The 42,570-nt window shown below is 64.1% G+C and carries 44 protein-coding genes; 23 read left to right on the forward strand and 21 right to left on the reverse strand.

From position 1 onward, the window contains the following. Positions 1–201: 201 nt before the first annotated feature. Positions 202–2,757, reverse strand: coding sequence for a TonB-dependent receptor (locus CCR94_RS15185; RefSeq protein ID WP_158254776.1), 2,556 nt, complete (start codon positions 2,755–2,757; stop codon positions 202–204). Between the two features lie 146 nt (positions 2,758–2,903). On the opposite strand from CCR94_RS15185, the gene CCR94_RS15190 reads away from it, so the two are divergent. The 8 genes from CCR94_RS15190 (at position 2,904) to CCR94_RS15225 (ending at position 8,632) form a co-directional block, all read left to right on the forward strand. After that, positions 2,904–3,179, forward strand: coding sequence for a hypothetical protein (locus CCR94_RS15190; protein ID WP_104508701.1), 276 nt, complete (start codon positions 2,904–2,906; stop codon positions 3,177–3,179). 239 nt (positions 3,180–3,418) lie between these two features. Further along, on the forward strand, positions 3,419–4,507 hold the full coding sequence (locus CCR94_RS15195) for a sulfate ABC transporter substrate-binding protein (protein WP_104508702.1): 1,089 nt from the start codon (positions 3,419–3,421) through the stop codon (positions 4,505–4,507). 52 nt (positions 4,508–4,559) lie between these two features. Then, positions 4,560–5,462: an ABC transporter permease gene (locus tag CCR94_RS15200; protein WP_170068953.1), complete on the forward strand. Its 903-nt coding sequence runs from the start codon at positions 4,560–4,562 to the stop codon at positions 5,460–5,462. A gap of 18 nt (positions 5,463–5,480) precedes the next feature. Continuing rightward, complete coding sequence (locus CCR94_RS15205) at positions 5,481–6,512, forward strand: sulfate ABC transporter permease (protein WP_104508704.1); 1,032 nt, start codon at positions 5,481–5,483, stop codon at positions 6,510–6,512. Then, positions 6,509–7,528, forward strand: a complete 1,020-nt coding sequence (locus CCR94_RS15210) for a sulfate/molybdate ABC transporter ATP-binding protein (RefSeq protein WP_104508705.1) — start codon at positions 6,509–6,511, stop codon at positions 7,526–7,528. The genes CCR94_RS15205 and CCR94_RS15210 overlap by 4 nt, the downstream gene beginning before the upstream one ends. Before the next feature lie 10 nt (positions 7,529–7,538). Next, the gene (locus CCR94_RS15215; protein WP_104508706.1) at positions 7,539–7,970 is read left to right on the forward strand and encodes a YeeE/YedE family protein; all 432 of its coding nucleotides are present in this window, start codon (positions 7,539–7,541) and stop codon (positions 7,968–7,970) included. A 4-nt stretch (positions 7,971–7,974) separates the two neighbouring features. After that, on the forward strand, positions 7,975–8,397 hold the full coding sequence (locus CCR94_RS15220; RefSeq protein WP_104508707.1) for a DUF6691 family protein: 423 nt from the start codon (positions 7,975–7,977) through the stop codon (positions 8,395–8,397). A 4-nt stretch (positions 8,398–8,401) separates the two neighbouring features. Further along, on the forward strand, positions 8,402–8,632 hold the full coding sequence (locus CCR94_RS15225; protein WP_146090019.1) for a hypothetical protein: 231 nt from the start codon (positions 8,402–8,404) through the stop codon (positions 8,630–8,632). 332 nt (positions 8,633–8,964) lie between these two features. On the opposite strand, the gene CCR94_RS15230 is transcribed toward CCR94_RS15225, so the two are convergent. From CCR94_RS15230 to CCR94_RS15265, 8 genes are all read right to left on the reverse strand, one after another. Then, on the reverse strand, positions 8,965–9,495 hold the full coding sequence (locus tag CCR94_RS15230) for a phosphate-starvation-inducible PsiE family protein (RefSeq protein WP_104508709.1): 531 nt from the start codon (positions 9,493–9,495) through the stop codon (positions 8,965–8,967). 98 nt (positions 9,496–9,593) lie between these two features. Next, a complete protein-coding gene (gene groL, locus CCR94_RS15235; RefSeq protein WP_104508710.1) occupies positions 9,594–11,228 on the reverse strand; it encodes a chaperonin GroEL in 1,635 nt (544 codons plus the stop codon). A gap of 51 nt (positions 11,229–11,279) precedes the next feature. Then, positions 11,280–11,567: a co-chaperone GroES gene (locus tag CCR94_RS15240; protein WP_104508711.1), complete on the reverse strand. Its 288-nt coding sequence runs from the start codon at positions 11,565–11,567 to the stop codon at positions 11,280–11,282. A 58-nt stretch (positions 11,568–11,625) separates the two neighbouring features. Next, positions 11,626–11,811, reverse strand: coding sequence for a hypothetical protein (locus CCR94_RS15245; protein WP_104508712.1), 186 nt, complete (start codon positions 11,809–11,811; stop codon positions 11,626–11,628). 41 nt (positions 11,812–11,852) lie between these two features. After that, positions 11,853–12,152, reverse strand: coding sequence for a GlsB/YeaQ/YmgE family stress response membrane protein (locus tag CCR94_RS15250; RefSeq protein ID WP_104508713.1), 300 nt, complete (start codon positions 12,150–12,152; stop codon positions 11,853–11,855). Between the two features lie 130 nt (positions 12,153–12,282). Then, positions 12,283–12,639 carry a hypothetical protein gene (locus CCR94_RS15255; RefSeq protein WP_146090020.1) on the reverse strand — a complete coding sequence of 119 codons (357 nt, stop codon included), beginning with the start codon at positions 12,637–12,639 and terminating at the stop codon, positions 12,283–12,285. Between the two features lie 53 nt (positions 12,640–12,692). After that, entirely contained in the window at positions 12,693–13,133 is a 441-nt protein-coding gene (locus CCR94_RS15260; protein WP_104508715.1) for a Spy/CpxP family protein refolding chaperone, read from the reverse strand. Between the two features lie 236 nt (positions 13,134–13,369). Continuing rightward, on the reverse strand, positions 13,370–13,621 hold the full coding sequence (locus tag CCR94_RS15265) for a hypothetical protein (RefSeq protein WP_104508716.1): 252 nt from the start codon (positions 13,619–13,621) through the stop codon (positions 13,370–13,372). Positions 13,622–13,942: 321 nt separating this feature from the next. Here CCR94_RS15265 and CCR94_RS15270 point away from each other — a divergent pair, with 321 nt between their 5' ends. The 3 genes from CCR94_RS15270 to CCR94_RS15280 all read left to right on the forward strand — a co-directional run bounded on the left by CCR94_RS15270 (position 13,943) and on the right by CCR94_RS15280 (position 15,639). Continuing rightward, positions 13,943–14,473 (forward strand): hypothetical protein, encoded by a 531-nt coding sequence (locus tag CCR94_RS15270; protein ID WP_206605842.1) that lies wholly within the window; start codon positions 13,943–13,945, stop codon positions 14,471–14,473. Beyond that, positions 14,470–14,865 (forward strand): hypothetical protein, encoded by a 396-nt coding sequence (locus tag CCR94_RS15275; protein WP_104508717.1) that lies wholly within the window; start codon positions 14,470–14,472, stop codon positions 14,863–14,865. Before CCR94_RS15270 ends, CCR94_RS15275 begins: the two co-directional genes overlap by 4 nt. A 234-nt stretch (positions 14,866–15,099) precedes the next feature. Beyond that, positions 15,100–15,639: a DUF992 domain-containing protein gene (locus tag CCR94_RS15280; protein WP_104508718.1), complete on the forward strand. Its 540-nt coding sequence runs from the start codon at positions 15,100–15,102 to the stop codon at positions 15,637–15,639. 69 nt (positions 15,640–15,708) lie between these two features. Here CCR94_RS15280 and CCR94_RS15285 read toward each other — a convergent pair whose 3' ends face one another. After that, a complete protein-coding gene (locus CCR94_RS15285) occupies positions 15,709–16,101 on the reverse strand; it encodes a hypothetical protein (protein WP_104508719.1) in 393 nt (130 codons plus the stop codon). Between the two features lie 84 nt (positions 16,102–16,185). Further along, entirely contained in the window at positions 16,186–16,632 is a 447-nt protein-coding gene (locus tag CCR94_RS15290; protein WP_104508720.1) for a response regulator, read from the reverse strand. A gap of 230 nt (positions 16,633–16,862) precedes the next feature. On the opposite strand from CCR94_RS15290, the gene CCR94_RS15295 reads away from it, so the two are divergent. Next, complete coding sequence (locus tag CCR94_RS15295; RefSeq protein WP_104508721.1) at positions 16,863–21,176, forward strand: chemotaxis protein CheB; 4,314 nt, start codon at positions 16,863–16,865, stop codon at positions 21,174–21,176. A gap of 7 nt (positions 21,177–21,183) precedes the next feature. Here the strand turns inward: CCR94_RS15295 and CCR94_RS15300 are convergent, their stop codons facing one another. The 10 genes from CCR94_RS15300 to dps form a co-directional block, all read right to left on the reverse strand. Then, positions 21,184–21,669 carry a hypothetical protein gene (locus tag CCR94_RS15300; RefSeq protein ID WP_146090021.1) on the reverse strand — a complete coding sequence of 162 codons (486 nt, stop codon included), beginning with the start codon at positions 21,667–21,669 and terminating at the stop codon, positions 21,184–21,186. A 5-nt stretch (positions 21,670–21,674) separates the two neighbouring features. Next, complete coding sequence (locus CCR94_RS15305; protein WP_104508723.1) at positions 21,675–21,989, reverse strand: ElaB/YgaM/YqjD family protein; 315 nt, start codon at positions 21,987–21,989, stop codon at positions 21,675–21,677. Positions 21,990–22,065: 76 nt separating this feature from the next. Beyond that, positions 22,066–22,221, reverse strand: coding sequence for a DUF3309 family protein (locus tag CCR94_RS15310; RefSeq protein ID WP_104508724.1), 156 nt, complete (start codon positions 22,219–22,221; stop codon positions 22,066–22,068). Between the two features lie 67 nt (positions 22,222–22,288). Further along, positions 22,289–22,471, reverse strand: a complete 183-nt coding sequence (locus tag CCR94_RS15315; protein ID WP_104508739.1) for a CsbD family protein — start codon at positions 22,469–22,471, stop codon at positions 22,289–22,291. A 192-nt stretch (positions 22,472–22,663) separates the two neighbouring features. Beyond that, entirely contained in the window at positions 22,664–24,127 is a 1,464-nt protein-coding gene (locus tag CCR94_RS15320) for an alpha,alpha-trehalose-phosphate synthase (UDP-forming) (protein WP_104508725.1), read from the reverse strand. After that, a complete protein-coding gene (locus tag CCR94_RS15325) occupies positions 24,124–25,908 on the reverse strand; it encodes a glycoside hydrolase family 15 protein (protein WP_104508726.1) in 1,785 nt (594 codons plus the stop codon). The genes CCR94_RS15320 and CCR94_RS15325 overlap by 4 nt, the downstream gene beginning before the upstream one ends. Then, positions 25,905–26,759: a trehalose-phosphatase gene (gene otsB / locus CCR94_RS15330; protein ID WP_158254777.1), complete on the reverse strand. Its 855-nt coding sequence runs from the start codon at positions 26,757–26,759 to the stop codon at positions 25,905–25,907. The genes CCR94_RS15325 and otsB overlap by 4 nt, the downstream gene beginning before the upstream one ends. A 295-nt stretch (positions 26,760–27,054) precedes the next feature. Further along, entirely contained in the window at positions 27,055–27,198 is a 144-nt protein-coding gene (locus CCR94_RS25125; RefSeq protein WP_158254778.1) for a hypothetical protein, read from the reverse strand. Between the two features lie 248 nt (positions 27,199–27,446). Next, positions 27,447–27,980 carry a DUF1003 domain-containing protein gene (locus tag CCR94_RS15340; protein ID WP_104508729.1) on the reverse strand — a complete coding sequence of 178 codons (534 nt, stop codon included), beginning with the start codon at positions 27,978–27,980 and terminating at the stop codon, positions 27,447–27,449. A 31-nt stretch (positions 27,981–28,011) separates the two neighbouring features. Next, positions 28,012–28,713 (reverse strand): DNA starvation/stationary phase protection protein Dps, encoded by a 702-nt coding sequence (dps, locus tag CCR94_RS15345; protein ID WP_338052996.1) that lies wholly within the window; start codon positions 28,711–28,713, stop codon positions 28,012–28,014. A 202-nt stretch (positions 28,714–28,915) separates the two neighbouring features. Here dps and CCR94_RS15350 point away from each other — a divergent pair, with 202 nt between their 5' ends. The 11 genes from CCR94_RS15350 to CCR94_RS15400 form a co-directional block, all read left to right on the forward strand. After that, a complete protein-coding gene (locus CCR94_RS15350) occupies positions 28,916–29,815 on the forward strand; it encodes a transglutaminase family protein (RefSeq protein ID WP_104508731.1) in 900 nt (299 codons plus the stop codon). Then, positions 29,815–30,654 (forward strand): transglutaminase-like domain-containing protein, encoded by an 840-nt coding sequence (locus CCR94_RS15355; protein ID WP_104508732.1) that lies wholly within the window; start codon positions 29,815–29,817, stop codon positions 30,652–30,654. Before CCR94_RS15350 ends, CCR94_RS15355 begins: the two co-directional genes overlap by 1 nt. Before the next feature lie 367 nt (positions 30,655–31,021). Beyond that, complete coding sequence (locus CCR94_RS15360) at positions 31,022–31,459, forward strand: DUF1236 domain-containing protein (protein WP_244594095.1); 438 nt, start codon at positions 31,022–31,024, stop codon at positions 31,457–31,459. A gap of 132 nt (positions 31,460–31,591) precedes the next feature. Then, positions 31,592–34,213: a magnesium-translocating P-type ATPase gene (gene mgtA, locus CCR94_RS15365; RefSeq protein ID WP_104508733.1), complete on the forward strand. Its 2,622-nt coding sequence runs from the start codon at positions 31,592–31,594 to the stop codon at positions 34,211–34,213. Between the two features lie 188 nt (positions 34,214–34,401). Then, positions 34,402–34,650 carry a hypothetical protein gene (locus tag CCR94_RS15370; RefSeq protein ID WP_146090022.1) on the forward strand — a complete coding sequence of 83 codons (249 nt, stop codon included), beginning with the start codon at positions 34,402–34,404 and terminating at the stop codon, positions 34,648–34,650. A gap of 107 nt (positions 34,651–34,757) precedes the next feature. After that, positions 34,758–35,855 carry an HlyD family secretion protein gene (locus CCR94_RS15375; RefSeq protein ID WP_104508735.1) on the forward strand — a complete coding sequence of 366 codons (1,098 nt, stop codon included), beginning with the start codon at positions 34,758–34,760 and terminating at the stop codon, positions 35,853–35,855. A gap of 232 nt (positions 35,856–36,087) precedes the next feature. Further along, the gene (gene rbbA / locus CCR94_RS15380) at positions 36,088–38,814 is read left to right on the forward strand and encodes a ribosome-associated ATPase/putative transporter RbbA (RefSeq protein ID WP_104508736.1); all 2,727 of its coding nucleotides are present in this window, start codon (positions 36,088–36,090) and stop codon (positions 38,812–38,814) included. A gap of 11 nt (positions 38,815–38,825) precedes the next feature. Next, a complete protein-coding gene (locus CCR94_RS15385; RefSeq protein ID WP_104508741.1) occupies positions 38,826–39,941 on the forward strand; it encodes an ABC transporter permease in 1,116 nt (371 codons plus the stop codon). A gap of 64 nt (positions 39,942–40,005) precedes the next feature. Next, positions 40,006–40,290: a DUF3309 family protein gene (locus CCR94_RS25510; RefSeq protein ID WP_184421790.1), complete on the forward strand. Its 285-nt coding sequence runs from the start codon at positions 40,006–40,008 to the stop codon at positions 40,288–40,290. 341 nt (positions 40,291–40,631) lie between these two features. Further along, positions 40,632–41,786: an ABC transporter permease gene (locus CCR94_RS15395; protein WP_104508737.1), complete on the forward strand. Its 1,155-nt coding sequence runs from the start codon at positions 40,632–40,634 to the stop codon at positions 41,784–41,786. 2 nt (positions 41,787–41,788) lie between these two features. Continuing rightward, on the forward strand, positions 41,789–42,570 hold a 782-nt coding region (locus tag CCR94_RS15400; protein WP_104508738.1), incomplete at its 3' end, for an ABC transporter ATP-binding protein.

Consider the following 42,570-nt stretch of genomic DNA (forward strand, 5'->3'; position numbering starts at 1 on the left):
TGCTCGGTGACCGGCGGCCCTTCGACATGTTTGGCGTTCACGGGAGGCTCCTGAAGTTAGTAAAATTATGGAGTATGTCGATTATAAAGGTCAAGTGCTTACCGATGCGCGACGCAAGCACCGGCGCTCGACGCAAAGGGGGGATCCGAAAAAAAACGGCGCCGGAGAATCCGGCGCCGGCGCAGGCGCGCAGGAGGGAGATCAGAACTTGGTGCGGAGAGTCACGCCGACGGTCAGCGGATCATTCCAATAGAGCGTGCCCAATCCCAGATTGGTCGAGAGCTGCATGCTCTGGACGGCCCTGCGGTTGAACAGGTTCTTCGCCCAGATCCCGATGTCGTATTTTTCGTCCGAAGTCTTGAAGCCGATGCCAGCGTTGAAGGTCGAATAAGACGGCTGTTTCAGCACATAGCCGGTGTTGCCGGCGCCCAGCGAGAATTGCGTCGTGCTCTTGAAGAACTGGTTGCCGTAGACATAACCCTTCCAGTTCTCGCCGATGAACGAGCCGGCGATATATTCATAGCTGCCGCCCAGCGAGAAAGTGAAGGGCGAGACATTCGGGATGCGCCCGCCGGACAGATTGATGGTGGTCGGATGAACAGTCGAACTCTGATAATCGGCGGGCAGCGCGGAGTTCGGGAATTTGACATACCAGGCTCCATTGTAGGCGCCCGCCCAGGTGATCCAGAAGTCGTCGATCGGCGAATAACGGCCATCGGTCTCGAAGCCGGCCAGCCGCACGTGCGGGACATTGCCGAGAAGAGTGTTCGGGGTGTACACCGTCTGGCCGTTGGTGGTGTAAGCGAAATAATTCACCAATTTGGCCTGGAAATCGTAGATTTCGTTATCATAGACATTGGCGTTGACCAGGAGTCTGTTGTCGAGCCAGCTCGACTTGAAGCCGAGTTCGAAGTCATAGGCGACCTCAGGCTTGGTGATGGCGTCCTGTAAGCCGATGCGGTTTGGCAGCTGGTTTTTCGCCCACGCGGCGGGCGTATTGCCCGAGTAGACCGGAACGGCGTCGGTATTGGCGGCCCCGGACTTCACGCCGCGGGCGACGTTGAGATAGGTGCTGAAGTTCTCGGTGACCTTGTAGGAGGGGTTGATCAGGAACGAGATCGAATCCGTCTTCTGTTCGCCGTTGATGTTGAAATTGGTCCCGCCAGTATTCGCGATCACATAATCGGTGCGCACGTTCTGCAAATTGGCGGGAAGCGTGGCCCCGCCTTCATAATAGCCGGTGTCGGAGGCGGTGCGGTCTTCCCAGGAATTGCGCACGCCGAGGGTCAGCGTCGCCTTCTCGTCGTAATGGTATGTGGCTTGCGCGAACTGGGCGAAGGTGGTGACGGCGGTGCGGCCGAAGCGATAGGCTGACACGCCATCGAGAATGCCTGAATTGTAGATCCCGACATTGGTGTTGTTGGCGGTCGTCATGGTGACGGCGTCGGGGCCTAACCCCGTTATGTTTCTGGAATTGACAAGCTCGCGCAGGAAGTAGAGGCCGCCGGTCCACTCGAATTTTTCGCCGGTCGGCGAGGCGATGCGCAACTCCTGGGAATATTGGTTGACATTGACGTCGTACCCGACGCTGAGGTCGGAATATTGTTTGATGCCGAAGTTGCCGATCCAATTGTGCGGCTGGAAGTCAAACCTTCTCCACGCGGAAACGGACGTCAGGGTGTAATCGCCCAAATGCCAATTCAGTTCGTTGGAAACGCCATCGGTGCGCGTTCTGAGACTGCCGATCCCTGTGTAGGGCGTCGCCCACGGGTCGGCGCCAATGCGTGACGCATATTGCGGGAACAGAGCGGAGAGCGCCGCCTGAGGCGTGGAATAGACGGCGGCTCCGGCGGCGGTGACCACGCCGATCTTGCGCGCCGTTCCGTCGAAATTCCGGTTCCAGCCGTCGTCGAAGGTTCCCGTTCCGTTGTTGTTTTCGTTGCTGGCGTCGTGTTCGAAGATCACGCGATCGGTGATGTCGCCGAAGGTCCCAAGCAATTGCCCACGACCGCCCCAGCGGTCGATGTTTTGTCCCTCCGGGTCCCCTGAAGGCGCGTAGAGGTTCTTGACGAAGCCGTCCTGTCGCGCGCCGAAACCCGAAATGCGATAGGCGAGCGTATCGGGAATGAGCGTTCCGGTATTGGAGAATTTTTCCTCGACCAGCCCTCGGGTGCCGACGGTGGTTTCCGTGGTGGTCTGCGGCTCGAAACTCGGCTCCTTCGTGTTGATGATGACCGCGCCGATGGTGGTGTTCTTGCCGAGCAGCGTGCCCTGCGGTCCGCGCGCCACCTGCACCGAATCGATGTCGTAAGTGGTCAGCCAGGAAAAGCCGATGTGGGTGTAGAACACATTGTCGACGATCACGCCGACGCCGCCCTCGGAACCGTCCGTGCCGCCGGCGATGCCGGTAATGCCGCGCATGCCGTTGGCGCCGGTGCGCGGATTGGCGACGGCCGGCGTGAAGCTCGGCACTTTCTGAACGATATCCTTCCAGCCTTCGACATGCTCCTTTTCAACAGTTCTCGCGCCGACAGCGGAAATCGGCAGCGGCACGTCCTGCGCTTTTTCGGCGCGGTCGCGGGCGGTGATGGTCACTTCCTCCACCTGACCCGACGCCGGCGCGGCGGGCGCCGAAGCGGGCGCGGCGTCCTGCGCGCGCGCCGCGTTGGCGCCCAGGGAAGAAAGGACGACGGCGCCGCCGAGCAGGGCGACGGGGCGGACGCTGGAGAGAAAAGCGCGGCGGAGGGAAGGAGACATGTCTATTACCTGCATCAGACTGGGGAGGAGCGGGTCATTTGTTATGGTTATATATCCGGTCGGTAAAGTATGATTTTACCCCGTCATGGGAGTCAATCGCCGTCGGCCCAGAAAGAAGGTTAATTGTTGCTTAATGGAAACGTCTGTTGCAAAAAAAACACAAAACCCAAGCCAAGCTGTCCGGCGCGGCGAGGGCCGTTTTCCAGATCCTTGCGATTATATTTCAGCGTTTGTGGGGCTCACGCCGGTTCTATTTCGTCAAAAGCCCTGAAGTCGTCGCGATGATTTCGCCGCAACGAAATTTCCTTCTTTCCCGGTCTCCGCCTGGCGCCTCGACGGTCAAAGATCACGACGAGGGGCGCGTCAACGCGGCCCCTTTTGGTCGGAAATCGTTTAAAACGACCAACAAAATGGTGTTATAACGCTGCCGGCGCTGTCCCTCCGCCTTTCCCGCCTCACAAGGCGGGCGGATGACCACGAGTCGATCGAAAGCCATAGGGCTGGAGAGGGCGGGGCGAGGCGGGGCGAGGTGCCGTGGCGCACAGCCCAACGGAAAGCGATCCGCCATTTTAATAGTTGACTAGATTTATGTACAAAATATAATTCCATCAACAAAACAAATTTCTCCACCCCGCAACGCCCCGCAACGCAAGGAAACATCATGTCCTCTCGCTTAAAAACCCGGCTCGCAGGCGTCGCCCTGGGCCTGATCGCCCTGGCCGGCGCGGCCGCCGCCGCCGAAGTGCGCTTGCTCAACGTGTCCTACGATCCGACCCGCGAGCTCTACGCCGTCATCGGCCAGAATTTCGCCGCCAAATGGAAGGCGCAAACCGGCGACAAGGTCACCGTGGAGCTGTCGAACGGCGGTTCGGGCAAGCAGGCGCGCTCGGTGATCGACGGCCTCAACGCCGATGTGGTCACGCTGGCGCTCGGCTGGGATGTCACGGCGATTGAAAAGGCCGGGCTGATCAATTCCGGCTGGCAGAACAAATTCCCCAACCACGCCTCGCCCTATACCTCGACCATCGCCTTCCTGGTGCGCAAGGGCAATCCGAAGGGCATCAAGGATTGGAGCGACCTGCTGCGCCCCGGCGTGGAGGTGATCACCGCCAATCCGAAAACCTCGGGCGGCGCGCGCTGGTCGTTCCTGTCGTTGTGGGGCGCCTTCGCCAAGGCCAGGACCCACGATTTCACCACCGCCGCCGGTCAGGCGGAAGCCAAGGCCGCCGCCGATGCGGCGAAGGACTTCCCGATCTACAATGACGCGGAAGCGCGCGGAAAAGTTTCGGAAATCTTCAACAAGCACGTGCCCGTGCTCGACGCCGGCGCGCGCGGCTCGACCGTGACTTTCGCGCAAAAGCAGATCGGCGACGTGCTGCTCAACTGGGAAAACGAACTTTGGCTGGCCAAGGACGAATTCGGCGCGGACAAGTTCGATATCGTCTATCCCTCGACCTCGATTCTCACCGAGCCGCCGGTCGCGGTGGTGGACAAGGTTGTCGACCAGCGCGGCACGCGAAAAGTCGCGGAAGCCTACCTGTCCTATCTCTACACGCCGGAGGCGCAGGACGTGATCGGCCAGCTGCACTATCGCCCGCGCGACGTCGCGGCCCTGAACAAATACAGCGCCGAACTGCCGAAAATCCCCTTCTTCACCATAGATGAGACCTATGGTGGCTGGGCCAAGGCGCAGGCCACCTTCTTCGCCGACGGCGGCATCTTCGACCAGTTCTACAAGCCGGCCAACTGAGCTTTTTGGACGCGCGACTCCTCGCGCGTCCTTCGCTTGCCTTGAGTGTTTCATGTCCAGAACGCATCGCGTCATCCCCGGCTTGCCGCTGACGCTCGGCTACACCTTGTTCTATCTTTCGGCGCTGGTTCTGCTGCCTCTGGCCGCGCTCGCGCTGAAGGCCGGGCAGATGAGCGCGCCGGAATTTTTCCGCGTCATCACCGATCCCGTCGTCACCGCTTCGCTGCGCCTGACCTTCTTCGCTTCCACGCTGGCGGCGCTGATCAACGCCGTGTTCGGCCTGATCGTGGCGTGGTCTCTGGTGCGCTACGATTTTCCATTGCGCCGGCTGTTCGACGCGGTGATCGACTTTCCCTTCGCCTTGCCGACGGCGGTCGCCGGCCTCACCTTCGCCAATCTGTTCTTGAAGGACGGCTGGCTCGGCGGCTTCGGTCCGCGTCTGGTCGAGGGCGTCAATGCGCTCGCCGGGCTGACCGGAGCCGGGCCGCTGTTGCCCTCCGGCGCGCTGGATTGGCTGACCTTTCCCTATACCGGCCAGACCGGGGGCATTGTCATCGTCCTGGTCTTCGTCGGCCTGCCGTTCGTGGTGCGCACGGTGCAGCCGGTGCTGCTGGAATGGGACCCGGAATATGAGATCGCCGCGCGCAGCCTCGGCGCCAAACCGGCCACCATTTTCGCCCGCGTGATCTTCCCCGAGATCGCGCCGGCCTGGGTGTCCGGCGTGGCGCTCGCCTTCGCCCGCGCGGTCGGCGAATATGGCTCGGTGATCTTCATCGCCGCGAACATTCCGGGACGATCGCAGATCGCGCCGTTGCAGATCGTCACGCGGCTCGACGACTTCCAATATGCCCAGGCCTCGGCCATCGGCGTGGTCCTGCTGGCGATCTCGCTGCTGATCCTGCTGGTGATCAACGGCCTCGAATCCTTCTCCCGCCGCCATGAGCGGACGGCCTGACCCTGGAGTGAAACCCGCATGGCCGGAGCGCCCATCGCCGCCAAAACCGCCCTCGGACCGATCAAGCCTGCGCCGCCGCCGCACCCGGTCGCGCGCACCGTGCTGGTGACGCTGGCGGTGAGCTTTCTCACCATTTTCATCCTCGTGCCCCTGGTCAATGTGTTCGTGCAGGCTTTCGCCAAGGGGCTTGACGGCTATCTCGCCGTGTTCTGGCCGCCACAGCCGGCGCCGGAGCAGGTCTTGAGCGTCGTCCAGCAACGCAAGCTGGCCGAAGCCGCGGTGCAGGCGGGCCGCACCTGGCACGCCATCGGCCTGACCCTGTCGGTCGCGGCCATCGTGGTGCCGCTGAACATTTGTTTCGGCCTCGCCGCCGCCTGGGCGACGACCAAATTCAACTTTCGCGGCCGGGCGCTGCTGATCTCGCTGATCGACCTGCCGTTCTCGGTCTCGCCCGTGGTGGCCGGCCTCGTCTTCGTGCTGCTGCTCGGCCGCAACGGCATTTTCGGCGACTGGGCGACGCATCTCACTTGGATCGATCCGTTCTCTTTGCGCTGGGTCGGGTTCGAGGCGGGTTTTCCGCTCGCCTTCGAGCGCGACTATTCCGGCGTGATCTTCACCCCGCTGGCCATTGTGCTGGCGAGCGTCTTCGTCACCTTCCCCTTTGTCGCGCGCTCGCTGACGCCGCTGATGGAATCGCAGGGGACCGACGAGGAGCTGGCGGCGCTGTCGCTCGGCGCCTCGGGCTGGCGCACCTTCTTCAAGATCACCGTGCCCAATGTGAAATGGGCGCTGCTCTATGGCGTCATCCTGTGCACGGCGCGCGCCTTCGGCGAATTCGGCGCGGTTTCCGTCGTCTCCGGCCATGTCGATGTCAACGACACCATGCCGCTGCGCATTGAAAAACTCTGGAACGAATACAACAATCAGGCGGCCTTCACCGTCGCCTCCGTGCTGGCGCTGCTCGCCGTGTTCACGCTGGTCGCGAAAGCCGCGATCGAGTGGAAAGCGGCGCGTGACCTCCCGCAAAACCAAGGGCATTCCAGCCAATGACCATCGAAATTCGCAACATTTCCAAGAGCTATGGCGACAACAAGATTCTCCAGAATATCGACCTGAAGATCGAGTCCGGCGAACTGGTGGCGCTGCTCGGACCGTCGGGCTCGGGCAAGACCACGCTTTTGCGCGTCATCGCGGGCATCGAGCAGGCGGATGAGGGCTCCGGTCCGGTGCTGTTCGATGATGTGGACGTCTCCGACGTCGATTTGGGGAAACGCCGGATCGGCTTCGTGTTCCAGCATTACGCCCTGTTCAAGCATATGAACGTGTTCGAGAACATCGCCTTCGGCCTGCGCGCCAAGCCGCGCCGCGAGCGGCCGGGCGAGGCGCAAATCCGCGAAAAGGTGCAGACCCTGCTCGACCTGATCCAGCTTGGCAACATGGCTCAGCGCTACCCCTCGCAGCTTTCCGGCGGCCAGCGCCAGCGCGTGGCGCTCGCCCGCGCGTTGGCGGTCGAGCCGCGCGTGCTGCTGCTCGACGAGCCGTTCGGCGCGCTCGACGCCACCGTGCGGCGCGAGTTGCGCCGCTGGCTGCGCCGCCTGCATGACACCATCCACGTCACCACCATTTTCGTCACCCACGACCAGGAGGAGGCTCTGGAAGTGTCCGACCGCGTCGCGGTGATGAACGCCGGGCGCATCGAGCAATACGCGCCGCCACAGGAGGTGTATGAAAAACCAGCCAGCCCGTTCGTGTTCAAGTTCCTGGGCAATTACAACCTGTTCCACGGGCGCGGGCAGAGCGGCGACGGCGCGGCGCTGGTGCGCCCGCACGACATCGTCATCCATCGCGACCGCGATTCGGCGGGGCCGGACGCGCGGCTCGGCCTGGTCTCCCATATCGGCTTCGGCGGTCCGGTGGTGAAGGTGGAGCTTGAGACCGAGGACAAGACCCATGTCGATGTGGAGGTGACGACGCCGACCTTCAACGACCTCGCCTTGAAACGCGGCGAAACAGTCTGGTTCGCGCTGCGGACGCAGCAGGAATATGAGTACGATTTCGTCATATGAGAGTCAGGCCATGCGGATCGACTGGATTCATTTCACCCCTGTTTCCGCTTTGGCGGGCGGTGTGCTGATCGGGCTCGCCGCAGCGCTGCTGCTGCTGCGCGAGGGGCGCATTCTCGGCGCGTCCGGCATTTTCGCCGGCCTGGCGGAGCCAAAGGGCGGCGATCTCGACTGGCGGCTCGCCTTTTGCGCCGGGCTGGTGATCGCCCCGGCGCTCGCCGTCCTGCTTGGCGCGGCGTCGGCGCCGGTGATCGCCGCCTCGCCCAATGCGCTGCTGGCGGGCGGGCTCCTGGTCGGGTTGGGGACGCGGTTCGCCAATGGCTGCACCAGCGGGCACGGCATTTGCGGCTTGGCGCGGCTGTCGCCGCGCTCCCTCGTCGCGACGCTTGTCTTCATGGCGGCGGGGTTCGCCACCACCTTCGTCTTCCGGCATTTGCTGGGGTGAGCCGATGAAAGTCTTTCCGTTCGCCTCGGGCCTGCTGTTCGGCCTCGGCCTCTGCCTCGCCGGCATGACCGACCCGCAAAAGGTTCTCGGTTTTCTCGACATCGCCGGCTCCTGGGATCCCTCGCTCGCGCTGGTGATGGGCGGCGCGCTGGTCGTCGCCTTCATCGCCTTTCGCCTCGCCGGGCGCGGGCCGTTCGCGCCGGCGCCGACGCGACTCAAGCGCATCGACGCGCGACTCGTCGGGGGGGCGGCTGTTTTTGGCGTCGGCTGGGGACTGGTCGGCCTCTGCCCCGGCCCGGCGCTCGCCGATCTCGGGTTCCTCGAACCGCGCGCGCTGCTGTTCGTGCTGGCGATGGCCTCGGGCGTCCGCGCCGCCGATTTCCTTCTCGCGCACGCGCGAAAGGGCGTCGCCCAACAGGATGGCTGAACCGATGGCCTTCGAAATCCTCGATCCGCTGCCGCCCTTCAAGACCCTGTCGCCGACGCGGCGGGTGTGCTGCGTGATCGCGGCCTTGGCGGCGGTGGCCTTTCTGATCTGGGCCTGCGCGACGGTGAAGGAGGCGCGGGAGACAATTCAGATGCCCGCGCCGTCGCGGACAACATCCTCGTTGGCCTTGGCCTGGGTCACGATGGCGTATTCCTGCATTGGATGGAGCGGGTAATCCTTGAGCGGACGGTCCAAAGCGCGGTCGCGGCCAGCAGGGAAGCCCCAGTCGCGTCACTTTGCCGGCATGGCCCCGGGCTGTCTGGCGGCCTCGCTCACGTTAGGCGACGCGGCGAAATAAATAAGTGAATCGTCGACATCTCAAGGAACGAACCCCTCATCCGTCGCGCTTACGCGCGACACCTTCTCCCGCAAGGGGAGAAGGGAAGTGCGTCGGCGAGTCCTGTCGCTCATCCTGCGCCGGAATTGAAGCGGTTGTTTCGCCGCGTCGCCCCAAGCAGGATTTCCGAAAATTGGCCACCGGTTTTCGGGAATATGCGCTAGCTCACGTCAGTGAATGCGCGTCTCGGCCGATCCGCCCGGCCGTTTGGCGCGGCGCAGGAGATAGATCGACCAGACCATCACGAAGATCAATCCAGCCAGAACACAAAGCTCGATCATGGTTGAATTGAACAGGTCATGCAATTCCGCCGTTGATTTTCCCGTATCCTGCACTTGCGAGGACTCCAGCGTGATCACGAGCACGCGCCGGATCGAGGCGATCAGTCCGACCACGAGAAACGGTTCGCACACCAGCGCGCCTTCGTTGAAGGAGACGCGCACGGTGTGCAGGATTTCGATGATCATCAGGACCAGCAGGATTCGGTCGATCGTAACGACGAGCCAGATCGGGGAGCCCACTTCCAGCACAGTTTTTGCGAGCGTGGAAACGGCGCCGACAATCCCCATGAGCGCAACGATCGAGAGCAGCAAGCCCAGGACCAAATAGGCGGAGACCTCGATGCGCATGAACGCCCGCTGGGAGACCCCGGCGATCCAATTCGTTTCCGCGTCTTGCTGATCGGATTTCACGCTTTCCATGATTGATTCCTTGTCTGCGTCGAGAAGAAATCATCATCCATAAGCGCGCGCGGCGCAACGCCGGTTCGGCTTTCGCCTCCACCGGCGCTCGCCTGCCGTCAGAAATCCATGCCCATGCCGCCGCCGGGCGGCAGCGCCGGGCCAGACTCCTTCTTCGGCGCTTCGGTGATCGTCGCTTCGGTGGTGACGATCAGGCCGGCGATCGAGGCGGCGTCCTGGATCGCGGTGCGGACGACCTTGGTCGGGTCGATGATGCCGAGCTTGACCATATCGCCATATTCGCCGGTCTGGGCGTTGTAGCCGAAAGCGTAGTCCTTGGCCTCGATCAGCTTGCCGACCACGACCGCGCCGTCGTCGCCGGCATTGTCGACGATCTGGCGCGCGGGCGCCTGGATCGCCTTGCGCACGATATCGACGCCGGTCTTCTGGTCCGCGTTCTGGACTACTATGTTCGCCAGCGCCGGTATGGCGCGCAAAAGCGCGACGCCGCCGCCCGGCGACACGCCCTCCTCGACCGCCGCGCGGGTGGCGTTGAGGGCGTCGTCAACCCGGTCCTTCTTTTCCTTGACCTCAGTTTCGCTGGCGCCGCCGATGCGAATGATCGCGACGCCGCCGGCCAGTTTCGCAAGGCGCTCCTGAAGCTTTTCGCGGTCGTAGTCCGAGGTGGTCTCCTCGACCTGCGCCTTGATCTGGGCGATGCGGGCCTCGATGTCCGCCTTGGGGCCGGCGCCATCGACGATGGTCGTGCTGTCCTTGTCGATGCGGACCTTCTTGGCGCTGCCGAGCATCGCCAAGGTCACGTTTTCGAGCTTGATGCCGATGTCCTCGGAAATGACCTGTCCACTGGTGAGGATGGCGATGTCCTCAAGCATGGCCTTGCGCCGGTCGCCGAAGCCCGGCGCCTTGACGGCCGCGATCTTCAGGCCGCCGCGCAGCTTGTTGACGACCAGCGTGGCCAAAACCTCGCCTTCGACATCCTCGGCGATGATCACCAGCGGTTTGCCGGTCTGGACCACCGCCTCCAGCACCGGCAGGATCGCCTGCAAGGACGACAGCTTCTTCTCGTGAATCAGAATGTAGGGATCGTCGAATTCGGCGACCATTTTTTCCGTATTGGTGACGAAATAGGGCGAGAGATAGCCCCGGTCGAACTGCATGCCCTCGACGACGTCGAGTTCGGTTTCGAGGCTTTTCGCCTCTTCGACCGTGATGACGCCTTCATTGCCGACCTTCTCCATCGCCTTCGCGATCATGTCGCCGATCGACCTGTCGCCATTGGCCGAAATCTGGCCGACCTGGGCGATCTCGTCATTGGACGTGACCTTCTTTGAATTGGCCTTGAGATCGACGACGATGGCCGCGACGGCAAGATCAATGCCGCGCTTCAAATCCATCGGATTGAGGCCGGCCGCGACCGCCTTGGCGCCTTCGCGCGCGATGGCCGCGGCGAGAACCGTGGCGGTCGTGGTGCCGTCGCCGGCGGCGTCATGCTGCTTGTTGGCGACTTCCTTGACGAGCTGGGCGCCGAGGTTTTCGAAACGGTCAGCCAGTTCGATTTCCTTGGCGACGGTGACGCCGTCCTTGGTGATGCGCGGCGCGCCATAGGACTTTTCGATCACGACATTGCGGCCTTTAGGGCCGAGCGTGACCTTCACCGCGTTGTTGAGCAGTTCGACGCCGCGCAGGATGCGGTCGCGCGCGTCGGTGGAGAAACGAATGTCTTTGCCGGCCATGGGAATTCAACTCCGAAAGTTCAGTAAGGGGCGGGTCCAGAACAGACCGCGTCAGCCGACGACGCCAAGCACGTCGCTTTCTTTCATGATCAGCAGATCCTGCCCGTCGATCTTGACCTCCGTGCCCGACCATTTGCCGAACAGGACGCGATCGCCCGCTTGCAGGTCGAGCGGAACCCGCGCGCCGCGCTCGTCGCGCGCGCCGGGGCCGACGGCGACGATTTCGCCTTCCTGCGGCTTTTCCTTGACGGTGTCGGGGATGATGATGCCGCCCTTGGACTTCTCTTCGCCTTCGAGGCGTCGAAGCACAACCCGGTCATGAAGGGGACGGAATGCCATTTGGGATTTCCTTGATTGGTGGTCGAACAGGGATGCTGAAATGGAGAACGCGCCGCCGTCAGCCGTGAGGCGGAACGCGGCTGTCCTTGAGCTGATATGGCGAGTCGCGATCGGCTTTCCCGGCGTCCTCCGCCTGGCTCGCCTTGCGCGCATTGTCTTCTCGCTCCATGACGAGAAGGTCGTGGACGATTTGCACGGTCGCGGGAAGGGGAACGCGTCGTCCGAAACGCATGAGCTGTTTCATGGGGAAAACTCCTGTCGAGATCGATTGAGGGGCGCGGCGCGCTACCAGCGCCTGCCGAAATGACCGCCGAACCGGCTGCGCCATCCGCCGCCGCCGCGAACCAATCGAATGAGGAAAAGCAGCAGCGCCGCGCCGATCGTGGCGTTGAGGATCGCGCCCAGCGTTCCCGTCCCAAGATGGACACCGAGTTGCGGCAGCAGCAATCCGCCGATGAAGGCGCCGGCGACGCCGATGACGAGATCGCCGATGAGGCCCAATCCCGTGCCTTCAACGATTTGGCCCGCCAGCCACCCGGCGATGACGCCGACGATGAGTAGAATCAGCAATCCCTCGCCCGACATGACCTTCGCTCCCTTGGCCGATTTTCAGCCGGCGGGACGTTTGCAGGTCTTGCGAAGGGGCGGGAGGTTCGGAATCTACTCACCCCGCATGGGTCGGCGTTTTCTTGCTCAGAACCCGGCCTGGTTCACCTCAACGATAACCGCCGCCGCGATAACCGCCGCCGCGATAACCGCCGCCGCGATAACCGCCGCCGCGATAACCGCCGCCGCCGTAATAGCCGCCGCCGCGGTAATAGCCGCCATCATAACCGTAGCCGCAATCGTTGAAATAGCAGCCGTTGTTCAGCGCGCCGCCGACAAGGCCGCCGATGATCGCCAGGGGAAAGGCTGCGCCGTTATTGCGATGGTGGCGCAATCTGACTTGAACGATCTGCCCATCGGAAGCCGAAAGCCGCAGGCTGGGTATGTTCGCGGGAGCGGCCGGCGCCGCCCCGGTCGCCAGGAGTGTCGCGACCGCCGCGATCGCGGCCATGCCAAGAGGTCTCATCCAAATCTCCTTGCGTTCGGTCGAACGCGTTGACGACTTCGACAAAGGGGGACTCAGCGACCGCCTCTTCGGGTCATGCCTTCGCGAAATTTGTCGAATTTGTTTTTCTGTTCGGCGTCGAGGCTGTTGTAGAAATCGATCAGCTTCGGATTTTCCGCTTTCACGGCGTCGAGCCGATCTTCGAGAAAGGCCTGATGAAAGGCGAGCCGCCCCTCAAAAGTGGTCACATCGGGTTTTTTGGCGCAGAGCCGCGCGGTCGCTGTCTCGACGGATTTTTTGCGCGCCTCCTGGAACGCCTTGTAGGACGCCTTCTGGGCGTCGCTCAGACGCAGATGTTCGGCGAACCGATCCGTGAACCGGGCTTCGCGCTCGGCCTGGTCGGGGCGCGGAGCGCAAACACGCTCGATTTCGCTTGTCCCCGCCCGCGCCGGAGCCAAGGCCGGCGTGAAGGCCGCGATCGCAAGGACAAGAGCCGCAATGCTCAACTTCCTCATCTTACTCTCCTGAATAAATCCGTTATTTGACCCGTAGAGATTAGGAGGTCAGGCAAATGCCGAGGCAGGTTCGGAATATACTCATTTCGTGGAACAGTCTTGTGCTTGCCAGCTTTGGCGTCTCGATGCGGATCTTCGCGCCGGCCCACGTTTTCCATGCGGCCGGCGCGAAACTTACGAACTCAAGACTTGTCGAGACCGCCCGACGATTCGCGGCGACGATCCACGCGAAATCCTCAGCCGTAATGGTGATGACGGTGATGGCGATGGTGACGGCCGCGATGGGGAATGCCCATGGCATTGGACACGCTCGGACCTTCGATCGCCCCGGCGACGCCGCCGGCGACCGCGCCGACAGGCCCCGCGACCGCGCCCCCGACCACCATGCCGGCGCCGGCGCCGCCAAGCCGTTCGCCCGTGGTGGAGCAGGCCGCAAGGCTCAGAGTCGCGAGACCGGCCAGCAGCAGTTTGCCAATAGATGTTTTCATTCTTGCAAGTCCTTATGCGTGCGTCGCCGCCGCCGCATAGTCTCGCGATCGCGGACGGGCGGCGCCCGCGCGGACCTGAGACGCCTCAAGCGGCGGGTTGACCTTTGCAGGGATGGCGCCGCCGTGGTTTGCGCGGCAGCGTCGGAAACTACTCAGGCTTCAGCCCGCGCCGAACGGCTTGAGTAGTTTCCGATGCTGTCCGCGCCGGTCGGCGAAGCCTACCGGTTGGATCATGGGCGGCGTTCAACCTCGCCACGCGCTGCGCTGTCGACCGCTCTGGCGCGCCGGGCGCCGCCTGTCGCAGCCTCGAAAGGGCGTCACATGCCGAGTTCGGAAACAATCGTCGCGGTCTTTTCGCAGCATCCAGCAGCGGAGAGCGCCGCCAAGACGCTTGCCGCCAACGGCTTCGACATCAAGAATCTCAGCCTGATCGGCAAGGGCCACCATACCGACGAGAAAGTCATCGGCTTCTACAACACCGGCGACCGCGTCAAATTGTGGGGCTCGCGCGGCGCCTTCTGGGGGCTGTTTTTCGGCGGGCTTTTCATCACCATTCCGGCCGTCGGCCCGGTCGCGGCGCTGGGCTATCTCGCCGCCGCGCTGTTCAGCATCGCCATCCCGCGCGACAGCGTGCTGCAATACGAAACCGATGTGAAAGCGGATGGCTTTCTGGTGATGGCGCGCGGAGCGCCTGAAGACATTGCGCGGGCGAAGGATCTTTTGCGCGCGATCAAGCCGTCGCGCCTCGACGCCCATCCGACCGCCACAGCCGCGCCGTCTGTCGCGCAGCTCGTCGCCGCCAACGCCCAGCGCGCTCGCGGTCTTGGAACCCAACTTGGATCACACCCATGAATATCTTCGAATTAAATGCGACCTTGCCCACGCGCTTCCGCGTTCTCGTGAACGGCTTCGCGGATGACGCCGAGTTCCCGACCCTGGACGAGGCGGTCAAGTCCATTCCCGACGGGGGCGTCGAGTATTCGAGCTTCGAAATTTACGATACGATCGAGCGAGAATATGTCTGGACGCGGCAAAGGCGAAAGTGCGGCTGGCCCGCGCTGTTTTCCATTCGGGTGAACGGGCGTCCCAACGGACAAGCCTTCGTCCGCCTGGATGAGGCGATCCAGGCGATCCAGGCGATTTCGGCGCGCCGGCCCAGCGCCGCCTGCGAGGTGTTCGAAGCCGGGACTCGGGTGTTCGCGCGGCGCTCTGCGCCGGTGCGGGAACTGGCGCAAGCCGGGTGAAAGCCCTACGCTTCATGAACCCGGCGAGCCCAGCGAAGCCCCTTCCAACCAGAGTGCGACACCAGTCAGCGCTTTCCCCGCTTCACTTGAGGCGGAGAAAGCTCTAGAATTCCCTGGAAACGCATATCCTTTTCGCAAAACCGGCGTCCACTTTCGCGAGATATGCGCCAGCCTCCCCTCCGTGGGCGCCCCCGTTTGAAGAACACCCCTCAACCTGTAAATGGAGATTTCGCCATGATCCCTGCTTTCAAACTCTGCGGCGTCGTTGTTCTCGCCGCGCTCCTTCCGGCGACCGCCCTCGCCGATGGCAGAGTTGGCGCTCTCGAATGTCATCTTTCCGGCAATGGGCCGAGCATACTGGTGGAAAATCAGTCCGTGGACTGCGTATTCGCCAGCGATCGCGGCGGCCGACCCGCGCATTACGTCGGCAAGCTCACCAAGATCGGCGCCAATGTCGGCGCGAACGCCAGCGGCGATCTTCTCTGGGGCGTGGTCGCGGCGACCAGCAAGATCGGACCCGGCGCTCTGGCCGGCGAATATGTCGGGCCTGAAGCTTCGGCGAAGGTCGGCCTCGGCGTCGGCGCGGCCGTGCTTGTCGGCGGATCGAATCAGACCGTCTCGCTCCAGCCGGTGAATGTCGAAGCCGGCGCCGGCCTTGGCTTCACGGCCGGCGTGGAGAGCCTGACCCTGGCTTATGTCGCGGATCAGCCGGCGCCGAAAATGCGCCATCGCCATCTCCTCCGCTCGCATCATCATCATTCACATCACGGCTGACCAGCCGGATGAAGCGGCGCTGGCGGGGGATATCCGCCGGCGCCCGAAGCTCCGCTTCGCGATGTGGCGTCAGCGCTTGGCCTTCGCCCAACTGGCGGCCAAGGCGTCGGATTCCTTGGTGAATTCGGCCTTGGCTTTGTCCCAGTCGGCGGCGCTGGCGGTTTCCAGTCTGGCCGCCGCCTCCCTGGTTTTCGCCCATGCCTTGTTCAAGTCGTCGGCCGCTTCCGTCCGCGCCTCCCGCGCGTCTGTCTTGGCTTTCTCGGCGTAGGCGTCGAGCTTGAGGCGCCAGTCGTTCAGTTCGGCTTTGGCCTTTTGCACGGCCGCGTCGCGATCCGCGACGGGCGCGGCGGCCTCCGCCGGCCTTGGCTGTGGGGCCGGCTCGGCCGACGCCGACACGACGCCAGCGAACGCCAGGGCCGCGACGATGACCAGGCGCGGGAGCGGGGTCATGGACGATTTCATTTTGATTTCCTTAAGCTTTGGACTCAACGGCGCCGTCCGTTTTCGTGAACGCCCGGCCTGATCCGCGCCAGGGATGGAAACGACTCACGAACGCGGCGTCACATGCGGCGTCACGGCGGAACGCCGCGGCATGAGATTTTGCGGACCTGTTTCGCGTCCGTCCCGCCTGCGGCTGGCGGGCGCGACGAGCGCCTTCTGCATGGCCAGGATGAGATCGACTTCAAAATAGGGCTTTTGCAGCACGGTCGCGTCGGGTCGCAGAGTGCGAATGCTGGTGGCGTCGCCGCTGACGAGAATGTGCGGCATCGGGCCGAAAGCCAGGATCGTCTCGATCGCGTCCAACCCGCTGCCTTCCCGCAAATTGGCGTCGATAATCATGATATCGGGCCTTTCCCGGGCGGCGGAGGCGACGGCGTCGCGCTCGCCAGCCTCGATGGCGCAAACCTCATGGCCGAAGCCTTCGATCACTTCGGCCAGCAGCTCGGCGATCAAGCTGTCGTCCTCCACGATCATCACCCGGAGTTTCTTCATGACATGGCTCCAGCGTGGGACCGGCGTTTCCACCGCATGCGACGTCGCATCGGCGCTTTCAATCCACCACCTTAAGCATCGAACCACAAACGGCGGAGGGTCGGAATCTACTCAAAACCCCATTTGGAGAAATCGATTCACCGCCTTGCGACACATGCTACCATGCGGAAGTCCTGTGCTAGTATGCGGACGTCCTGAATGAGCCGCCGAACTTCACGGAAAATTTTCCCATGCGAAAGATCGCGCCGCCCCCCGCCGAAGCCGCCTCTTCCGCCCCAGCGAGCGGACCGGGAGCGGACGCGTTCGCCGTTGTGGCGATCGGCGCTTCGGCTGGAGGGCTCGACGCCTGCCGGAAGTTTCTGGGCGCGGTGCCGGCCCATTCCGGCATGGCCTTCATTCTGGTCCAGCATCTCGATCCCACCCACGCCAGCATGCTGGTCGAGCTTCTGGCCGGCCAGACGCATCTCAAGGTCAGCGAGGCCACGGATGGCGCGCGGATCGAGCGCGAGCATCTTTATGTCATTCCGCCCGGCGTTTCGCTTTCGGTCTCGGGCGGCGCGCTAAAATTGTCGCAGCCCGAGGAGCGCCACGGCGCGCGGCTGCCGTTCGATTTCCTGCTGCAATCGCTGGCGGAGGATTATGGCGAACGCGCCGTCTGCGTCATGCTTTCCGGCACCGGCGCGGATGGCAGTCGGGGCCTGAAAGCCCTGAAGGACAAGGGCGGGCTGGTCGTCGCTCAGGACCCGGAAGAGGCCGGATTTGACGGTATGCCGCGCAACGCCATCGAAACCGGCGCGGTGGACCAGGTGGCGCCGGCCGCGAAATTGCCCGAGGCGATCATCGGTTTTTTCCGAGGCGCGCGCAGCAATGCGACGCATTCGGATCAGACGGAGGATTGGCTGGCGCCCATCGTCGATCTGTTGTTTTTGAAGACCGAGCACGATTTCCGCCTTTACAAGCCGGGCACGCTGCACCGCCGGATCGAGCGACGCATGGCGCTCGCCGAATGTGATGCGAAGCGTTATTTGCAGATGCTGCTCGACGATCCCAAGGAAGTCGATCTTCTCGCCAAGGATTTGCTCATCAACGTCACCAGTTTCTTCCGCGACCCCAAAGTGTTCGACTTTCTCGCCGAAAATGTTCTGCCCAGCCTGATCCGCGAACAGCCGGCGGAGGAGCCCTTGCGCATCTGGAGCGTCGGATGCAGCACCGGCGAGGAAGCCTATTCGCTGGCCATACTGTTTCGCGAGGCGATGGAAGCGAGCGGCAAGACGATCAAGTTGCAGGTTCTCGCCTCGGATATCGATGGCGACGCGGTGGCGCTGGCGCGCGAAGGCCTGTACCCGGCGACCATCGCCGCCGAAGTCTCGCCGGAGAGGCTGGCGCGCTTTTTCGTCAAGGAGGAACGCGGATACAGGATCGTTCCGGACCTGCGCGACAATGTCGTTTTCACCGTTCAGGATCTGCTGGCCGACCCGCCGTTTTCCAGGCTGAATTTCGTGTCGTGCCGCAATCTGCTGATCTATCTCGGGAGCGAGGCGCAGGCGAAGGTCATGGACATCTTCCATTTCGCCCTGCGCGAGGGCGGAATCCTGTTGCTCGGCGGCGCCGAGACGGTCGGGGAAACCCATGGCCGTTTCACGGCGATTTCCAAAACCGAACGCATCTTCCGACACACGGCGCGCGGCCGGCCCGGAGATTTCGGTTTTCTGGTTGGCGACGGCGCGCGCCTTCCGGCGCGCCTGGAGCTGGGTTCGTTCTCGCGGCGGAAAAGTCTTGCCGATCTGTGCCAGCGCCTGTTGCTGGAAAGTCTCGCCCCCGCCGCGGTGTTGATCAATCGCAACAATGAATGCCTGTATTCGATCGGGCCGACCGATCTTTACCTGTCGGTCGCGCCGGGGCCGCCGACGCACGATCTGCTGGTCATGGCGCGCAAGGGCCTTGGGCTCCGGCTCCGCTCGGCGATCCAGCGCGCGTTCGAGGAGAATGCGCCGATATCGGTCAGCGTCGGTCGGCTCGATCATGACACGCGGCCGCCCTGCCGCATCACCGTGCGGCCGGTCGTCAACGACGGCGAGGATCTGGCGCTGGTCACCTTCACCGAGGAAACGCAGTCGAAGCGGCGGGAAAGTCGCGCCGTCGGCCCCGAGGAAGTCTCGCAGGTCGCGGAACTGGAGCGTGAGCTGGAGGCGGCGCAGACCGAATTGCAGGGCGCCCTGCGCGATCTGGAGGTCGCGGGCGAGGAGCAAAAGGCGATCAACGAGGAAGCCTTGTCGGTCAACGAGGAATTCCAGTCCGCCAATGAGGAATTGCTCACCTCGAAGGAAGAGTTGCAATCGCTCAACGAAGAACTGACGGCGCTCAACAACCAGCTTCAGGAGACGCTCGACCGGCAGCGCACCACCTCCGACGATTTGCAGAATGTGCTTTTCAGCTCGGATGTGGCGACGATCTTTCTCGACGACCGCCTCAACATCCGCTTTTTCAACCCCGCCACCCGCGCCTTGTTCAACGTCATCGCGGGCGATATCGGCCGTCCGCTGTCGGATCTCGCCGCGCGCGGCGTGGATGAAGCGCTGCTGAACGATGCGCGCGTCGTGCTGGCCAAGCATCTGCCGGTCGAGCGCGAGATCGAGACGCCCGACGGCCGCTGGTTCATGCGCCGCATCCTGCCCTATCGGACGCAAGCCGGCGGCGTCGAAGGCGTGGTCATCACTTTCGTCGACATGACCGAACGCAAAATCGTCAGTGACGCGCTGGAGACCGCGAAACACCGGGCCGAGGCCGCCGACATCGCCAAGTCGCGCTTCCTGGCCGCCGCCAGCCACGATCTGCGCCAGCCGCTGCAAACCCTGGCGCTGCTCCAGGGCCTTCTGGATCGCGTGGTGACCGGCGAAAAAGAGCGCAAGTTCGTCGCGCGCATCGGCGAGACCCTGACGGCCATGACCGGAATGCTCAACGCCTTGCTCGATATCAATCAGATCGAAGCGGGCGCGGTGCATCCGGAAATGGTGGCCCTTCCGGTCCAGGGCCTGCTGACGAAATTGCGCGATGAATTCGTCTATTCCGCGCAGGAAAGAGGTCTCGACTTGCGCATGGTCGGATGCAGCCTGTCGATCTGGAGCGATCCGCGCCTGCTCGAACAGATGCTGCGCAACCTGCTGGCCAATGCGCTGAAATACACCAGCGACGGCAGGGTTCTGCTCGGGTGCCGCCGTCGCGGGCAGAGCTTGAGCATAGAGGTCTGGGACACCGGCATCGGCATTCCTGAGTCCGAGATTCATGCGATTTTCGAGGAATATCATCAGATCGGCAATGAGGCGCGCGAGCGCTCAAGGGGGCTTGGCCTTGGCCTGTCGATCGTCAAGCGTCTGGGCAACCTGCTCGGCCATCGCGTGCGCGCGCGCTCGCGCCATGGCAATGGCTCGATGTTCGCCATCGAGGTGACGCTGGCGCCGGGCGCGCCACCAGCCAAAGCCGCGCACGGGGCGCGCGGGCGGGCCGGCGAGGCGGATGAAAAAGCGCCGCGCAAGGGCGCGATCCTGATCGTCGACGACGATCCGGAAGTGCGGGAGCTTCTGGCGCTCTTTCTCAAGCAGGAGGGCCATCGCACCGCGCGCGCCTATGACAGCTCCGAGGCGATGCAATTGATCGACAGCGACAATTTCCGCCCCGATCTCGTTCTCGCGGATTTCAATCTGCCCAATGGATCGAACGGCGTCGAAGTCATCGCCGCCATAAGGGAGAAGCTGCATCGCAAGGTCGCGGCGATGGTCCTGACCGGCGACATATCGACCGAAACCTTGCGGGCCATCGAAAAGGGCGATTGCACCCGGCTCAACAAGCCGGTTCAACTGGAGGAGCTGGCGGTGGCGGTGCAGCGGGCGCTGGCGCCGGTCGCGCGGGTCGCGGCGCACGAGGGCGTCGATCAGACAGCCCCTTTGCCGCCGGTGGTTTTCGTCGTCGACGACGATCGCTTCCTGCGCGCGGCGGTGCGCGCCGTGCTGGAGGACGACGGCCGCACGGTCGAGGATTTCGAAAGCTGCGAGGCCTTTCTCGCCGCGGTTCAGCCGGGCCGCGACGCCTGTCTGCTGATCGACGCCGCCCTGCCGGGCATGAGCGGGCTGGACCTGTTGCACCATATGCAGCGGGAGGGTCCAAGGATTCCGGCGGTGATGATGACCGGCAAGGCCGATGTCGCCATGGCTGTCGAGGCGATGAAAGCCGGCGCGTCGGATTTCATCGAAAAGCCGATCAGCCGCGAAGAGCTGCTGGCCAGCGTTGGACGCGCTTTCGACCAGGCGCATGATTCCAGCAAGCTGGTCGCCTGGCGCGAAGCCGCGGCGGCCCAGATCGAGGGCCTCACCCAGAGGCAAAAGCAGATCATGGCCATGGTGCTCGCCGGCGCCGCCAGCAAGAACATCGCCGCCGATCTCGGCATCAGCCAGCGCACGGTGGAAAACCACCGCGCCGAAATCATGAAACGCACCGGCGCGAAATCCCTGCCGGAGCTGGCTCGGCTGGCGGTCGCCGCCACTGAATGACCGTTTCTTAGCACTTTGGGGCGGATCGCTTGCCAATCTGGCCGCCGATCGCCAGGCCGCAACTCAGCGCCAGCACGACAAGCCGCGTCGGCGTTGCGACACGCGCCGACTGCGTCAAGGCGCGCGCGAGTTGATCCTGCGCGGCCAGGGCCGCCAGCAAGTCTTCAACGAGCGGGTCCGGCGGGGCGTTGGTTTGGGCGTTGGCTTGGGCGCCCGCCGGAGTGGGCGGCGCGGGCGCGACGCGCCACGCCAAGACGACGAAGGCTGCGAGCGCGAGCGCCGCGCAGAGTCCGGCGACAATCAGCGCGGCGACGACCGGCCCTTCAGCCGCGCTGAGCGCGGCGTAAGCCGCCAGCGCGCCAAAGCCAAGGGCGAGCGCGGCGAACAAGGCCGTCAGGCCAAAGGCCAACCCCTTCAGCGCCGCGCCCAGCGCGATGGCGCGCAAACGCCGCCCGACGGCGGCGCTCAGCAGGTCGAACAGCCTGGCGGGCATCGCGTTCATCCACGCGACCGGCTGATCAGGCCGACGAACAGGCCGAGGCCGAGGGCGATCAGGATGGCGGTGAGCGGGTTGCGTCCGATGCTGGCGGCGATTTCTTCGCCTGCGGATTCGGCGCCTTTGCGGGCGTCTCCGGCCGCTTCGGCGATCTTCTCCTTGACGCCTTCCGCCGCGTCGGACACTTGCGCGCCGGCCGTCTGCGCCCGATGGTCCAGAAACTTCCGCAGGGATTCGGTCAGATGGGCGATGTCGCGTTGCAGGACGGCGAAATCCGCTGCGATTTCCTTGGCGACGCTGTCAATATTTCCAGTCATTGCAACCTCCTGAAACAGCCGGCGCGCTCGCGAAACGGCGCCGGCGGCGCGCGGAAAATAATGGCCAGGCCGGAAACTAGATTCGGCCCAGCAGCAGCAGGATCAGGACAATGACAAGGACCAGACCCAGTCCGCCGCTGGGGAGGTAGCCCCAGTTCGCGCTATGCGGCCATGTCGGCAGGGCGCCGATCAGAAACAGCACCAGGATGACAAGCAGGATTGTGCCGAGCATGGGAAAAGACCCCCTGATTGAATGCGAAGGCTGACGGATCGCCAGCGGCGACCCGTCAGCGAAAAACTTACTTGTTCAGCGCGTCCTTCAACGCATCCTTCACGCCGCCGGCGGCGTTCTGGACCTTGCCTTCGACTTTGTCGCGCTGGCCTTCGGCGACGAGCTTGGCGTCGCCGAGAACCTTGCCCGCCGCCTCTTCGAGCGCGCCCTTGGCCTGCTTGGCGGTTCCGACGATACGATCCTTGTTCATGGTCATGGCTCCTGATTGCGAAGGCGTCACGGGCGCGTTTCGAGACGTTTCCAGCCTGATGCGGAAGCGTCAGCGCGAGCGAAGTCCTGATCGGACGTCTTGGCCGTTGACGCCAAATGCAGGGCGCTCGCGCCGCTCGTGCAACCAGACCCTAACCTGCGTTCGGCGGCGCCCGAAAGCGTCGGAATCTACTCACTGGAAAACCGTGGACCGGTTCTGACGGCGCTCCGTCAACGCGATCACATGACCGGGGGCGGCGCGCTTGAGGGTGACGCGCGGACTGCCGCGACACGCCCGCAGGGCGCGCAGGAAACTCAGCATCCAGTTGCAGGCGTCATGCTGGCGAACGCGCTTCATCAGCGCGCGATGGCGCGCGATGCGCTCATCCACGGGCATTTCGATCGCCCGCCGCATCGCGTGGGCCGTCTCGTCGATATCATAGGGATTGACGAGCAAGGCCTCCTGCAAATCCTCGGCGGCGCCGGCGAAGCGCGACAGGATCAGCACGCCGGGATCGGCTTCGTCCTGAGCCGCGACATATTCCTTGGCCACCAGATTCATGCCGTCGCGCAGCGGCGTCACCAGCCCGATGCGGCTGGCGCGGTAGTGAACGGCCAAGGTTTCGCGCGAGACCGAACGATGGATGTAGCGCAGGGGCGTCCAGTCGAAACCGCCGAACTTGCCGTTGATCTTGCCGGACAAGGCCTCCAGTTCGTGGCGAATGTCGATATAGGCGTCGAGATCGTCGCGGGTCGGCGACGCCACCTGAATCAAGGTCATGGGACGACGATCTTCGGGATAGGAGGCGAGCAGCCGCTCGAACGCCAGGAATTTTTCCGGCAGGCCCTTGCTGTAATCCAGACGGTCGACGCCGATGGCGTAAAGGCGCTTGCGGTCGCGGCGCTCCGTCTTCTGGATCTTTTGCGCGGCCTCGGGATTGGCCGCCATCGCGGCGAAGCCATCCACGTCGATGCCCACGGGATAAACGCCGACTTGCAGAGATTTGCCGTCGAGCCGCACGGTGTCGGGCGCGATGCGCTCGCCGCCCAGCTCCTCGCAGACGAAACGGCAGAAATTGGCGTGATCTCCGGTGGTCTGGAAACCGATGAGATCGTAATCCAGCAAGGTGCGCGCGAGACGCTCGTATTCGGGCGCCGCCGTCAGAATCTCCGGCGGCGGGAAGGGAATATGCAGGAAGAAGCCGATCTGGTTGCCCACGCCGCGCGCCCGCAACTCGGCGCCAAGCGGAATCAGGTGATAATCATGCACCCAGATCAGGTCGGTGCGGCGCAGTTCTGGCGCCAGCACGTCGGCGAAGCGCGCGTTGACCCGCCGGTAGCCCTCGGCGGCCTCCAGCGTGAAGCGGGAGAGATCGAGCCGATAATGATGGATCGGCCACAACACCTCATTGGAAAAGCCCAGGTAGAATTCGCGATGGTCGCGCTCGGTGAGCGGCATGGTCATCAGCGTGCAGCGCCCGTGCTGGACGCTCGTCGTGGCGATGTCGCTGTCTTGCGCGACAATTTCGCCGTTCCAGCCGAACCACAGGCCGCCGCGATCGCGCATGGCGTCGAGCAGGCAGACCGCCAGCCCGCCGGAAGCCTGGCCGGCGCCGGGAGCGGCGACGCGGTTGGAGACGACCACCAATCTTGTCATATGACCGCCTCCCAGGGGACAGACAGGCGCACGGCGCAATTGACGATGCCGACCAGCGAATAGGTCTGCGGATAATTGCCCCACATTTCCCCGGTCCCTGGATCGACATCCTCGGACATCAGGCCAAGCCGGTTGCGCAGTTTCAAAAGCTGCGAGAAATGGTCGCGCGCCTCCTCGACGCGCCCCATCCGCGCCAAGGCGTCGATGCGCCAGAACGAGCAGGTGTTGAAGGCCGTGCCGGGCGCGCCGAAATCGTCGGGCGCCTCGTAGCGCATCATGTGCGGGCCGCGCCCCAGCGCCTTCTCCAATTGCGTGACGGTCGAGACCATGCGCGGGTCATGCGGGTCGATGAAGCCGACTTCGGTCATCAGCAGCACGCCGGCGTCGAGAAATTCGCCTTCGAAGGAGTCGACGAAAGCCTGGCGCTTGTGCGACCAGGCGCGCTCCAGAATCACTTGCCTGATGCGGTCGGCGTCGGCGCGCCATGCGCGCGCGCCGTCCGCCTGGCCGAGATGGGCGGCGATGCGCGCCAGACGGTCGGCGGCGGCCCAGCACATCAGGCTGGAGGTGGTGTGGATGCTGGCGCGGGTGCGATATTCCCACATGCCGGCGTCGGGCTTGTCGTGGAGTTTGACCGCCGTGCGGCCGAGCGCTTCGAGACGCAGGAAATCCGAAGGGCCGGGCGGCGCCAGCATGCGCCGGTCAAGAAACATCTGGGCGACGCCGAGAATGACATTGCCGTAACTGTCGAATTGCAGATGTTCATAAGCCTGATTGCCGACGCGCGCCGGGGCCATGCCGCGATAGCCCGGCAGGTGCGGGGCGATCCGCTCGTCCAGCCTGCGTTCGAGCCCGATGCCGTAGACAGGCTGGATTTCGTTCTCGTGCAGCGAAGCGACGATGTTCATCAGCCAGCGAAAGTAATTCTCCATTTTTCGCACGGCGGCGAGGCGGTTCAGCGCGCGCACGACGAAATAGGAGTCGCGCAGCCAGCAGAAGCGATAATCCCAGTTGCGCTGCGTGCCCGGCCCTTCGGGAATGCTGGTGGTCAGCGCGGCGACGATGGCGCCGGTGGGCTCGTAAGTGCAGAGCTTGAGCGAGATGGCGGCGCGAATGACGGCATCCTGCCATTCGAACGGCGTCGCCAGCCGATGCGTCCATTGCCGCCAATAGGCCAGCGTGCGCGCCTCCAGCCGTTCGGCGGTCTCGGCGACGCCCTCCTGCAAGGTTTCGTCCGGGCCGAGGAACAGATCGAGCGGCGCGCTCAGATTGAACACGGTTTCGTCGCGGATGAAATCGATCGGCGCGTTGGTGGTCAGGCGCAGCGTGGCGTTGGGGCCGACATAGCGGATATGATGCGAGCCAAAGGTCCTGATCGCCGCGACGGCGCCATAATCGAAACGCGGCCGCAGCCGGATTCTTATGCGGGGACTGCCGGAAATCGGCGTCAGCCTGCGCACGAGCGCCTGGGGATAGAACAGCCGGTCGCGCCAGAGCAGGCGCGGCGCGAAATCGGTGACGCGCAGCGCGCCATGCTTGCCGTGCAGCTCCGTCACCAGCACGGCGGTGTTCTCGACATAATACTGTTCGCTGTGGGTGTGATCTTCGATCTCGATGGCGAAAACGCCATCGTCGGGCGCTTCCTTTGGCGCGCCGAGCAGAGCGTGGAAGACGGGGTCGCCGTCGAAGCGCGGCAGGCAATACCAGACCACGCGGGCGTCCCTGTCGATGAGGGCCGCGACGGCGCAATTGCCGATGACGCCAAGTTCGAGCGTGCTCATGTCATTCCAATGGCGTTGCGCGCGTTCGCTTGTCGTTGCTCCGGCGCCATCAGGCCTTCCAGCCAATCGCGCAGGTCATGAATGGTTTTCACGCAAAATCTGGCGACCGTGGGGCCGGCGCCGACCTTGATCGAAAGCCCGTCCCGGGCGTTGACCGTCGCGAAGGCCGGTTCGTCGGTGGCGTCGTCGCCGGCGAAAATCGGCGTTTTCCCCTTGAACGGACGCTCAATGAGAAAGGCATCGACGACGGCGCCCTTGTCGGAGCCGGAGAGCCTGATTTCGCACACCATCTTGCCCTCGATCAGATTCAGGTCCGACCGCGTGCGCAGGATTTTGCGCGCGAAGGCGAGGCAGGGCTTTTCGAAATCCGGACGCAGGCGGAAATGGATGGCCACCGCGCCGGTTTTCTTTTCGATGACGACGCCCGGCTCCAGACGAAAGGCCGCCGCCGCCTCTGCGGCGATCGCCTCGACGATGCTCTGGTCGATGATCGGCGAATGCAGACGTCCGGCGGCGTCGCGGCGCTGGAGGCCGTGCACGCCGGCGACGGGCAGGATCAGGGGATGGATCAGGCGGTCGATGACGCCTATGTCGCGTCCCGACACCAGCGCCAGGGCGCGCCCGCTGGCGTCGCGCAGATTTTCGAGGAATTGCAGCATGGTGGGGTCGATCCGGACGTCCTCGGGACGATCCGCGATCTCGACCAGCGTGCCGTCGAAGTCGAGAAAGATGCAGTAGGTCTGGGGGTCTCCGAGAACGGGAAGGTCGGGCTGCGCCAAAAGTTCCGTTGGCGCCTTTGCCGATCTGTCGAACATGGAGCGATCGTCGCCGCTCGCCGCAAGCCATTTCATGAAGCGTCTCCCAGTTATCGCCCGAATCCTATGGGGATGGGGCGGGGCATGACAGCATCGGAATCTACCCATGATAGGGCGCTCGCGAGACCGTTTTGCGGCCGGCGGAAAAAATCGCGCGCAACATCTTCAAGTGCGAAGTGAAAAACAGACAGGGCGAACGGCCAGGCCCGAAGGGATCCTTCGGGCCTGGAATGCTATGTTTTCCGCGAGGTTGCTTCGCAAGCCGCGAAAACAACTCGCGCGGAATTTCTTGGATCGCGAAGGCGGAATTCCGCGCGAACGGAATACGAAATCAAAAATGAATCATTCGGATTTCGTATGACACGGGCGCCGGCCCGTCGCCCATTGTTGGAGTCGCGTCAGCCGTGATGATAATGATGATGATAATGGTGGTGGTGGTGATGGTGGTGACGATGCTCGTGGCGCCGCGGTTCATGACGTCGCGCGTGATCGCCGCCCCGATGGTTTATGTGCGGTTGTTCGGCCGTCGGTTCGTTCGGCGGCAGCGGCTCCGCCGAACTCGACAGGGGACTTAGCAACAGGGCGAAGCCCAGGACGGCGCCGGTCAAAAGTGTCTTCAACATGGTGTTTCCCTTTCTGGGGGGTATTTCGCGTCGCGCGCGAAATGGGCTGGAGATCGGGTCGAGGGTCTGGTCAAAGGCTTGGTCAAGGGCTCGGACTTGGTCATGCCGGTTCGGGCGGCGGCTTTTCCGTGATCGCGTCGAGCACCCTGCGGGTGTCGGCGGCGCGACCCATGCTTTCGGCGTCGGCGTCGCGGCGGTCGTGGATAAGGGGGTTGTCGCGCCGGGACTCTTCCAGCAACTGGATCACTTTCGCGATCTTCTCCTCGCTGAGAATGGCCAGTTCAAGCAGGAGCATTTCCCGATGGCGCGACAGCAGATCCTCCCGCTCCCGCGACACCAGAATAAGCACGGCCATGTAGAGCGCGACCATCGAGACCGCGCCTTCGAGCCATGCGAACGGCGGCGGATCGATCATGTGGAAACCCAGCGCGGCCAAGGCGAGATTGAAGGCGACCCAGCCGACGATGAGGGCGCTGATTTCACCGACGACCCGTGGGCGGCGCAGGGCTTTCACCATCGTCTCGACCAGGCTCTGCATCGGCGTCGCGTTCTCGCGATGTTCGGCGCGCAGCTTCGCCATCGACAGAATCGTTCCGTCGATATGGACGCCATGGTCATCCGCCGGGGCGCTCAAGAAGGGCGGACTCCGGCGCTTGCAGCGCCCGTCATTGTGGGGCGCCGTGGGATTCGACCAGCCAGAGTTGCTGATCGACGTTGCGCGAGATCTCCGTGAACAGATCGGCCGTGTCGGCGTCGCCAAGGCGCGCCGCGCGGTCGATCGCCTCGCGCGCGGATTCGCCGAACGCCGCCAGCGCGCCGGAAACGGCGAAGACATGCTCCTGTCCGTCGGCGACGCCGAGCGGATAGGCCAGCAGGCCGGAGAATTGCGCCGCGCGCTGGACGGTGCCCTCTGCCTCGCCGCCCAGTCCCCGGGCGCGTTCGGCGAGGAGGTCCGAATAGGTTTCGGCCTCGGCGGCGCATTTGTCGAACAGGCCATGGAGGGCGATGAAATTCGGCCCGCGTACATTCCAATGCGCCTGTTTCAACTGGCCGTGCAGATCGATGGCGGAAGCCAGATGCTTGTTCAGCAAGTCGACGGATTCGGCTCGAATGTTGGCTGACAGGGTGTTTCGTGTCTGGTGCATGGCGAATGTCCTGGTTCGAGGCGAGCGTCGAGGGTCCGCCTCGCTTGACGCTGTGCGAACCTGAACGCGCAAGGCCAGCGGCGACAGGCTCGGAAAACACTCAGGGCCGCGTGAGGCGCGCTCCAGCCCGGACGTGAGTGTTTTCCGACCCTGTCGGCGCCGGGTGAAATCCACCATTCTTCCTTTCTTTCGGATGCGGGCCTTAACGGGCGCGTTCGCCATGCCCAACTGTGGCGCGTCGGCCGTTTCGCCCGCCCTCCAAAGCAAGGATTTCCAGGGATGTCTCGTTGGCTGGCTGGCCGCTCCGAACGCAGGCGCGATATGATCGCGTCGTCCTCGATCGCTCCGCGTTTTGAGGTTCAGAGGCGGCTCGACGGCCCGGCCTTGTTCAAAGTGTTTTTGTCAGAGGATTGACCGCGCGCGCATGACCATTCTGACGGTGAACCATGTCACCACCTATACCTACGACGCTCCGGTGCGGCTCGGCGAACATCGCATGATGCTGCGCCCGCGCGACAGCAACGATCAGCGGCTGCGCGTGGCGCGATTGAGCATCGACCCCGCTCCGAAGAATCTGCGCTGGATCCATGATGTCTTCGACAATTGCGTGGCCATCGCCAATTTCTCCGGGGAGACTCAAAGCCTTCGCGTGGAGAACTATCTGGAGCTTGAACATGTCCCGATGGAGGAGCCGGAATGTCTGATCGAGGAGCGCGCGCTCTATTATCCCTTTTCCTATCAAAGCGATGAAATGCCCGATCTCGCCCGCTGCATCGAGCGCCATTATCCCGACCCCCAGGGCAAACTCGATCGCTGGGCGCGGCGCTTTGTTCCCCAAGGCAAACCGATCGCGACCGCCGCGCTGCTGATGACCATGACCTATGCGATCAAGGAGGGGCTGGGCTATCAGCGCCGCTTCGCCAAAGGCGCGCGCGCCCCGCTGGAGACTTTGGCCTCCGGCCATGGCGCCTGCCGCGACTTCGCGATCCTGATGATGGAGGCGGCGCGGGCGCTGGGCCTCGCCGCCCGCTTCGTTTCCGGCTATATCTATGTGCCGGATCGCGATGTCGAACCGGGCCATCTCGGCGGCGGCTCCACGCACGCCTGGTGTCAAATCTATCTGCCGGGGGCCGGCTGGGTCGAATTCGACCCGACCAACGGCATTGTCGGCAGCCGCGACCTGATTCGCGTCGCGGTTGCGCGCGAGGCGCATCAAGCCATTCCGCTGCACGGCCGTTATTTCGCCGATGACGCGGTGGCTGGCGAAATGGATGTCACGGTCAATGTGCGGCGGCTGCCCGACGATACAACAGGGGTTACTTGATGCTCATCCAGGCTGGTTATGACATTGCCTTCCAGTGCCCGGCGCGGACTCCGATGCTGCTCCAGCTCCAAGTCCATCCGTCGCGCTGCCCGGACCTGCTGACGCCGGACGAGATCGTCGCGGACCCGCCGCTGCCGATGCGGTCCTATCTCGATCTGTTCGGCAACCGCGTGACGCGGCTGGTCGCGCCGCCGGGTCTCGTGACGTTTTCCAACCGCTTCGTGATCTCCGACACCGGCCTTCCCGACGAGATCCCCGCCGATGGCGCCGTGACCGATATCGCCGACCTCCCCGACGACGCGCTGCTTTACCTGACCTCAAGCCGCTATTGCGACAGCGATATGCTCGCCGATTTCGCCTGGAACACCTTTGGCGCGCTCGCAGGTGGGCGCCAGCGCGTGCAGGCGATCTCGGATTTCGTTCATGCGAATATCCGCTTCAGCTATCCGGAGGCGCGGCCCACGCGCAGCGCCAGCGAGGCCATGCGCGAGGGCGTCGGCGTCTGCCGCGACTACGCCCATCTCGCCATCGCGCTGTGCCGCTGCATGAATATTCCCGCGCGCTATTGCACGGGCTATCTCGGCGACATCGGCGTGCCGCCGGACATCAATCCCGGCGATTTCAGCGGCTGGGGCGAGGTTTTCCTCAATGGGCGCTGGTTCACGATGGATGCGCGCCACAACCATCCGCGCATCGGCCGCATCGTCGTGGGACGCGGGCGCGACGCGGCGGACGTTCCGATTTCCACGGCCTTTGGCGTCGCCAATCTCGTGCGCTTCGAGGTGGTGACTGATGAGGCGCCCGCCGGACAAAACCAGCCATGGGGGCCGCGCGCCTGACCGATTCTTTTTGCGCGTGGGCGCCTGATACGAGATCCGAATGATTCATTTTTGATTTCGTATTCCGTTCGCGCGGAATTCCTCTTCCACCTCAAGGAATTCCGCGCGATTTTGTTTCCGCGAATCGCGGATCGCGATCCAGCGGAAACCGTATGATTGGCCTTGGCGGCGTGTTGGCGAAGCCGTCTCGGACCGGGCGTGAGTGTTTTCCGATCCTGTCGTCATGATTTCTGGCGGCTATGGTCCATGCTCCAACGCGCAGGGCGCCGTCCGCAACCGCCATGCGCGGCGACCATGGACGGCATGAGGGATGGGGCCGGGGGCGCCAGTGCGGAGGGCGCGATCTCGAATCTTCAGGACCAGTCTCATGCGCATGAACACAATCGCCGTCACCACGATCGTTTTCCTTGCCTTGTCAGGAGCGGCGGTCGGGCAGGGGGCTGTCCCCGGCGCCGATGACGGATCTCGCAAGGCGTATCGCGTGGCCGGCCCGTTCGGCGCGGTCGTCGGCGGCGCGACCGGCGCCGTCGTCGGAGGGCCGTTCGGCGCGATTATCGGAGGCGCGGTCGGCCTTCTCGGCGTCGATCAGCGCCCGCGCTTTCTTGAATACGCCAGCCGAAGCCATCATGACTCCTACACCTACGACCGCCAGCTTGACGTCGGCGCGGTCCTGCCGGACGATGGCGTAACCTATTACGATATTCCGCCGGAATATAATGTGCCGCTCTACAAATACGCGATCGTCAACGGTCGGACGGTTCTGGTCGATCCGCGCAATCATCGCGTCATGCAGATCATCGATTAGCGGTCACCCACATCATGGAGCCGGCGCGGTCCGCGCCGATCAGGCGGCGTTGTTCACTTCGAGGCGCCCGGTGCGATCTGATCTGGCGCCAGGCGTCTCATCGCCCATGCGCCCTAAAAGGGAATGGCTGCGATGAACATCACGCGCAAACCTGGCGGGGGTGACGGGGGGTCGGGTCATTCCGATGGCGACTCCGACGGCGGACAAATCAGCGCCGACGCGGTCTGGCGGGAACCCGCCGCCCGGCTGCTCGCGCGTCTGGTGACGACCCCGGCGGGCCTTCGCGGGGCGGAAGCCGAGGCCCGGCTGGCGATCCATGGCCCCAATGACGCCGCCACCGTCAAGCGCACGCCGCTCTGGCTGCAATTCCTGTCCCGTTTCCGCAATCCGCTGGTCATCATCCTGCTGGGGGCGAGCGGCTTGTCCGCCGCAACAGGCGATATCGCCAGCTTCGTCATCATCGCGTCCATCGTCATGGCGAGCATGACGCTGGATTTCGTCCAGGAGGCGCGCGCCCAGAGCGCGGTGGAGGCGCTGCGCCGGTCGGTGGCGGTTCAGGCCACGGTCCGGCGCGATGGCGCGCCCGTTTCCGTGCCCATCGACAGGCTGGTCCCCGGCGACATTGTTGAACTGATCGCCGGCGATCTCGTCCCGGCGGACGCCCGGCTGCTGGAAAGCCGCGATCTCTTCATCAACCAGGCGCTGCTGACCGGCGAGCCCTATCCGGCGGAAAAGCACGCCAGCGACAAAACCTCGGGCGCGGAAAATCCCGCCGGGGCCGAGAATTCCGCGGAAGCCACGAACGCGGTTTTCGCGGGCACCTCGGTCATCAGCGGCACGGCGACCATCCTGGTCTGCCGCACGGGGGCGCGGACGGCGCTCGGCCATCTCGCCACCAGCCTCGCCGAAAAGCCGCCGGCCACCGCCTTCGCCGTCGGCGTCGCCAGCTTCGGCATGCTGATCATGCGCCTGACGATCCTGATGGTTTTCTTCGTTCTGGTCGTGAACATCTCGTTCCATCGTCCCGTGCTGGAATCTCTGATGTTCGCCCTGGCGCTCGCGGTCGGCCTGACGCCCGAATTGCTGCCGATGATCGTCACGGTGACGATGGCGCGCTCGGCGATGGGCTTGTCCAGACGAAAAGTGATCGTCAAGCGCCTCTCCGCCATTCACGATCTCGGCGCCATGGATGTGCTGTGCACCGACAAGACCGGCACGCTGACTGAAGCTTCCATCAAGCTGGTGCGCGCCATTGACGGGCGCGGCGCCGAAAGCGCGTCCGCCTTCGCTTACGCTTTCATCAACAGCCATTTCGAAACCGGCATGAAAAGCCCGCTCGACGAGGCCATTCTCGCCGCCCATCCGTTCGACATGGCCGGCTGGACCAAGATCGACGAAGTCCCGTTCGATTTCGAGCGGCGCAGGATCTCCGTTCTGGTCGAGCACGACGGCAAGCGGCGTCTGATCGTCAAGGGCGCGCCCGAGGATCTGCTGCGCCTTTCCGCGAAATACGAGGCGGCGGACGGCCAGGAATTGCCGCTCGATGCGGAGACGCGGCGCATCTTCCAGGCCACGCTCGATGATCTCGGCGCCCAAGGTTTCAGGGCGCTCGGGATCGCCGGCCATGCGATCGCCAGCGACGACCAAAGCATTGCGGTCGCGGACGAAAGCAATCTGGTCTTTGTCGGCTTCGCGGTCTTCCTCGATCCGCCCAAGGCCAGCGCCGGGGCGACGATCCAGGCCCTGGCGACTGCGGGAGTCTCGGTAAAGGTTCTGACCGGCGACAATGAATTGGTGGCGCGCCATGTCTTCAAGGAGATCGGCGTCGCCGTCACCGGCGTGCTGACCGGCGACGATCTGACCCACCTCTCGGAAGAGGCGCTGATCGCGCAGGTTTCGCGGGTCAATCTGTTCTGCCGGGTCAACCCGCAGCAGAAACTTCGCATTCTGATGGCGCTGAAGCGACTGGGCCATGTCGTCGGTTACATGGGCGACGGCATCAATGACGCGCCGGCGCTGCATGCCGCCGATGTCGGCATATCCGTCGATGGCGCCGCCGATGTCGCGCGCGCCGCCGCCGATCTGATCCTGCTCGAACACGATCTTTCGGTGGTGCGCGAGGCGGTGGTCGGCGGACGCGAGACGGTGCAGAACGTGTCGAAATATGTGCTGATGGGGTCGAGTTCGAATTTCGGCAACATGTTCAGCATGGCGGGCGCCGCCTTGTTCCTGCCCTTCCTGCCGATGCTGCCGATCCAGATTCTGCTCAACAATCTGCTCTACGACGTCTCCGAGATCGCCATTCCCTTCGACGGCGTCGATCCGGAGGCCGTGGCCTTGCCGGTCAAATGGGACATCACCTTCATCGAGCGTTTCATGCTGGTGTTCGGGCCGGTCAGCTCCGTGTTCGATTTTCTCACCTTCTACGCCCTGGTGGCGTTGTTTGGCGCGGGCGCGCCGCTGTTTCAGACCGGCTGGTTCATCGAATCCATGACGACCCAGGTTCTGGTGGTGTTCGCCATACGCACGCGCCGCGCGTTTTTCAGGAGCAAGCCGAACGGTTTTCTCGTCGCCATGGCGCTGGGGGTCGTCGCGGTCGCCATCGCGTTGCCGCTGTCGCCGATCGGACAATGGTTCGGTTTTGTCGCGCCGCCGCCGCTGTTCTTCGCCTATCTTGTCGGCGCGACGCTGGCCTATCTGGCGCTGGTCGAGATCGTGAAAATCTTCTTCTATCGCGCGATGGCGAGGCGCTGACAGATGCGCCTCAATGCGATTGAGCAGCCTTGCGGGAATTTGCTCAAGGTTGAGTAGTTCCCGAACCTATCGGCGCGTCGCAAAGGCCGGTTAGCCTCTCACGAGCGGTCGAACGGGCGTGGGCCACGGGCTTCATGGAACGCGCCGAAACAGCGCCGCTGACTCTCTTCAAACCAAGGGGTTCGTTTTTGGAAGACATCAACGCCAATGTCATCGCGTTTCAATGTCCGCAATGTGGCTTTGCGCTCGAACAGACGGTCGGCCAGATCAAATCGCCCGAGTCGATGCGCTGCGCCGGATGCGGCGTGGGCATCGTCACCGACGCGGAGGAGTCCCGCGACGCGGCGGCCGATATCCGTGACGCCGCCGAGCGGTTTCCCGAGGAGATCACGATCAAGTTCATTGATCGCGCGAAAAAGGCCGCCGATGGCGCGTGACGGCGTGGATAAGCCGCGATTGGCCGCCGCTCCACGCCGCGCCAGCGCCAAAAAAAGGTGCTAATCTTGCGTAAGGTCTGGATTCGCGGCAACGGAAGGGTCAACCCATGACCGAACAGCACTCTGGCGAGGATGTCGAGATCGCGACGCCCGCCGCCGCGCCGGCGCGGGATGTCGTGGTGGTCCCGCCGGCGAAACCGGTGGTCGAACATCATCCGGCCAGCCGGGCGCGGGTATGGATGCAGCGGTTGCTGATCCTGGCCCTGGTCGGCGCCGGCGCCGGCTTGCTCTACTGGCAGACGCATCGCATCGCGCCGCTGCCCGCCTGGATCGTCTATGGCAATGGCCGGCTGGAGGCCGATCCGATCGACATCGCCACCAAATTCGCCGGCCGCCTCGCGGAACTGCGCGCCGACGAGGGCGACAAGGTTGTGAGCGGCCAGATCGTCGCCGTCATGGACACCCGCGACCTCGCGCAAAACCTCAAGCGCGACGAGGCCCAGGTCGAACAGGCCCAGCGCGCCGTCGACGAGGCCCGCGCCAGCCTCGTTCAGGCGCAAAGCGCCACCCGGCTGGCCGAGCAGGAACTTTCCCGCACGCAAAAACTGGTGAAGAGCGGATATGCCACACGGGAATTGCTGGACCAGCGCCAGCAGGCGCTCGCCAGCGCCCATGCCGCGCAGGAGGCCGCCGACCATCGCGTCTCGCAGGCCAGCCAAGCGCTGACCGCCGCCCGCCACGACGCCGAACTGGTGCGGGTCAATATCGCCGACAACACGCTGGTCGCCCCGCGCGACGGCCGCATCCAGTACCGGCTCGCCAATGTCGGCGAGGTTCTGGCGGTGGGCGGCAAGGTCTTCACCATGCTCGACACGTCCTATGTCTACATGGATGTCTATCTGCCGACGCTTCAGGCCGACAGGGTCAAGATCGGGGCGCAGGCGCGTATCGTCCTCGACGCTTATCCCGACCGGCCCATTCCGGCAAAAGTGAGTTTTCTGGCGGATCAGGCGCAGTTCACCCCCAAAATGGTCGAGACCAAGAGCGACCGCGACCGCATGATGTTCCGCGTGCGCGTGAAAATCGACGCCGACAGGGCGCGCGACCACGCCGAAGCCGTGCGCAGCGGCCTGCCCGGCCTCGCCTATGTGAAGCTCGACGACAAACAGGACTGGCCGGAGGCGCTGAAGGGCGCGGGAAGATGAAACGCGGCGGCGCCTTCGCTGAGGCCCCGACCACGCCATCGGATAAGGCGCGGCGCCGGAGCCGCTTCCTTCGCCCCTTGCGGGAGAAGGTGGCGCCGAAGGCGTCGGATGATGGGTTCCGGCCTCGCGGCGGGAGCCCCCTCATCCGTCTCGCGGCTTCGCCGCGAGCCACCTTCTCCCGCGAGGGGAGAAGGCGAGACCTTCATCGGACGGCCTTGGGACGCTCCCAGCCATGACGGCGCCTCCCGTTGTCCGCCTGCGCGACTTGCGGCATGATTACGGTCGCACCCGGGCGCTCGACGGCCTGTCGCTCGACATTCCCGCGGGCCTCATGGTCGGGCTGGTCGGGCCGGACGGGGTGGGCAAATCCACCTTGCTCGCGCTGATCGCCGGGGCGAAAATCCTGCAAGACGGCGGCGTCGAGGTTTTAGGCGGCGACATCGCGCTCAAAAAATGGCGCGGCGAAATCTGCCCGCGCATCGCCTATATGCCGCAGGGGCTGGGAAAAAATCTTTATCCCGATCTCACCGTCGAGGAGAATATCTCTTTCTTCTCGCGCCTCTACGGCCAGAGCGCGGCCGAAGGCGCGACGCGCGTCGCCGGCTTGATGCGCGACATCGGTTTGGCGCCCTTCGCCAAACGCCTGTGCAGCCAGTTGTCGGGCGGCATGAAGCAAAAGCTCGGCCTGTGCTGCGCCCTGATCCACGATCCCGCCCTGCTCATCCTCGACGAACCGACCACCGGCGTCGATCCGCTGTCGCGGCGGCAATTCTGGGAATTGGTGGAAAATATGCGCGCCACCGCGCTCGGCCCGGACGGCGCGGCCGCCGCCATGAGCGTGATCGTCGCCACCGCCTATATGGAGGAGGCGCAGCGGTTCGATTTCCTGATCGTGATGAACGAAGGGCGGATTCTCGCGACCGGCGCGCCGCGCGAGATCATGGCGGCGACTTCAGCGCAGACCATAGAGGACGCCTTTGTCGCGCTGCTGCCCAACGGCGCGGCGCGGCCGAAACTCATCATACCCCCTTGGAAAACCGACGGCGGCCCGCCGGTGATTTCCGCGCGGGGCCTGACGAAAACATTCGGCGCTTTCACCGCCGTCGATCATGTCGATCTCGACATTGCGCGCGGCGAGATTTTTGGCTTCCTCGGCTCCAACGGCTGCGGCAAGACCACCACCATGAAAATGCTCACCGGCCTGCTGGAGGCGAGCAGCGGCTCGGCCCTGCTGTTCGGCCAGTCGGTGCAGGCCGGCGGCATCGAGGCGCGCCGACGGGTCGGCTACATGTCGCAGGGCTTTTCGCTCTACAGCGAATTGAGCGTGCGGCAAAATCTCGACCTGCACGCGCGGTTGTTCGCCCTGGCCCCGCAAGTCGCGCGCGAAAAAGTCGCGGAGCTGATGGCGCGTTTCGGCCTTGAGGACTATGGCGACGCCCTGGCCGCCGACCTGCCGCTCGGCCTGCGCCAGCGGCTGTCGCTGGCTGTCGCCTTGGTGCATGGCCCGGATCTGCTCATCCTCGACGAACCGACCTCCGGCGTCGATCCCTTGGCGCGCGATGAATTCTGGGCGCTGCTGATCGACCTGTCGCGCGACCGGGGCGTGACCATTTTCATGTCCACCCATTTCATGAACGAGGCGGCGCGCTGCGACCGCATCTCGCTGATGGATTCCGGGAAAATTCTCGCCACGGGGACGCCGGCCGAAATCGTCGCCGCGCAGGGCGCCAACACGCTCGAAGACGCCTTCATCTCCCTGCTGGAACAGGCCGGCGCGGCGCGCCCGCCATCCGCCGCCCGCCTTGCCGCGCCAAAAACGCCGCCGAAGAATCCCGCCTTCAGCCTGCGCCGGATGATGGCTTATACCATCCGCGAAGTGCTGGAATTGTCGCGCGACCCGATCCGGCTGTCCTATGCGATTCTCGGTCCGGCGCTGCTGCTGCTGCTGCTGGGCTTCGGCATCACCACCGACGTCAATTCGCTGACCTTCGCCGCGCTCGACCGCGACAACAGCTTCTACAGCCGCGCCTATCTGAGCGAGGTGCGGGGATCGTCGTATTTCCTTGAACAGCCTGAAATCATCGACGGCCGCGACCTGATCGACCGGATGAAGGGCGGCAAGGTCAGCGCCACCATCGAGATCCCGCCGGGCTTTGGCCGCGACATCAAGAAGGGCGAACCGACGGAGGTGTCGGTGTGGATCGACGGCGCCATGCCGTTCCGCGCCGAAACCATCCACGGCTATCTCACCTCGGCGCACCAGCAATTCATCAATGATCCCGCCATTCGCGGGCTGAAGCCCGCCGCGCCGGCGGCCGCCGCCATCGCAACCCGCTTCCGCTACAATCAAAGTTTCGACTCGATCTACGCCATGGTTCCCGGCTCGATCGCGCTGCAACTGGCGTTGATGCCGGCCATTCTGATGGCGCTGGCCATCGTCCGCGAAAAGGAGCTGGGCTCGATCACCAATCTCTACGTCACCCCGGTGACGCGACTGGAATTCCTTCTCGGCAAGCAATTGCCCTATATTGTGCTCGCCTTCGCCGATTTCCTGGTCATGTTCCTGATGGCGCTGTATATTTTCAATGTGCCGCTCAAGGGCGGGTTTTCCGCGCTGGCGCTGGGCGCGCTGGTCTATGTCGCCGCGACCACCGGTTTTGGCATGGTGATATCCGCCTTCACCAAGACCCAGATCGCCGCTCTGTTCGGCGCGACCATCCTGACCATCCTGCCCGCCACCATGTTTTCCGGCATGTCCACGCCGGCGGCCTCGATCACGGGCTTTGGCCGCATCATGGGCCAAGCGTTCCCGATGACCTATTTTCTGCCGATCTGCGTCGGCGCCTTCACCAAGGGGCTGCATTTCGCCGATCTCGCCGGCCATCTGGCGAAACTTGCGCTGTTCTTTCCGGTTCTGGTGGGGTTGAGCCTGCTCCTGCTGCGCAAACAGGAGAAGTGATGCAGAGCGCGATGCAAACCTGGCTCAACATTTTCTGGCTGGGCACCAAGGAGTTGCGCAGCTTCCTGCGCGATTACGTGCTGCTGGGCCTGGTGCTCTATTCGTTTTCGATGGCCATCCTCGCCCAGGCGCAAAGCCATGGGCAGGAGCTGTACAATGCGGCGATAGCCGTCGCCGACGAGGATGGTTCGGAATTGTCGGGACGGCTGGCGCGGGTGTTTCTGCCGCCCTATTTCCTGCCGGCGCAAAATGTTTCGGCGGGCGAGATCGACCGCCTCATGGATATCGGCGCCTTCACCTTCATCCTCGACATTCCCCCCAATTTCGAGCGCGATTTTCTGGGAGGGCGGCGTCCGACCTTGCAGGTCAATGTGGACGCGACCGCCATGTTGCAGGCGGGCATCGGCGCCGGCTACATCCAGCAAATCCTCTCCGACGAAATGGCCAAGTTTTCGACACGGCAGGACCGCCCCGAACCCGCCGCCATCGCCCAGAATGTCCGGATCGCCTTCAATCCCAATCTGGTCACGGCTTGGTTTTCCAGCGTGATGGGCATTATTTCCTCAACCACCATGCTCGCCATCATTCTCGCCGGCGCGGCGGTGGTGCGCGAGCGCGAGCACGGCACCGTCGAACATTTGCTGGTGATGCCGGTGACGCCGTTCGAGATCGCCTTTGCCAAAATCTGGGCCAACAGCCTGATCATCCTCGTTGCGGTCGCGCTGTCGCTGACTTTCGTGGTGCGGGGCCTGCTGGCGATACCGATCGCCGGCTCCGTGCCGCTGTTCCTGTGCGGCGCGGCGTTCTATCTGTTTTTCGCCACCTCCGTCGGGGTGTTTCTCGCCACCATCGCGCGCACCATGCCGCAACTCGGCCTGCTCTATTTGCTGGTCGCCGTGCCGCTCAACCTGCTGTCGGGCGGCAATACGCCGCTGGAATCCATGCCGCCGCTGCTGCGCAATCTCATGCAATTGTCGCCCGCCACCCATTTCGTCGCCGTGGCCCAGGCCGTGCTCTACCGCGGGGCCGGCTTCGATCTGGTCTGGCCGCATTTTCTCGCCATGACGGCGATCGGCGGATTGTTTCTGGCGCTCAGCATATGGCGATTCCGCAGCGTGTCCGGTTAGACGATCGAGATCCGTCAGATCGAGCTGGAATCGCCGCTCGGCATTTATCGCCAGCTTCACAGGCATGATCGTCGCGCAATTTGGGCGGATCGATTTCCGTGGCGCCGCGTTGTCGTATCAGGCCAAAGGGGACGCGAAAGCCATGCTGCTCATTATTCTGATCATCGTCGTCGTGCTGCTTTTCGGCGGGGGCGGCGGATTCTTCGGACGCAGGGCCGGATGGGGACCGCGCGGCTTCGGCGGCTTGCTCGTCACCGTGTTGATCGTGGTCTTGCTGATCTGGGCCGTCAACGAACTGACCATGCCGCGGTTGCCGATGCCCGAAGGCGCGCCATCGATCATACGGTGAGCGAAAAGCCGAGATCGTCAAGAACCATGACCGCGAAGACGACCAACTCATCCGCGCGCGAACTCATGCGACCTGTGTCAACGACGCCCGGAAACCAGCGCGATTGATTTAAGTCCTTTCGCTCCCTTGGCGTGAAGCGCATGATCGCCAATGTTTTGGCGGATGCGAGCAGGCGTCCGCGCGGAGAGGTCGCGTTTGCGCGTCGGCTCCAGGTATTTTTTGGCTTCGCGGGAGGCGCGGCGAAAGGGACAGTCGCGCCGACGCGAACAAGAGGAACATGCGCTGGCCTGCGGGCGGCATGAGCCGCCTTCCCCGCGCGCGCCGACGAGAGGCGGGAGCCAATGGCTAATCCCTTGTTGATGGACTCCCAGGTCCGGGGCGACCAACTGACGATCTCGATCAACGGATGCTGGACCGGCGAGCACGCCAGCGAACTGGACGCATTGAGCGCCAATTCCTTGCCCGATGAAAGTGCGGGGCGCGGCGAGGCCGCGACGGGCAAGGTGGACATCGACCTCCACGGTCTGGAGCGGCTCGACACGCTCGGGGCCTGGCTGATCGAGCGCATGTCCCGCGGCTTCGCGCAGGCGGGCCGCGAGGTGCGGCTTGTCGGCCTGCCGCAACATTACCAGAAACTGTTCGACGAGGTGCGAAGCGTCAACCGCAAGGCGAAACCTCCGGCGCAGCGCCAGCTTCCGCTCCAGGCGTGGTTCGAGCAGATCGGCCGCTCCGGCGTGGCGTTCTGGCTTTCGCTACTCGCCCTGCTCGACATGTTTGGCGGCGTCGCCGTCGCGGTCGGCCGCGCCATGGTTCGGCCTTCGAGCTTCCGCCTGACCTCCTGCGTCCATCATCTCTCTCGCGTCGGCGTGCAGGCTTTGCCTATCATGCTGCTGATCACGTTCCTGATCGGCGGCATCATCGCCCAACAGGGCTTTTTCCATTTCCGCAAGTTCGGCGCGGATTCCTATGTCGTCGATATGGTCGGCATTCTCGTCTTGCGCGAACTCGGCGTCCTCATCGTGTCGATCATGGTCGCCGGCCGCTCGGGCAGCGCCTATACGGCGGAACTCGGCTCGATGAAGATGCGCGAGGAAATCGACGCCCTGCGCACCATGGGCTTCGATCCCGTCGAAGTGCTGATCCTGCCGCGTCTGATCGCGTTGGTCCTGGCCGTCCCGGCGCTGGTGTTCTTCGGTTCGCTGGCGGCGCTTTACGGCGGCGGGCTGGTCGCCTGGCTCTATGGCGGCATGAGCCCGGAAACGTTCCTCGCCCGCCTGCGCGAGGCCATTTCCATCACCCATCTCGAGGTCGGCATGATCAAGGCGCCCTTCATGGCGCTGGCGATCGGTCTGGTCGCCTGCGCCGAGGGTCTGGCCGTCCAGGGCAGCGCGGAATCGCTCGGCATCCACACCACCCAGTCGGTGGTGAAATCCATCTTTCTCGTCATCGTGCTCGACGGCGTGTTCGCGATTTTCTTCGCCTCGATCGGGATGTGAAAATGGCTGAGCAGGAACTGCCGCTTGCGATCGAAATCGGCGATCTCGTCGTCGGCTTCGGCAAGCATACCGTGATCGACCAGCTCTGCCTCGACGTGCGGCGCGGCGAAATCCTGGGGCTGGTCGGCGCATCGGGCGGCGGCAAGTCGGTGCTGCTGCGCGCGTTGATCGGATTGCTGCCAAAGCGCGCCGGACATGCGCGCATCCTCGGCGTCGATCTGGATCGCGCCGATACGGAGGTCGCGCGCGCCATCGAGCGCCGCTGGGGCGTCCTGTTCCAGTCGGGCGCGTTGTTTTCGTCGTTGAGCTTACGGGAAAACATCCAGTTTCCGATGCGGGAAAACCTGCGGCTCTCGGCTGGGCTGATGGAGGAAATGGCCAATGCGAAACTGGAGATTGTCGGCCTGAGCGTCGAGGACGGCGACAAGTTTCCGTCCGAACTGTCGGGCGGCATGGTCAAGCGCGCCGCCCTGGCCCGCGCGCTGGCGCTCGATCCGGAAATTCTGTTCCTGGACGAGCCGACCTCGGGGCTGGACCCGATCAGCGCGGCGGGGTTCGACGCGCTGATCAAGGCGTTGCAGGAGACGCTGGGGCTGACGGTGTTCATGGTGACGCACGATCTCGACAGCCTGAATGCGGTCTGCGACCGGATCGCGGCGCTGGCCGAAGGCAAGATCGTCGCGCTGGGACCGATGGCCGACATGCTCGCTTGCAAGCATCCCTGGGTGCAAGCCTATTTTGGCGGCAGCCGCGCGCGCCCGCCCGCCCAAATCCCTGCTCAAGT

The organism is Rhodoblastus sphagnicola, from assembly GCF_002937075.1.
Lineage (GTDB): Bacteria > Pseudomonadota > Alphaproteobacteria > Rhizobiales > Beijerinckiaceae > Rhodoblastus > Rhodoblastus sphagnicola.

Bases quoted from the DNA above. Each gene is read 5' to 3' on its own strand.
- CCR94_RS15185 (WP_158254776.1), bottom strand. From the start codon at position 2,757: ATGTCTCCTTCCCTCCGCCGCGCTTTTCTCTCCAGCGTCCGCCCCGTC.
- CCR94_RS15195 (WP_104508702.1), top strand. From the start codon at position 3,419: ATGTCCTCTCGCTTAAAAACCCGGCTCGCAGGCGTCGCCCTGGGCCTG.
- CCR94_RS15200 (WP_170068953.1), top strand. From the start codon at position 4,560: ATGTCCAGAACGCATCGCGTCATCCCCGGCTTGCCGCTGACGCTCGGC.
- CCR94_RS15205 (WP_104508704.1), top strand. From the start codon at position 5,481: ATGGCCGGAGCGCCCATCGCCGCCAAAACCGCCCTCGGACCGATCAAG.
- CCR94_RS15210 (WP_104508705.1), top strand. From the start codon at position 6,509: ATGACCATCGAAATTCGCAACATTTCCAAGAGCTATGGCGACAACAAG.
- CCR94_RS15215 (WP_104508706.1), top strand. From the start codon at position 7,539: ATGCGGATCGACTGGATTCATTTCACCCCTGTTTCCGCTTTGGCGGGC.
- CCR94_RS15220 (WP_104508707.1), top strand. From the start codon at position 7,975: ATGAAAGTCTTTCCGTTCGCCTCGGGCCTGCTGTTCGGCCTCGGCCTC.
- CCR94_RS15225 (WP_146090019.1), top strand. From the start codon at position 8,402: ATGGCCTTCGAAATCCTCGATCCGCTGCCGCCCTTCAAGACCCTGTCG.
- CCR94_RS15230 (WP_104508709.1), bottom strand. From the start codon at position 9,495: ATGGAAAGCGTGAAATCCGATCAGCAAGACGCGGAAACGAATTGGATC.
- groL (WP_104508710.1), bottom strand. From the start codon at position 11,228: ATGGCCGGCAAAGACATTCGTTTCTCCACCGACGCGCGCGACCGCATC.
- CCR94_RS15240 (WP_104508711.1), bottom strand. From the start codon at position 11,567: ATGGCATTCCGTCCCCTTCATGACCGGGTTGTGCTTCGACGCCTCGAA.
- CCR94_RS15245 (WP_104508712.1), bottom strand. From the start codon at position 11,811: ATGAAACAGCTCATGCGTTTCGGACGACGCGTTCCCCTTCCCGCGACC.
- CCR94_RS15250 (WP_104508713.1), bottom strand. From the start codon at position 12,152: ATGTCGGGCGAGGGATTGCTGATTCTACTCATCGTCGGCGTCATCGCC.
- CCR94_RS15255 (WP_146090020.1), bottom strand. From the start codon at position 12,639: ATGAGACCTCTTGGCATGGCCGCGATCGCGGCGGTCGCGACACTCCTG.
- CCR94_RS15260 (WP_104508715.1), bottom strand. From the start codon at position 13,133: ATGAGGAAGTTGAGCATTGCGGCTCTTGTCCTTGCGATCGCGGCCTTC.
- CCR94_RS15265 (WP_104508716.1), bottom strand. From the start codon at position 13,621: ATGAAAACATCTATTGGCAAACTGCTGCTGGCCGGTCTCGCGACTCTG.
- CCR94_RS15270 (WP_206605842.1), top strand. From the start codon at position 13,943: ATGCCGAGTTCGGAAACAATCGTCGCGGTCTTTTCGCAGCATCCAGCA.
- CCR94_RS15275 (WP_104508717.1), top strand. From the start codon at position 14,470: ATGAATATCTTCGAATTAAATGCGACCTTGCCCACGCGCTTCCGCGTT.
- CCR94_RS15280 (WP_104508718.1), top strand. From the start codon at position 15,100: ATGATCCCTGCTTTCAAACTCTGCGGCGTCGTTGTTCTCGCCGCGCTC.
- CCR94_RS15285 (WP_104508719.1), bottom strand. From the start codon at position 16,101: ATGAAATCGTCCATGACCCCGCTCCCGCGCCTGGTCATCGTCGCGGCC.
- CCR94_RS15290 (WP_104508720.1), bottom strand. From the start codon at position 16,632: ATGAAGAAACTCCGGGTGATGATCGTGGAGGACGACAGCTTGATCGCC.
- CCR94_RS15295 (WP_104508721.1), top strand. From the start codon at position 16,863: ATGCGAAAGATCGCGCCGCCCCCCGCCGAAGCCGCCTCTTCCGCCCCA.
- CCR94_RS15300 (WP_146090021.1), bottom strand. From the start codon at position 21,669: ATGCCCGCCAGGCTGTTCGACCTGCTGAGCGCCGCCGTCGGGCGGCGT.
- CCR94_RS15305 (WP_104508723.1), bottom strand. From the start codon at position 21,989: ATGACTGGAAATATTGACAGCGTCGCCAAGGAAATCGCAGCGGATTTC.
- CCR94_RS15310 (WP_104508724.1), bottom strand. From the start codon at position 22,221: ATGCTCGGCACAATCCTGCTTGTCATCCTGGTGCTGTTTCTGATCGGC.
- CCR94_RS15315 (WP_104508739.1), bottom strand. From the start codon at position 22,471: ATGAACAAGGATCGTATCGTCGGAACCGCCAAGCAGGCCAAGGGCGCG.
- CCR94_RS15320 (WP_104508725.1), bottom strand. From the start codon at position 24,127: ATGACAAGATTGGTGGTCGTCTCCAACCGCGTCGCCGCTCCCGGCGCC.
- CCR94_RS15325 (WP_104508726.1), bottom strand. From the start codon at position 25,908: ATGAGCACGCTCGAACTTGGCGTCATCGGCAATTGCGCCGTCGCGGCC.
- otsB (WP_158254777.1), bottom strand. From the start codon at position 26,759: ATGAAATGGCTTGCGGCGAGCGGCGACGATCGCTCCATGTTCGACAGA.
- CCR94_RS25125 (WP_158254778.1), bottom strand. From the start codon at position 27,198: ATGAACCGCGGCGCCACGAGCATCGTCACCACCATCACCACCACCACC.
- dps (WP_338052996.1), bottom strand. From the start codon at position 28,713: ATGGCGAACGCGCCCGTTAAGGCCCGCATCCGAAAGAAAGGAAGAATG.
- CCR94_RS15350 (WP_104508731.1), top strand. From the start codon at position 28,916: ATGACCATTCTGACGGTGAACCATGTCACCACCTATACCTACGACGCT.
- CCR94_RS15355 (WP_104508732.1), top strand. From the start codon at position 29,815: ATGCTCATCCAGGCTGGTTATGACATTGCCTTCCAGTGCCCGGCGCGG.
- CCR94_RS15360 (WP_244594095.1), top strand. From the start codon at position 31,022: ATGCGCATGAACACAATCGCCGTCACCACGATCGTTTTCCTTGCCTTG.
- mgtA (WP_104508733.1), top strand. From the start codon at position 31,592: ATGAACATCACGCGCAAACCTGGCGGGGGTGACGGGGGGTCGGGTCAT.
- CCR94_RS15375 (WP_104508735.1), top strand. From the start codon at position 34,758: ATGACCGAACAGCACTCTGGCGAGGATGTCGAGATCGCGACGCCCGCC.
- rbbA (WP_104508736.1), top strand. From the start codon at position 36,088: ATGACGGCGCCTCCCGTTGTCCGCCTGCGCGACTTGCGGCATGATTAC.
- CCR94_RS15385 (WP_104508741.1), top strand. From the start codon at position 38,826: ATGCAAACCTGGCTCAACATTTTCTGGCTGGGCACCAAGGAGTTGCGC.
- CCR94_RS25510 (WP_184421790.1), top strand. From the start codon at position 40,006: ATGATCGTCGCGCAATTTGGGCGGATCGATTTCCGTGGCGCCGCGTTG.
- CCR94_RS15395 (WP_104508737.1), top strand. From the start codon at position 40,632: ATGGCTAATCCCTTGTTGATGGACTCCCAGGTCCGGGGCGACCAACTG.